General features: G+C 57.8%; 41 protein-coding genes, 1 tRNA gene and 3 pseudogenes (1 of these 45 cut by a window edge). 24 read left to right on the forward strand and 21 right to left on the reverse strand.

What is annotated here, in order from left to right; all coding sequences use genetic code 11:
- From D3Y57_RS19690 to D3Y57_RS19715, 6 genes are all read left to right on the forward strand, one after another.
- Positions 1–1,151, forward strand: the 3' portion of a protein-coding gene (locus tag D3Y57_RS19690) for a fatty acyl-CoA synthetase (protein ID WP_121155427.1). It extends 475 nt beyond the left edge of the window; 1,151 of the gene's 1,626 nt are visible here — the last part of the coding sequence; its start codon lies off the left edge, out of view; it ends in the stop codon at positions 1,149–1,151.
- A gap of 48 nt (positions 1,152–1,199) precedes the next feature.
- Complete coding sequence (locus D3Y57_RS19695; RefSeq protein WP_121155429.1) at positions 1,200–2,045, forward strand: Coq4 family protein; 846 nt, start codon at positions 1,200–1,202, stop codon at positions 2,043–2,045.
- A gap of 410 nt (positions 2,046–2,455) precedes the next feature.
- A complete protein-coding gene (locus D3Y57_RS19700; RefSeq protein ID WP_121150514.1) occupies positions 2,456–2,863 on the forward strand; it encodes a transposase in 408 nt (135 codons plus the stop codon).
- Positions 2,860–3,213, forward strand: coding sequence for an IS66 family insertion sequence element accessory protein TnpB (gene tnpB, locus D3Y57_RS19705; protein WP_121150512.1), 354 nt, complete (start codon positions 2,860–2,862; stop codon positions 3,211–3,213). Before D3Y57_RS19700 ends, tnpB begins: the two co-directional genes overlap by 4 nt.
- 68 nt (positions 3,214–3,281) lie before the next feature.
- The gene (gene tnpC / locus D3Y57_RS19710; RefSeq protein ID WP_121150510.1) at positions 3,282–4,844 is read left to right on the forward strand and encodes an IS66 family transposase; all 1,563 of its coding nucleotides are present in this window, start codon (positions 3,282–3,284) and stop codon (positions 4,842–4,844) included.
- A 101-nt stretch (positions 4,845–4,945) separates the two neighbouring features.
- Positions 4,946–5,524 carry a T4SS efffector SepA family protein gene (locus tag D3Y57_RS19715; RefSeq protein ID WP_205590089.1) on the forward strand — a complete coding sequence of 193 codons (579 nt, stop codon included), beginning with the start codon at positions 4,946–4,948 and terminating at the stop codon, positions 5,522–5,524.
- Between the two features lie 157 nt (positions 5,525–5,681).
- Here D3Y57_RS19715 and D3Y57_RS19720 read toward each other — a convergent pair.
- The 6 genes from D3Y57_RS19720 to D3Y57_RS19745 form a co-directional block, all read right to left on the reverse strand.
- Positions 5,682–5,757, reverse strand: a tRNA-Lys gene (locus D3Y57_RS19720).
- 51 nt (positions 5,758–5,808) lie between these two features.
- On the reverse strand, positions 5,809–6,915 hold the full coding sequence (gene rodA, locus D3Y57_RS19725) for a rod shape-determining protein RodA (protein WP_121155431.1): 1,107 nt from the start codon (positions 6,913–6,915) through the stop codon (positions 5,809–5,811).
- A gap of 13 nt (positions 6,916–6,928) precedes the next feature.
- Positions 6,929–8,884: a penicillin-binding protein 2 gene (gene mrdA / locus D3Y57_RS19730; RefSeq protein WP_121155433.1), complete on the reverse strand. Its 1,956-nt coding sequence runs from the start codon at positions 8,882–8,884 to the stop codon at positions 6,929–6,931.
- A 13-nt stretch (positions 8,885–8,897) separates the two neighbouring features.
- A complete protein-coding gene (locus D3Y57_RS19735) occupies positions 8,898–9,416 on the reverse strand; it encodes a rod shape-determining protein MreD (RefSeq protein ID WP_239025943.1) in 519 nt (172 codons plus the stop codon).
- Positions 9,413–10,294, reverse strand: coding sequence for a rod shape-determining protein MreC (mreC, locus tag D3Y57_RS19740; protein ID WP_121155435.1), 882 nt, complete (start codon positions 10,292–10,294; stop codon positions 9,413–9,415). The genes D3Y57_RS19735 and mreC overlap by 4 nt, the downstream gene beginning before the upstream one ends.
- Before the next feature lie 17 nt (positions 10,295–10,311).
- Positions 10,312–11,358, reverse strand: a complete 1,047-nt coding sequence (locus tag D3Y57_RS19745; protein ID WP_121155437.1) for a rod shape-determining protein — start codon at positions 11,356–11,358, stop codon at positions 10,312–10,314.
- Between the two features lie 99 nt (positions 11,359–11,457).
- Here D3Y57_RS19745 and mutL point away from each other — a divergent pair.
- The 3 genes and pseudogenes from mutL (at position 11,458) to D3Y57_RS19760 (ending at position 14,289) form a co-directional block, all read left to right on the forward strand.
- Positions 11,458–13,180, forward strand: a pseudogene (gene mutL / locus D3Y57_RS19750) (DNA mismatch repair endonuclease MutL).
- 42 nt (positions 13,181–13,222) lie between these two features.
- A complete protein-coding gene (locus tag D3Y57_RS19755) occupies positions 13,223–13,765 on the forward strand; it encodes an MOSC domain-containing protein (RefSeq protein WP_121155439.1) in 543 nt (180 codons plus the stop codon).
- On the forward strand, positions 13,762–14,289 hold the full coding sequence (locus D3Y57_RS19760) for a 2'-5' RNA ligase family protein (RefSeq protein WP_239025944.1): 528 nt from the start codon (positions 13,762–13,764) through the stop codon (positions 14,287–14,289). The genes D3Y57_RS19755 and D3Y57_RS19760 overlap by 4 nt, the downstream gene beginning before the upstream one ends.
- Here D3Y57_RS19760 and leuA read toward each other — a convergent pair.
- The 6 genes from leuA to miaA form a co-directional block, all read right to left on the reverse strand.
- Entirely contained in the window at positions 14,286–15,947 is a 1,662-nt protein-coding gene (gene leuA, locus D3Y57_RS19765) for a 2-isopropylmalate synthase (protein WP_121155443.1), read from the reverse strand. The two genes, D3Y57_RS19760 and leuA, sit on opposite strands and share 4 nt — an antisense overlap.
- 160 nt (positions 15,948–16,107) lie before the next feature.
- Positions 16,108–16,716 (reverse strand): YceI family protein, encoded by a 609-nt coding sequence (locus tag D3Y57_RS19770; RefSeq protein ID WP_121155445.1) that lies wholly within the window; start codon positions 16,714–16,716, stop codon positions 16,108–16,110.
- 36 nt (positions 16,717–16,752) lie between these two features.
- Entirely contained in the window at positions 16,753–17,772 is a 1,020-nt protein-coding gene (gene ilvC, locus D3Y57_RS19775; protein WP_121155447.1) for a ketol-acid reductoisomerase, read from the reverse strand.
- Between the two features lie 50 nt (positions 17,773–17,822).
- Positions 17,823–18,338, reverse strand: coding sequence for an acetolactate synthase small subunit (ilvN, locus tag D3Y57_RS19780; RefSeq protein ID WP_121155449.1), 516 nt, complete (start codon positions 18,336–18,338; stop codon positions 17,823–17,825).
- A complete protein-coding gene (locus D3Y57_RS19785) occupies positions 18,338–20,086 on the reverse strand; it encodes an acetolactate synthase 3 large subunit (RefSeq protein ID WP_121155451.1) in 1,749 nt (582 codons plus the stop codon). The genes ilvN and D3Y57_RS19785 overlap by 1 nt, the downstream gene beginning before the upstream one ends.
- A 61-nt stretch (positions 20,087–20,147) precedes the next feature.
- Positions 20,148–21,086 carry a tRNA (adenosine(37)-N6)-dimethylallyltransferase MiaA gene (miaA, locus tag D3Y57_RS19790; RefSeq protein ID WP_121155453.1) on the reverse strand — a complete coding sequence of 313 codons (939 nt, stop codon included), beginning with the start codon at positions 21,084–21,086 and terminating at the stop codon, positions 20,148–20,150.
- On the opposite strand from miaA, the gene serB reads away from it, so the two are divergent.
- Complete coding sequence (serB, locus tag D3Y57_RS19795; protein WP_121156247.1) at positions 21,079–21,960, forward strand: phosphoserine phosphatase SerB; 882 nt, start codon at positions 21,079–21,081, stop codon at positions 21,958–21,960. The two genes, miaA and serB, sit on opposite strands and share 8 nt — an antisense overlap.
- A gap of 69 nt (positions 21,961–22,029) precedes the next feature.
- Positions 22,030–22,776, forward strand: coding sequence for a hypothetical protein (locus D3Y57_RS19800; RefSeq protein WP_121155455.1), 747 nt, complete (start codon positions 22,030–22,032; stop codon positions 22,774–22,776).
- An 8-nt stretch (positions 22,777–22,784) separates the two neighbouring features.
- Here D3Y57_RS19800 and D3Y57_RS19805 read toward each other — a convergent pair whose 3' ends face one another.
- Positions 22,785–23,792, reverse strand: a complete 1,008-nt coding sequence (locus D3Y57_RS19805) for an SPOR domain-containing protein (RefSeq protein WP_121156249.1) — start codon at positions 23,790–23,792, stop codon at positions 22,785–22,787.
- Between the two features lie 190 nt (positions 23,793–23,982).
- Here D3Y57_RS19805 and D3Y57_RS19810 point away from each other — a divergent pair.
- The 3 genes and pseudogenes from D3Y57_RS19810 (at position 23,983) to D3Y57_RS19820 (ending at position 26,559) form a co-directional block, all read left to right on the forward strand.
- Positions 23,983–24,701 (forward strand): annotated as a pseudogene (locus tag D3Y57_RS19810) (AAA family ATPase).
- 8 nt (positions 24,702–24,709) lie between these two features.
- Complete coding sequence (locus D3Y57_RS19815) at positions 24,710–25,240, forward strand: hypothetical protein (protein WP_347400408.1); 531 nt, start codon at positions 24,710–24,712, stop codon at positions 25,238–25,240.
- 11 nt (positions 25,241–25,251) lie between these two features.
- Complete coding sequence (locus tag D3Y57_RS19820; protein ID WP_121155458.1) at positions 25,252–26,559, forward strand: SPOR domain-containing protein; 1,308 nt, start codon at positions 25,252–25,254, stop codon at positions 26,557–26,559.
- Here the strand turns inward: D3Y57_RS19820 and D3Y57_RS19825 are convergent.
- The 4 genes from D3Y57_RS19825 to D3Y57_RS20320 all read right to left on the reverse strand — a co-directional run bounded on the left by D3Y57_RS19825 (position 26,556) and on the right by D3Y57_RS20320 (position 29,531).
- Positions 26,556–27,776: a dihydroorotase gene (locus D3Y57_RS19825; RefSeq protein ID WP_121155460.1), complete on the reverse strand. Its 1,221-nt coding sequence runs from the start codon at positions 27,774–27,776 to the stop codon at positions 26,556–26,558. The two genes, D3Y57_RS19820 and D3Y57_RS19825, sit on opposite strands and share 4 nt — an antisense overlap.
- Positions 27,773–28,714 (reverse strand): aspartate carbamoyltransferase catalytic subunit, encoded by a 942-nt coding sequence (locus D3Y57_RS19830; RefSeq protein WP_121155462.1) that lies wholly within the window; start codon positions 28,712–28,714, stop codon positions 27,773–27,775. Before D3Y57_RS19830 ends, D3Y57_RS19825 begins: the two co-directional genes overlap by 4 nt.
- A gap of 108 nt (positions 28,715–28,822) precedes the next feature.
- Positions 28,823–29,068 (reverse strand): hypothetical protein, encoded by a 246-nt coding sequence (locus tag D3Y57_RS19835; protein ID WP_162987226.1) that lies wholly within the window; start codon positions 29,066–29,068, stop codon positions 28,823–28,825.
- Positions 29,049–29,531: a class I SAM-dependent methyltransferase gene (locus D3Y57_RS20320; RefSeq protein WP_162987227.1), complete on the reverse strand. Its 483-nt coding sequence runs from the start codon at positions 29,529–29,531 to the stop codon at positions 29,049–29,051. Before D3Y57_RS20320 ends, D3Y57_RS19835 begins: the two co-directional genes overlap by 20 nt.
- Before the next feature lie 196 nt (positions 29,532–29,727).
- On the opposite strand from D3Y57_RS20320, the gene D3Y57_RS19840 reads away from it, so the two are divergent.
- Entirely contained in the window at positions 29,728–29,988 is a 261-nt protein-coding gene (locus D3Y57_RS19840) for a GCG_CRPN prefix-to-repeats domain-containing protein (protein WP_121155466.1), read from the forward strand.
- Positions 29,989–30,067: 79 nt separating this feature from the next.
- Here the strand turns inward: D3Y57_RS19840 and D3Y57_RS19845 are convergent, their stop codons facing one another.
- Positions 30,068–30,403, reverse strand: coding sequence for a DUF1294 domain-containing protein (locus tag D3Y57_RS19845; RefSeq protein WP_121155468.1), 336 nt, complete (start codon positions 30,401–30,403; stop codon positions 30,068–30,070).
- A gap of 160 nt (positions 30,404–30,563) precedes the next feature.
- Here D3Y57_RS19845 and D3Y57_RS19850 point away from each other — a divergent pair, with 160 nt between their 5' ends.
- Complete coding sequence (locus tag D3Y57_RS19850) at positions 30,564–31,502, forward strand: DUF808 domain-containing protein (RefSeq protein WP_121155470.1); 939 nt, start codon at positions 30,564–30,566, stop codon at positions 31,500–31,502.
- On the opposite strand, the gene ruvX is transcribed toward D3Y57_RS19850, so the two are convergent.
- Together ruvX and D3Y57_RS19860 are read right to left on the reverse strand one after the other, a co-directional pair.
- Positions 31,499–31,963 (reverse strand): Holliday junction resolvase RuvX, encoded by a 465-nt coding sequence (gene ruvX / locus D3Y57_RS19855; protein WP_121155472.1) that lies wholly within the window; start codon positions 31,961–31,963, stop codon positions 31,499–31,501. The genes D3Y57_RS19850 and ruvX overlap by 4 nt on opposite strands.
- A complete protein-coding gene (locus D3Y57_RS19860) occupies positions 31,960–33,075 on the reverse strand; it encodes a DUF3089 domain-containing protein (protein ID WP_121155474.1) in 1,116 nt (371 codons plus the stop codon). The genes ruvX and D3Y57_RS19860 overlap by 4 nt, the downstream gene beginning before the upstream one ends.
- 51 nt (positions 33,076–33,126) lie before the next feature.
- Here D3Y57_RS19860 and gatC point away from each other — a divergent pair, with 51 nt between their 5' ends.
- From gatC to D3Y57_RS19890, 6 genes and pseudogenes are all read left to right on the forward strand, one after another.
- Positions 33,127–33,429, forward strand: a complete 303-nt coding sequence (gene gatC, locus D3Y57_RS19865; RefSeq protein WP_121155476.1) for an Asp-tRNA(Asn)/Glu-tRNA(Gln) amidotransferase subunit GatC — start codon at positions 33,127–33,129, stop codon at positions 33,427–33,429.
- Positions 33,429–34,906: pseudogene (gene gatA / locus D3Y57_RS19870) on the forward strand (Asp-tRNA(Asn)/Glu-tRNA(Gln) amidotransferase subunit GatA). The gene gatC and the pseudogene gatA overlap by 1 nt, the downstream one beginning before the upstream one ends.
- The gene (gene gatB / locus D3Y57_RS19875; RefSeq protein ID WP_121156253.1) at positions 34,903–36,357 is read left to right on the forward strand and encodes an Asp-tRNA(Asn)/Glu-tRNA(Gln) amidotransferase subunit GatB; all 1,455 of its coding nucleotides are present in this window, start codon (positions 34,903–34,905) and stop codon (positions 36,355–36,357) included. The pseudogene gatA and the gene gatB overlap by 4 nt, the downstream one beginning before the upstream one ends.
- 70 nt (positions 36,358–36,427) lie before the next feature.
- Positions 36,428–37,156 carry a hypothetical protein gene (locus D3Y57_RS19880; RefSeq protein WP_121155478.1) on the forward strand — a complete coding sequence of 243 codons (729 nt, stop codon included), beginning with the start codon at positions 36,428–36,430 and terminating at the stop codon, positions 37,154–37,156.
- Entirely contained in the window at positions 37,153–38,337 is a 1,185-nt protein-coding gene (locus D3Y57_RS19885; protein ID WP_162987228.1) for a M48 family metallopeptidase, read from the forward strand. Before D3Y57_RS19880 ends, D3Y57_RS19885 begins: the two co-directional genes overlap by 4 nt.
- Positions 38,334–38,924 carry a hypothetical protein gene (locus tag D3Y57_RS19890; RefSeq protein WP_121155482.1) on the forward strand — a complete coding sequence of 197 codons (591 nt, stop codon included), beginning with the start codon at positions 38,334–38,336 and terminating at the stop codon, positions 38,922–38,924. Before D3Y57_RS19885 ends, D3Y57_RS19890 begins: the two co-directional genes overlap by 4 nt.
- A 29-nt stretch (positions 38,925–38,953) precedes the next feature.
- Here the strand turns inward: D3Y57_RS19890 and D3Y57_RS20325 are convergent, their stop codons facing one another.
- On the reverse strand, positions 38,954–39,118 hold the full coding sequence (locus D3Y57_RS20325) for a hypothetical protein (RefSeq protein WP_162987229.1): 165 nt from the start codon (positions 39,116–39,118) through the stop codon (positions 38,954–38,956).
- 312 nt (positions 39,119–39,430) lie between these two features.
- Between D3Y57_RS20325 and D3Y57_RS19895 the strand changes: the two genes are divergently transcribed.
- Positions 39,431–40,246, forward strand: a complete 816-nt coding sequence (locus tag D3Y57_RS19895; RefSeq protein ID WP_162987230.1) for a hypothetical protein — start codon at positions 39,431–39,433, stop codon at positions 40,244–40,246.
- 107 nt (positions 40,247–40,353) lie between these two features.
- Positions 40,354–42,099: a DNA-directed RNA polymerase gene (locus D3Y57_RS19900; RefSeq protein ID WP_162987231.1), complete on the forward strand. Its 1,746-nt coding sequence runs from the start codon at positions 40,354–40,356 to the stop codon at positions 42,097–42,099.
- Positions 42,100–42,653: the final 554 nt, after the last annotated feature.

Genomic DNA, 42,653 nt, shown 5'->3' on the forward strand with positions numbered 1-42,653 from the left:
ATGGTGATGCACTGCTTACCTATCATGATACGACGCCGGTCTATGGCGAGCTTGAGGAAGATGAGCCGGTCCAGATCATGTACACCAGCGGCACGGAAAGTCGGCCAAAGGGGGTAGTCCTCACATCGCGCGGGCTTTTTGCACAATACACCAGTTGCGCGCTGGACGGAGGAATGGAGGCCGATGACGTCGAGCTTCACTGCCTGCCTCTCTATCATTGCGCGCAGCTGGACTGCTTTCTGACTGTCGATATTTATATCGGCGCAACAAGTGTGCTGCTCCGGGGCCCAGACCCTGCCATTATCCTGGCAACAATCGAATCCGAGAAGATTACCAAATTGTTCTGCCCGCCGACCGTTTGGACGGCACTACTCCGCCATCCGGATTTTGTACTGAGAGACTTGAGCACGCTGCAAAAGGCCTATTACGGCGCGTCGATCATGCCAACGGCATTGATCGAGGAATTGCTCGAGCGCCTGCCGAGTCTTCGTCTTTGGAACTTTTACGGCCAGACTGAAATGTCTCCTCTCGCCACCGTCCTTCAGCCCGAAGATCAGCTTACCAGACTAGGTTCCGCGGGAAAGCCAGCCATCAACGTGGAAACCAAGATCGTCGACGAATACGAAAGGGACGTTGCATTCGGGGAGGTCGGCGAGATCGTTCATCGCAGTCCTCAAGCCATGCTCGGTTACCTCGATGATCCAACCCGCACTGCAGAAGCTTTCCGCGGCGGCTGGTTGCATACGGGTGATCTAGGTCGGTTTGACGAAGACGGATTTCTGTACGTTGTTGATCGCAAGAAAGACATGATCAAGTCGGGGGGAGAGAATGTGGCGAGCCGAGAGGTTGAAGAAGTGCTTTTTCGCCATGCCGCCATTGCCGAAGCTGCTGTAATTGGCCTCCCCGATCCACGCTGGATCGAAGCTGTGACGGCAGTGATCGTCCTTCGTCCTGGCTTCGAGCCCAGCGATGATGACCTCCATCGTCACTGTAAAGGTGCGCTCGCTCCTTTCAAACGGCCTAAGCGTTTCATAACAATCGACGCGTTGCCCAAAAACGCGAGCGGGAAGATATTGAAGCGCGAATTGCGGATGCTCGTCGTCGACGAAAATCAGGACGAAACGGCAGCTGGCCCGCAGGTATCAAGCTAGAAACTACGAAACGATACCTAACTAATTATCGAACCAAAGGAGAGAAAAATGGAGGCAACCCTGGAAAAGCCGAAAGCGCTGACCGACCAAGAAGCAGGGTACCTGATGGGAGGAGCAGAGCCCGTAAAAAGCAGCTTGCTGATTAGCTCATCCACTTATCTCAACAATCCCTTATTCCGGGATCTGTTTGCTCAGATGGGACTGAAGAGGGATGGATATGATCTTCCCGGCGCATATCTGATACCAGACATAAATCGAGCTTTCGGAGAAGTAACCGACGGTCAGCGGCTGTTCGGCTTACTTCAACAAGAACGCGACAGCCTGCCAGAATTTGCTACTTGGCTCGATGCGCGTTTTACCTCCGATTTCAAGGTCGAGGAACTGGAGGGGTTTGCGTCCGACACGCTGGGCGCGATGGTATACGCGTTCATCGGCAAAAGCGGCATGCAGATCGATTTTATGTTTCGAGGCGAGCCTGCCAATGATTTTGATTATCTCAACAAACGCAGGGTTCAAAACCACGATATCGAGCATATGGTAACGGGCCTTGATCCTAGTCCGGTGGGCGAGGTGGGCTTGATTATTGCCAATACCGTCGCGATCAATAACTACTTCGGCGACGAGTTCGCGACTGATCTCAATCGACATGGTCTATTCTTGGTTTCGACTGGTCTGATGCGAATGGCGTGCCACTATGGAGCCGTTGTACCGGCCTATCTGGAAGCAATCGCCCTGGGCCGGTCTTTGGGAGAGAAGCAGAAAAAACCGCTTTTTATGATTAAATGGGAGGATTATCTCGACTGGCCAATTCCAGCGATACGAGAAGAGTTTTCATTTCAAGATGGACCGCCCCACGGTTACTGGCATTGGACCCACGATGCCGCGAAAGGCTAACTTTATTGCATTCAGACGGGACTGACCCGGCGGCTCCTGAACATCAACTCATGGCAGGCTTTGGAATCAGCAACCCGCCGACGGAACGGCGGCTGTTGGACGCAATCCAGCCGTAGCGACTACGCTAGTAATGGCATGACCGTGTAAGTTGCCAGCTTGTCCGCGATTTACGGAAATTTGCGGCAATAGATGCCTGCCGTTCTGCAAGATAATTGAGGATGAAGGGTTCGAAGCCGGCACTGACGCCAGGGCGGAGACGCCCCTGTAACCCCGACCAAAGTCATCTGCGCTCCGCCGTTGGGAGACGGATGGCACATGGGCATCGATTTAGGGTAAGCGCCAAATCTCCCCCACATATCGGCGATCCGTGATCTGAGTATGCTTAGCCTCCTCATGTGAGGGGAAGCTTGGTGTCAGGTATCGAAACAACATTCGAAACGACTTTCGAAAGCAAGGGTGGCCGCCGTCCTCAACGGATGGACGTGATCCCGGCGGGTGCGGCACGCCGGATGTGGGCACCCGACGCCAAGGCGCGGATCGTCGAGGAGAGTTTTGTCGCTGGTGCCAATATCGCGGCGATCGCGCGCGCCAACGACCTTTTACCCCAGCAGCTTTATGCGTGGCGGCACACAGTGTTGAAGGCGCGTGAGATGGCGTTTGTGCCGGTGGTTGTTGACGAGCCCGGCCCGCCGCTGTCGTCCGTATCAACCGTCGCAGAGGTTATCATCCATGCGGGGACGATGACGATCCACGTTCCTGATAATGTCACGGTCGCGCATATCGAGCGCGTTCTTACTGCGATGAGGCAGATGACGTGATCCTCCCACCGGGACCACTCAAGGTGATGGTTGCGACCAAGCCGGTCGACTTCAGGAAGGGAGCCGTCAGCCTTGCAGCGCTCGTCGAGAATGAGCTTGGCCTCAAGCCGTTCTCGGGCGTGGCATATATCTTCCGGTCGAAGCGCGCGAACCGGATCAAGCTGCTGGTCTGGGACGGCACGGGCCTGGTGCTGGTGAGCAAGGTTCTCCAGACCGGCGGCTTCTGCTGGCCGCGAGCTGGCGACGGCGTGATGCGGCTGACGCCAAGCCAGGCATCGGCGTTGTTCGAGGGTCTGCAATGGACCCGAATGCATGAGGTCCGGGTGCAGAAACCGCAGGTTGCGCAGTAGGTCGCACGCCTGAATCTGCTCGTCGAAATGACGGTTGCGACGCCGGAAAAACATGCCAGAAATAGTCCATGTCTGCGAGCGAAGCCGACCTTCCCGACGATGTCGTGGTCCTCAAGGCGATGGTGATCGCGGGGCTCGAACGCGAGGCGCGGATGCAGCATCTGCTCGATCAGCTGAAGCGGGCAACGTTCGGCAAACGCTCTGAAAAGCTCAGCGCCGATCAACTGGCACTGGCGCTCGAGGACATCGAAGTTGCGCAGGCCGAGTTGCTGGCGCTCGCCGAGCAGTCGCCGGTCGGGCCGAAGGCCGAGAAGAAGCGCAAGGAAACGACCGAACGTGCTTCGCTGCCAGCACATCTGCCCCGGATCCGCGAAGTAATCATGCCGGTTGAAACCGAATGTCCGTGCTGCGGCGGTGCGCTGCACTGTATTGATGAGGATGTCGCCAGTCGGCTCGATGTCATCCCCGTCCGGTATCGGGTGATCGTAACGGTGCGTCCGAAGATGGCGTGCCGCACATGCAGCGACGGCGTGTTCCAGGCCCCTGCACCAAAGCATGTCGTGCCGGGCGGCCTTCCAACCGAGGCGCTGCTCGCCGACGTGATCGTCAGGAAATACGCCGACCATGGTCCGTTTTACCGGCAGGCACAGGCACTGCGTCGCCAGGGCATCCAGATCGATCGCGGTACGATGTGCAACTGGTCGGGGCGTAGTGCCGCGTGGCTCGGGCGGATCACCCGGCGCATGAAGGCTGAACTGCTGTCGGGCGACCGGCTCTTTGTCGATGAGACCACTGCGCGGGTGCTGGCACCGGGCACGGGCAAGACAAAGACCGGCTATTTATGGGCGATCGCCCGCGACGACCGTGCTCATGGCGGGACCGATCCGCCGGCCGTGGTCTACAGCTACATGCCGGGGCGCGGCAAAGTCTGGGCCGCGCAGTTGCTCGGCAGCTATCACGGCATCGTCCAGTGCGACGGTTATGGGGCTTATAAGCATATCGAGGCCTCCGATCGTGCCGGTGGCGCGGGAAAGCTCGCCTTTTGTTGGGCGCACGTGCGGCGCGGCTTCTTCGACGCGACAAAAGGCGGCAACGCACCGGTGGCCGATGAGGCGCTGCGCCAGATCGCCCGTCTGTACGCCATCGAGGCCAAAATCCGGGGATCAGACCACGAGCATCGCCGCGCAATCCGTCGGGCTGAATCCGCACCTCTGGTCACGGCGATGAAGCTCTGGATGAAAGACATGCTGCCCAGGCTACCAAGAGGCTCCGGAACGGCAGGCGCAATCGGCTATGCGCTCAATCACTGGAATGGCCTCAATCGCTTCCTCGACGACGGTCGCATCGAGCTCGACAACAATACCGTCGAGCGTTCGATGCGACCGATAGCTCTGCAGAGAAAAAATGCGCTTTTTGCTGGGCACGACCTCGGTGCCGAAAACTGGGCCATCATCGCCAGCCTCGTGGAAACCTGCAAGCTCAACGCCATCGATCCGCAAGCCTATCTGACTGACGTTCTTGGCCGCATCATCCACCGCAGCGACGGCGACCCCATCGATGATCTGCTGCCGTATAACTGGACCGACAGCCGCACCGCGAACCTGCCTAACGTCACCGCGCAAGCCGCATAACCAAACCCCGTGGGGATGATTTAGCGCTTACGATTTAGGATATGTTACATATCCCTTTGATCGCTCCTTAAGGATATGTAACATAACTCATATCGATTCGAATGGAGGACGATATGATGCCAGTAGTTAGAGTGAACGATGCCACTTTCAGCAACCTAAGCACGCTGAAGACGTGGTTCGGAACCAAGACACCCAGCGATACAATTGACCACATTGTCCGCGAGGCCATGGAACAGCTTGGCATCGAGCAGGACGATGAACCGGATGCCGTGGTCACAACCACCAGCGACGGCGCGATGGAGTTTGAGAAAGCGCCCGGCCTGACGTTCACAAAGCCGCTATCGGCGTTGATCAACGGTAAGGCCGTTCCAAGCCCTCGCTGGTCGTCAATGCTACTGACCATGCTTGCCCAGCTAAAGGCAAAAGGGTTCGATGGAGAAAAGCTGGTTCGCGAATTGCAGGTGCCCGCGAAAGCCGAACGATATGAAGAGGAAGGCTTCAAGTACCACAGCGACTTGGGAATCTCGGTGCAAGGCCAGTCCGCTTCGGATGCATGGAAAGAGATCGACCGCCTTGCGAAAAAATGGGGAATTCCAGTCAAGATAGAATTTTGGTGGAGGCAGAACGCCAAGGCTCAGTTTCCGGGGCGCACCGGAGTTCTTCGTTCGGGCGGTGCCTAACGCTGTGCAGCGCCTCGTTCCCTAGGGTGCGTGCGGGGCGTTGCTGTGAGGGGTTAGCTTTCAGCTGCGGTGCTAGAAATACGCTAGAGTGCAAACCGCGCAAGGCACCGGGCCTCTCGCGAAGGGCCGCTAAGCGGCTGTATTTACACGAAAACAATGGTGGACGCACTTGGGCTCGAACCAAGGACCCGCTGATTAAGAGTCAGCTGCTCTACCAACTGAGCTATGCGTCCGCTTGTTGGGAAGTGGGCCGTTAGCAGCGACTTTCGAGATGTGCAACTGCTTCACGCGAAACCAGACCGGCTAGTTTTCCCATCACGCTCAATACTCATCAAAATACCGATACACATCAACACCGTGAGCATCGCCGTGCCGCCAAAACTAATTAGCGGCAGGGGGATGCCGACAACCGGCGCCAGGCCCATCACCATCATCAGATTGATCGCCACGTAAAAGAATATCGTCGTCGTCAGCCCGGCCGCCGCCAGTCGACCAAAGCGGGTAGGGGCCTTCGCGGCTACGCGCAGACCCCAGCGGCACAGCAGCAGGAACCCGGCGATGATCAGAACACCGCCTACCAGTCCCCATTCCTCTGCCATCGTTGCAAAGACGAAATCGGTATGGCCTTCGGGAAGATAGTCGAGATGGCTTTGGGTGCCGTTCAGAAACCCCTTGCCGAATATCCCGCCCGACCCGATCGCGATCTTCGACTGGGTGATATGGTAACCAGTCCCCAGCGGATCGCTTTCGGGGTCGAGAAACACCAGCACGCGGTTGCGCTGATAATCATGCATCTGCGACCAGGCGATCGGCAGTGCAGCCGCAAACATCGCGGCGGCACTCACAAACAGTCGAATCGGAACACCGGCCAGAAACACGACGGTGATGCCCCCAGCAGCGATCATCGTTGCCGTGCCCAGATCCGGTTGCGTCAGGACGAGAAGGAACGGAAAGCCAATCAACACCGCAGGCGGCCAAAGCGCGTTGACGCCGCGTATCTCGCCCGCAGGCAGCATATCGTAAAAGCGTGCAACCGCTAGGATGATGGTCAGTTTCATCAGTTCGGACGGCTGCAAACGGATTATGCCAAGATCGAGCCAACGCCGACTGCCACCGCCCACCGCACCCAGCAGTTCGACCGCGAGCAGCAAGGCCAGCACCGCTGCAAATGCCGGGAACGCGCCTGCCTTCCACAGTCTCTCCGGAACGCGGCTGAGCATGAGCGCAAAGACGATGAACACAATGAAGTGAACACCCTGCGACAGCGCCCATGGCTTCAGATTCCCGCCAGCAGCCGAATAAAGCACAACCAGTCCGAACCCCACCAAGGCGAAGATCAGCGCAATGACGCCCCAACTGAAGGAACGCAGCGAGGCCGGGATCAGGCTCATGACGTGGACCTCATTAGGCTGTGTCCTCATCATTGTCAGTTGCCGTGGAAAGGGGCGCGACCGGAAGGGCGTACCCAGCCTCTTTTTTTGCCATCCGCGTGGCAATGTCGCCGCCCCACGTTTTTTCCTGTTCGACAAGAGTGGCCATCGCCTTCACCGGATCGAACAGATAAGTCATCGTATCGCGCGCAACCGGAGCCGCGACCGCCGCGCCAAAGCCACCATGTTCGATAATGACCGACACGGCGTAACGCGGGCTGATAACGGGTGCAAAACCGACAAACAGCGAGTGATCGCGAAATTTCCACGGCAGCGCCGAATTGGACAATACCCCTGTCGCACGTTCCGACATCGTGATCCGCCGCACTTGCGCCGTTCCGGTCTTGCCGCCCATTTGTACGCCGGGAACCGGCAACTGCGCGACATGTCCGGTGCCACCGCCATTCACGACGTTGCCCATCGCCTTTTGGACAAAGGCAAGGTGCTCGGGATTGATGCCGAGCGATGCGCCAGGATTATTGCGTCCCATCAAATGCGGCACCACGGCGTTTCCGCTGGCGATGCGCGCGGTCATGACTGCCAGTTGCATCGGGCTGACCAGCACATATCCCTGCCCGATCGAAGTATTAACCGTGTCGAATGTCGACCATTGCCTTTTGTATCGGCGCAACAGCCATTCGGGATCGGGTATCGTCCCATACCGCTGCGACGGCACCGGCAGAGGATATTCGGCTCCCAGACCCAGCTTTCGAAACATCGTCGCAAGCGGCATGATTCCCGCCATCTTGCCGAAATGGTAGAAATAAATGTCGCAACTCTGGATGATCGCGCGTTGGAGCGAAATCGGTCCATGCCCACGCCGCTTCGAACAATGGAATATCGCGTTTCCGACCCGGTACGATCCCGTGCAATTTATGCTCGTATTCGGGTCTATGCCCGCCTCCAGCAGCGCGAGCGATGTAGAGGGCTTGGATGTCGAACCCGGCGGATAAAGCCCCTGAAGCGCCTTGTTGACCAAGGGCAGGTGATCGTCACTGGTCAGCGCCGCATATTCGGCACGACCAATGCCATCGGAAAAACTGTTTGGGTCATAGGCTGGCATCGACGCCATAGCGAGGATGCCGCCCGTCAGCGTGTCGATGACCGTAACTGCCCCCGAATTTTCGCCCAGACGCCGTGCGGCATAGGCCTGAAGCCCGGCATCGATCGTCAGGTGCAATGTCTCACCCGGAATGTCAGGCCGGGTGGCAAGGTCGCGAACAAGCTTACCGCGCGCCGTAACCTCCGATCGACGTGCCCCCGGTGATCCACGCAAACGAGGCTCGAGGATCTTTTCGATCCCGTCCTTGCCGATCTTATACCCCGGAGTCAGGTACAGCGGATCTCTGGTCTTCTTATAAGCCTCTGCCGAAGCCGCTCCGACATAACCGAGCAAATGGCCGACTGCTGCACCCTCGGGATAGTAACGCGCAAACCCCTGTGCCGGTACGACGCCGGGAAGGTCGGGCGCACGAATGCTGAGCGCGGCGAACTTTTCCCAGTCCAGATGTTCGGCGACCTGCACAGGCTGGAACCCCGACGATTTTTCGATATCGCGTTCGATGCGATCGCGGTCATCGCTGCTCAGGCCAAGCAAATTGGTCAGCGTGTCGAGCGTCTTGTCCTGATCGACAAGCCTGTCGGGGATGATATCGACACGAAACACCGTCCGGTTGAGCGCGAGCGGCTTTCCGGCGCGGTCAACGATCCATCCCCGGCGTGGTGGGATGAGCGACAAATTGACCCGGTTGCTTTCGGCCAGCAGGGAATAGCGTTCATTCTCGAAGACCGAGAGATAGGTCATTCGCCCGGCAAGCAGCACACCAACACCAAGCTGCGCGCCACCAAGGAAGAAACTGCGGCGGGTGAAACTGAACTGCGCCTGCGCTTCCGAAACGCTGCGCTTGCCGAGGATCCAGTCGAACTTCATCGTGCCAGTCTTATCATCGAGCCAGTCTTACACGATCGAGGAAGGCACAGACACGGGCCACCAGCGGAAATACCAGCGCAGACACCGCAATCTGCGGCAGGAGCAGGACAAAGGGCATAGCACCCCCGGTAATATGGGCGATGCCGAGTGCAAGCGTCAGCTCCGCCGCGATGGCGATTACGGCGATGCCCCAATCCTGCCAGTGATCCCGCCAGACGAAACGACTGTTGATGAGATCGATTGCAAGGAATGAAATTGTCCAGAGCGCCATCGCCGAACCCAGCGGCTGACCACTGAAAATATCGTCGAACAGTCCCAGCGGAAGGGCAACCCAAACCGGCCAAAGGTCGTCACGCAGTAATCGCCAGCCCAGCAGCACCATGAAACCGAACGGCGGCAAAATCGGTGCCGTCGCAATTTCGGGGAGTAACGGAGCCAGTGAGGCGAGCATTACCGAACCAATCGGCACCAATTGCCGTTCGAATGCGCCCGGTGGCGGTGCGAATGCCGATCTACGGCCCAGACCAATCACGGATTTCCCGTCGGCACAGATGGCAAATCGGGGGCAGGGGAGACGAACGCGGGCTCGACGGCCGCAAAATCGAGACGACGGGGATCGGCAAGCGGACGTGCAACGACCAGTTCGCGAGTGCGAATCGCGGCAAGCGCGACCGGAATATCCGGCGGATAAATCCCACCGGTGCCCGACGTCACGAATATGTCGCCCGGCTTGAATGGGTTTGTCGCCGCTTCCAGTGCGCGAATATCGAGGCCACCATCGCCACGACCCGTTGCCAGAGCAGGCAGTCCGTCGGAAAGACGCCGGACAGGCACCACATTGCCACCGTCGGTTATCAACAGGACACGTGATGTAATACGGCCGACGGCGACAATCCGGCCCACCAAACCCTCTGACGTTCGTACCGGCTCACCATTTGCGACGCCTTGTGACGTCCCGGCCGACAGCGTCGCGTAACGACGGCTGCTCGCACCGGTCGACGCGATCAGCCGGGCCGTGACGATCGTGGTGCGATCACGTTCCACAAGTTTTAGCAGTTGCTTGAGCCGGACGTTTTCACGCGCCATTGCCTGTGCTTCGATCAGCTTGGCATGGGCCCGCCGTAACTCGGTTTCCATCTCGTTATTTTTCGACCCGGCATCGATATAGGCAGAGACACCGTCCATGCCCGATCCGACGAGTTCCACGCCATTGCGACCGGCAATCGATATAGGCGATGTCAGATCGGCAAAGAACGACTGGATACCGGCATGACCTTCCGGGTCGAACCGGGCTGTGAGGGCAAACAACAGCCCCAGAACAATGCCGATCACGGCGACGACATAACCTGCGAACAGGCCATATTGAGCGCGACGGGAAAATCCGGGGCGCCGGGAGGAGGGCGGCGCCATATCGGGTCAGCCGTCCGTCAGGCAGTCTGGAGAACGCCCCGGAAGATTGGATCTTCCAGTGCGCGCCCCGTACCGAGTGCGACACAAGTCAGCGGATCGTCGGCCACCGTCACCGGCAGCCCCGTTTCGTCGCGAAGAACTTCGTCCAGGCCGCGCAGCAACGCGCCACCGCCAGTCAGCACGATACCCTGATCGACGATATCGGCCGCCAGTTCAGGAGCTGTATTTTCCAGAGCGATCCGCACGCCTTCGACAATCGTGCCGACCGGTTCGGACAGAGCTTCGGCAATCTGGCCCTGATTGATCGTGATTTCTTTCGGCACGCCATTCACCAGATCGCGACCCTTTATATGGATCGTCAGACCGATGCCGTCGGCGGGTGGTTTGGCGACGCCGACTTCCTGCTTGATACGCTCAGCCGTCGATTCGCCGATCAGCAGATTATGATTGCGACGGACATAGGAAACGATGGCTTCGTCCATCTTGTCGCCGCCGACGCGAACCGATGTCGAATATGCGACACCGCGTAGCGACAGCACCGCGACTTCGGTCGTACCGCCGCCGATGTCGACCACCATCGAACCGATTGGCTCGGTCACTGGCATATCGGCACCGATGGCTGCTGCCATTGGCTCTTCGATCAGGAAAACCTGACTGGCACCGGCATTCGAAGCGGCATCGCGGATCGCGCGACGCTCGACCTTGGTCGAACCCGATGGCACGCAGATCACGATTTCGGGCCACGACGGGAAACGGCGCTGGCCATGAACCTTATGGATGAAATGCTTGATCATCTGCTCGGCTACATCGATGTCGGCGATAACGCCGTCACGCAGCGGGCGGATCGCCTCTATGCTGCCGGGTGTCTTGCCCATCATCAGCTTGGCGTCGTCGCCCACAGCCTTGACGCGCTTCACGCCGTTGATCGTCTCGATCGCAACCACCGATGGCTCGTTCAGGACGATACCACGCCCACGAACGTAAATGACCGTGTTGGCCGTACCAAGGTCGATGGCCATGTCATGCGACATGAACTTGAAATAACGCGAAAACGGAAATTTCATATTTGGGAAACTCGGTGCCTTTTGGGCCGTGCGTTATTCGGTGAAAATTCCGCTGCGGCCGGGTCGCGGGATGGGGTCGATTGGGCTACAGCACCATCCATGTCAATACGAAGGCTCCCCTCAACGCTCGTGAATCGCATCGCTGCGGGCGAAGTGGTAGAACGACCCGCCAGCGCGTTGAAAGAATTGGTGGAAAATGCGCTCGATGCAGGGGCCATGCGAATCGCCGTGCGCCTCACCGCTGGAGGCATCGAAGGGATTGAAGTGACCGACGACGGTCATGGTATGATTGCGAGCGATATCGAACTGGCGCTGGAACGGCACGCCACGTCGAAATTGCCCGATGACGCCATCGAAATGGTCTCCACACTTGGCTTTCGCGGAGAAGCTTTGCCCTCGATCGCAAGCGTCGCCCGCCTGACGATCGAAAGCCGGCCTCACGATGGTGAGGGCTGGTCGCGAACGGTCGATAATGGGGCGCTGGTGAACGAAGGCCCCGCCGCGCTGCCGCCTGGAACGCGCGTGCGGATCAGCGGGCTGTTCGCGAATATTCCCGCCCGTCGCAAATTCCTCCGTACTTCCCGCAGCGAATATGCCGCCTGCATCGATGTCATGAAGCGGCTCGCAATGGCCCGCCCGGACATTGCATTTTCGGTCGAGCACGATGGCAGACGGACCTTGTCGCTTCAGCCAGAGGGGCAGGGGGAGCGTGTGGCTGCGCTGACCGATCGCCAGCTTATCGAAAACAGCGTCCCTATCGATCTGGAGCGTGAAGGCATTCGGCTTGGCGGCGTGGCAGGATTGCCGACTTTCAATCGCGGCATTGCCGATCACCAGTTCCTGTTCGTCAACGGTCGCCCGGTGAAGGACCGCGTCCTTATCGGCGCAGTGCGCGGTGCCTATTCGGACATGTTAGCGCGCGATAGGCACGCGGTTGTTGCACTTTTCCTCGATATTCCGTCCGGTGAAGTCGATATTAACGTCCATCCCGCCAAAACAGAGGTCCGTTTTCGCGATCCCGGCCTCGTTCGCGGCCTCATCATCGGCGGACTGCGCGCCGCTCTCGACAGCGTCGGCCACCGCAGCCAACCCCGCCCCTCCGCCGCTGCCCTGGGCGCATGGACCTCCGAACCCCCTCTCCCCAGCGCAACATTCTGTCTGGGATCGCACCGCAACCTTCACCCCACCCCCTCCGATGGCCCGCGCCGAAACCGCTTTTGCGCCAGCACCCGAATCCACTTCGTTCCCAATGGGCGTCGCGCGCGGTCAGGTCGCCGCCACCTATATCGTTGCCGAAGCGGAAGACGGGCTGGTCATCGTCGATCAACACGCCGCCCACGAACGTCTCGTCCTCGAACGGATGCGAAAAGCGACTGCTAGCGGCGGCGTTTCGATGCAGCCTCTGCTGCTGCCCGAAGTCGTCGAACTTGAAGAAACTGCCTGCGATCGCCTTGAAGCCCGCGCACCCGAACTTGTGGCATTCGGCCTCGACCTCGAACGCTTCGGTCCCGGCGCGATGCTGGTACGGGGCGTTCCGGCGATGCTGGGGCAAGCCGATGTCAAAGGTCTCGTCACCGATCTGGCCGACGAACTAGCCGCGTTCGGCGAAGCACTATCCCTGAAAGAGCGCATCGACGCCGTTGCTGGGACAATGGCCTGCCATGGATCGGTAAGGGCAGGGCGTATCCTGTCGGTCGCCGAAATGAACGCGCTACTGCGTGAGATGGAAGTCACGCCCCATTCGGGGCAGTGCAATCACGGTCGCCCGACCTGGGTGAAGCTGGCTCATGGTGATATTGAAAAACTTTTCGGGAGACGATGATTTTGGCGCACTCCATGATTCCTGTTCACGGAACTTCACTTCTTGGCTGAGGTAGTCGCCGTTTCCCGGCAGCAACGCCATCTGGTGACCAAGGACGTCGTTGATTCAGTCCAACTGCTCGCGGGTCGGGGGATCCAGGGTGATGCTCATCTTGGTGAAATGACAAAGCACCGTCACCGCGCCCGGCGCCATCCTACAGCACCAAATCTGCGGCAGGTGCACCTGATCCACGCCGAACTTTTCGAGGAGCTTGCCGAAAAGGGATTCAGCGTAAAGCCGGGTCAGATGGGCGAAAACATCACGACGCGGCAGATCGACTTGCTTGCGCTTTCTAAGGGAACGCGATTGGTGCTGGGTGATGAGGCTGTCATCGAACTCACTGGCCTGCGCAATCCATGTATCTTGCTCGACAAACTTATGCTCGGTCTGATGAAAGCCGTATTGGGTCGCGATTTGGCGGGCGAACTCATCCGCAAGGCAGGGGTCATGTCGATCGTCATAGTGGGAGGAATGGTGCGAACCGATGATCCCATTACTGTCATCCTGCCCGATGGACCGCACGTGCCGCTCGAACCAGTCGAGTGATTGCCCCGATCATCGTTACAGCTTTGATGGGGGCCCACGACTTCGCAGCATTGGATACCCTACGACGCGCGCACTTTCCACCCGAGCGCAACGTCCTGCGCGCACACCTTACGATGTTTCACCACCTGCCTCCATCGGTCGGGCATGAACTGACGGGACTGTTGCAGGACGAGGCCCGGGGGAACTCTCCGCAAGCGAGACTTGCGAGCCTTATCAATCTCGGCGGGGGTGTTGCATTCAGTGTGGACAGCTCCGAACTCGAGGACATTCGCGCGCGCATTGCTGATCGATTTGCGTCGATGCTGATGCCGCAGGATCGCAATGCGTGGCGCCCGCACGTAACGATTCAGAACAAGGTAAAGCCGCCTGAAGCGCGCGCGCTAGTCGACAAACTGTCGATCGACTTTCGCCCGCGCTCCCTGACGCTCTTGGGCCTCGCCGCATTCTATTATCGCGGCGGGCTCTGGGAGCCGATTGCGGCATTTGCGTTCGGTACCGGGCGCAAGATCACCGCACCGATCTAAACCCCGTTTGCCGCTCCAAGCACAGCGCGAACGCTGGCCGTTGCGACGTCGGCGTCGATACCCACACCGAACACCGTTTTACCTGCGGCCGTTCGACATTCTACATAAGCTGCGGCCTGCGCATCGCTGCCACCGCTGAGGGCATGTTCGCTGAAATCGACCACATCAAGTTCGATCCCGCATTGCTCTTTTAAAGCGGCGATCACACTCGAAATCAGGCCATTACCGCGCCCACTCACCCATCGTTCGACGCCATCCACAGTGATTCTACCGACGAAAATGCGGTCACCGTTGCTTGCGCGGGTTTCCTCATAGTCGCCGAGCATGAAACGCTGTGGCCCTTCAAGATGATAAGCGGTCTGGAACGCCCCCCAGATATCGGCCGCATGAAGTTCGCGGCTGTTTTCATCGGCCAGCGCCTGCACATGACGGCTGAGGTCACCCTGCATTCGCTTCGGCAGTTTCAGGCCCTTATCCTGTTCCAGCACCCAGGCGACGCCGCCCTTGCCCGACTGCGAATTAACGCGGATCACAGCTTCGTAACTGCGACCCAGATCGGCAGGGTCGATCGGCAGATAGGGCACTTCCCAGAACTGGTCGTTACGTTGTTCCTGAACGACGAAACCTTTTTTGATCGCGTCCTGATGACTGCCGGAGAACGCAGTGAAAACCAGATCACCGACGTAAGGCTGGCGCGGGTGGGTAGCGATGCCGGTGCAATATTCGACGGTCTTTACCACACTGTCTATATCCGAAAAGTCCAGACCCGGATCGACGCCCTGCGTATAAAGATTGAGCGCAACCGTAACCAGATCGACATTGCCCGTGCGTTCGCCATTGCCCAACAAGCAGCCCTCGACGCGATCGGCACCGGCCATCAGTCCTAGTTCGGTCGCGGCAACGCCGGTCCCACGATCATTATGCGCGTGCAGGCTGATGACCACGGAATCACGGTTGGGAATATTACGGCCGAACCATTCGATCTGGTCGGCATATATATTTGGGGTCGCGCACTCGACTGTCGCGGGCAGGTTGAAGATAATCGGTTTTTCAGGCGTTGGGCGCAGGACATCCATCACAGATTCACAGACTTCCAGACTGAAATCGAGTTCGGCGGTAGAGAATGTCTCGGGGCTATATTCGAAACTCCAATCAGTTTCGGGGCGTTTCGCTGCTTCGTCGCGAACGATCATCGCACCTTCGATGGCGATTTGTTTGATCTGCTGTCGATCCATACCGAAAACGATCTTGCGCCAGGCTGGTGAAACGGCATTGTACAAGTGAACGATCGCACGCGGCGCACCCTCCAACGATTTGAAGCTGGTTTCGATGAGGTCACGGCGCGACTGTGTCAGTATCTGGATTGTCACGTCATCCGGAATTGTCCCACTGCGGACCAGACCACTGATAAAGTCAAATTCGACCGCACCAGCGCTCGGAAACCCGACTTCGATCTCCTTAACACCGAGGCGCACCAACATATCGAAAAAGCGCTGCTTCTTCTCGCTGTCCATCGGGTCGATAAGGGCCTGATTGCCGTCGCGCATATCGGTCGAAAGCCAGCGCGGCGCGCGGGTGATCGTTTTCGAAGGCCATTGCCGATCCGGCAAATCTATCTGGGGGAAAGGTCGGTATTTTACAGATGGGTCGCGCAGCATTTTGATCTCGCATCGCTTCGAGTGAGGTTGGGATTTTGACCCTTAAGTCGCGATGTGCGCCATGCGCACGACAGTTCGCGCCTAAGGGCGCGTAAGTCGAAGGAGCAGGGAGCGAAGGCTGTGCATAACGCTGCTAATAGCCCGCGTCATGCCGTCCTGTCTAGCCCGCAGCCTGGAAAGCAGCCGCAATCGACAAGTGAACTTCGTCGGAAACGAGCGGTACGTACGCCTTAATGCCGAAATCGCTTCGCTTGATGTCGGCCGATCCGGTGAATCCGATATTGGCTTTCTTGTTCGTCGAGCTGCTGACTCCGGTGAAGACTGCTTCGATCGTGACTGGCTTGGTCACGCCGTGCAAAGTCAGATTGCCGGTAATGTCCGCCGTTGTAGCGCTGGTGGATGTGACTTTCGTGGAAACGAAAGTCATTGTCGGATATTTCGTGGCATCGAACCAGTCGGCGCTTTTCAGTTCGCCAGTTAATTTGTCGCTGGTCGTTTGCACGCTGGCAACCGGGACGCTGATCGAAACCTTAGTTGTCGCGAGGTTTTTTGGATCGATGATGAGCTTGCCGGACGCCTGTGAGAACATCCCGCTGAACAAGCTGACACCGAGGTGATTGACCGTCCACGCGATTTGCGTGTGGTATGACTCGACGTCGTAATTGCCCGCCACAACCTTGGTTACATCGCTGGTACCGAGTGTCGGCAACTGCGCAATGGCGGGGGCAGCGAGAGCGAAAGCGGCGGCAACAAACATTTTGGTACGCATGGGTAATCCTCCCGTAAGTTGCCGCCGATTTTGCCCTTAGTTTTTCGCCTTGTCGACCAGCTTGTTGGCTCCGATCCATGGCATCATCGCACGAAGTTCAGCGCCGACTTTCTCAATGGGATGAGCCGCAGCAAGCTTGCGGGCGGCCTTTAGTTCAGGCTGGCCGGCACGGTTGTCGAGCACGAAGTTCTTTACGAAACGACCCTGCTGAATATCATTCAGGACACGCTTCATCTCCGCCTTCGTTTCCGAAGTGATGATGCGTGGACCAGTTGTGATATCGCCATATTCCGCGGTGTTGCTGATCGAATAACGCATGTTGGCGATGCCACCCTCATACATCAGGTCGACGATCAGCTTCACTTCATGCAGGCATTCGAAATACGCCATTTCAGGAGCGTAGCCCGCTTCGGTCAGCGTCTCGAAACCAGCCTGGATCAAGTGGGTGAGACCACCGCAGAGCACGGCCTGTTCGCCGAATAGATCGGTTTCGCACTCTTCGCGGAAGTTGGTTTCGATAATGCCCGAACGACCGCCGCCTACCGCGGAGGCATAGGCCAGCGCGATGTCATGGGCGTTACCGCTGGAGTCCTGCTCAACTGCGATAAGGCAGGGAACGCCGCCACCGCGCTGATATTCGCTGCGAACGGTGTGGCCCGGTCCCTTTGGCGCGATCATGATTACGTCGAGATCGGCGCGGGGCTCGATCAGGCCGAAATGCACGTTCAGGCCGTGGGCGAAAGCGATGGTTGCGCCGTCCTTCAGGTTCGCGGCGAGGTCGTCGGCGTAGATGCCAGCCTGATGCTCATCGGGAGCGAGGATCATGACGATGTCAGCCCACTTTGCAGCGTCGGCGTTGGTCATGACCTTGAAGCCAGCGTTAATTGCCTTGGCAGCGGTTGCCGAGCCTTCACGCAGAGCAACTGCAACGTCGAGAATGCCCGAATCCTTGAGGTTCTGGGCGTGGGCGTGGCCTTGACTGCCATAGCCGATAATCGCAATTTTCTTGTTCTTGATCAGGCCGATGTCGGCATCCCGGTCGTAATATACGCGCATTGTATTCCCTGACTTGAGTTAATTAATGGGGCATTGATTGGATGGGCGGATTAAGCTGCCTCGCGACCGCGCGCGATGGCGACGATCCCGGTGCGGGCAACTTCGACAAGACCGACTTCGCGCATCAAAGCGATGAACCGATCAATCTTTGTGGAGGCTCCAGTGACTTCGAAAACGAAGCTACCGATGGTGGTATCGACGACGTTGGCGCGGAACACTTCAGCAAGGCGCAGGGCCTCGATCCGGTTTTCGCCAGTGCCCGCGACCTTTACCAAGGCGAGTTCGCGTTCCACGTGATCGCCCAGTACGGTGAGGTCGGTGACGCGATGGACGGGGACCAGACGATCGAGTTGGGCAACAACCTGTTCGATGACCGCGGGGGTGCCGGTGGTGACGATGGTGATGCGGCTGACGGCATCATCTTCGCTGATGTCGGCGACGGTGAGGCTTTCGATATTATAGCCGCGCGCCGAGAACATACCGGCGATCCGGGCGAGAACGCCGGATTCATTGTCGACGATTACCGAGAGGGTGTGTCGTTCGGAAACGGTTTCAAGAATGTGCATCAGACCAGCGCCTTCGCTTCGTCGTCCATGACGCCAGTGACGCCGGCCGGGTCGAGGATCATATCGGTGTGAGCTGCGCCAGATGGGATCATCGGGAAGCAGTTTGCAAGTTTCGCGACACGGCAATCGACGATGACCGGGCCAGGTTGATTGAGCATCTCGTTTATACCCGATTCCAGGTCGGCGGGATTTTCGATGCGGATGCCGGTCCAGCCATAAGCCTCTCCCAACTTCACGAAGTCTGGGAGAGAATCACTATAACTCTCTGAATAACGGCTCTCATATGTCAGCTCCTGCCACTGACGGACCATGCCCATATACTCGTTATTCAGAATAAAAATTTTCACAGGCAGACGATATTGAGTCGCCGTCGCCAGTTCCTGAATGTTCATCTGGATCGACGCTTCACCGGCGATATCAATCACCAGAGCATTCGGATTGCCGATTTGCGCGCCGATTGCGGCGGGCAGGCCATAGCCCATCGTGCCGAGGCCACCGCTGGTCAGCCATTTGTTCGGACTTTCGAAATCGAAATGCTGAGCGGCCCACATCTGATGCTGACCGACTTCGGTGGTGATGATCGGATTGCGCTTGTGCGTCGCCTCCCACAGAGCGCGGACGGCGTGCTGTGGCATGATTTCAGTCTTTGACTTCGTAAAGCCGAGCGATTTTTTCGCGCGCCACTTGTCGATCTGTGACCACCATGCGCTCAAATCGGCCTTTGCGTACTGACGCGCTTTCCAGATTTTCACCATATCCTCGATCGCGCGACCGACGTCGCCGACGATGCCGAGGTCGACGCGGACGATCTTGTTGATCGAACTCCGGTCGATATCGATATGGATTTTCTTGGAATTGGGCGAAAACGCATCCAATCGACCCGTAACCCGGTCATCGAAACGCGCACCGAGGCAGATGATCAGGTCGGCACCGTGCATCGCCATATTGGCTTCATATGTGCCGTGCATCCCGAGCATTCCGAGCCACGCATCACCGCTCGCCGGATAAGCGCCAAGGCCCATCAGCGTCGAGGTAACAGGTGCACCGGTCAGTCGCTGAAGTTCACGCAGCACCGTGCTGGCGTTCGGACCCGCATTGATAATGCCGCCGCCAGTATAGAAGATTGGGCGTTCGGCAGCCGCGATCATTTCAATTGCGGCCTCAAGCAGCTTCGGATCGGCCTTTACTTGCGGGCGATATGCTTTGTGCTGAATAGGCCCCGGCTTGGTATAACGCGCCGTCGCAACCTGAACGTCCTTAGGAATGTCGATAACGACCGGCCCCGGACGACCGGAGGTCGCGATATAAAATGCTTCGTGGACGATATCGCCGAGCTTGGCGGGGTCCTTCACGAGATAATTATGCTTGGTGCAATGACGCGTGATGCCGACGGTATCGGCCTCTTGAAACGCATCGGTGCCGATCAGCGCGGTCGGAACCTGACCCGTGATGACAACCATCGGGATCGAATCCATCAACGCATCGGTGATGCCGGTGATTGCGTTGGTCGCGCCGGGACCGGAGGTGACAAGCACGACGCCGGGCTTGCCGGTCGAACGAGCATATCCTTCGGCAGCGTGGGTCGCGGCTTGTTCGTGGCGAACGAGGATGTGGCGGATACGTTTCTGTTTGAACAAAGCATCATAGATCGGGAGGACGGCCCCACCGGGATAGCCGAACACGACTTCCACGCCGAGATCGACAAGCGCCTCGATGAGGATTTCGGCTCCGGGCATTTCGGCTGGCATAAAAACTCTCCTGTTGCGTTGCGGCAAATTTTGCAAGCCGCGACCGAGTACGGGTAACAAACTATGCTGTCAACAGACTATTGCGTAATATTGTTGCTATATTAGCAATATTATTAGAACTTAAAATCGTTTCCAGCCTCGGCCAGTCGGGTGAGGACTGACGGGAGAACCAGGTGTATTGCCGTTTGGCGTACTGACCCGTGGCGCGCTTGCCCGCGATCTTGACGTCGGATTCGGACATTTCGCCACGCTGGAACGCGCCGATTTCGGGCACTCCGATGGCGCGCATGACGGGGAGGGCGGGGTCGAGATTGCGCGCGAGCAGGGCGGAAACCTCATCCTGCCCGTCAGCGAACATCGTGTCGAAACGCGCGTCGCAACGTTCGTTCAACCAGTCGCGCGGGGGGAGCAGGATGAGCGAGGCGAGGTGTACGCGATCCGCGATGCCGCCTTCGCGATGCTGTTGCCAATGGCTTAGCGGTTTGCCGGTCGAACGAATAACCTCAAGCGCGCGGGCGATGCGGTTGGTGTCGGCGGGGGCGATGCGGGCGGCGGCTTCGGGGTCTTCGCTTGTCAGGGCGATGTGCGAATCGGCGACCGGGAGCGCGCGGACGAGGCTGCGGATTTCGGGGTCGATGTCGGGGATGGGCGCGATGCCGTCCAATAATGTGCGGATATAAAGGCCGGTGCCGCCGACTAGGATCGGCAGAAGGTTGTGAGCTTTGGCTTCCGCGATGGCTTCGGTCGCTTCGCGCGCCCAGCGAGCGGCGGAACAGGGTTCTGCGCCGTCGATATGGCCGAACAGGCGGTGGGGGGCGCGTGATTCCTCCTCCTGCGAAGGGCGCGCCGTGATGATCCGCAGGTCGCGATAGACCTGCATCGAATCAGCATTGATGATGATCGAAGGCGTTAATTCCGCCAGGGCGAGGGCGAGTGCCGACTTGCCGCTGGCGGTTGGCCCTGCGATGAGCGCCAGCGGTTGGAGATTATTGATGTTCATTGCGACGCTCGTAGCACCAGATGGATTGAAAGCGGGCGACATTTCGCTGGCCGCCGACGCGGTTCGCGGAAAAGCGGGTCCGATTGTGGACGGCGTGGCGTGCGATATCAGTTTTTCCAGTGACGTCTTGTCCCCAGGCGCGAGTCTGGAAAGAAATGCGCTTGAGAATGTGCTCCCCGGTTTGGACGTCATCGTTCAGGTCGAAGCCGATCGTCGTCGCTCTTTGCTGGTGGCCGACATGGATTCGACGATGATCACCGTCGAATGCATCGATGAGCTCGCCGATTATGTCGGCCTGAAAGCCGAAGTGGCCGAAGTCACCGAACGGGCGATGCGCGGCGAAATTGATTTTGCGGGTGCGCTACGTGACCGCGTCGCTTTGCTGGCAGGGATGCCGGAAACCACGGTCTCCGAGTGCCTGCGTGAGCGCATAAAAATCATGGGCGGGGCGAAGGCTCTGGTCCGTACCTTGCGCAATAATGGAGGCTATGCACTGCTAGTTTCAGGTGGGTTCACCCATTTTACGGGGCCTGTGGCGGCGGAAATCGGTTTTGATCGGGCAATCGCGAACCGGTTGATGATGCAGGACGGCTTGCTGACGGGCAAGACGGAGCAGCCGATCGTCGACGCGGAAACCAAGCGAGCATCGCTATTGGGCGAACTCAGCACGCGCGGGCTCGCGGCTTCGGCGTGTATGGCCGTGGGTGACGGGGCGAATGACATCCCGATGATCGCAGTGGCGGGGCTTGGCGTCGCCTATCATGCCAAGCCTAAGACCGAGGCGGCTGCCGATGCACGTGTTCGGATCGGAGATTTATCGGTGATTTTATATGCGATGGGTTTTGCTCGGGCAGATTGGGCAACGGAGAGCTAGGCGCAGACGGCGAAAGATTGCAGGAGTTTAACTTGTGACCCGACGCGCCGCCGTCTAGGCGCTCCCGCGATGAGTTTGGCGTTCCTGCAACCTGCGTCGGATTGGCGACGGCAAAAGCTCAGCCATAGGGCGATTGCTCTGGGTCTGGCGATCGCCATCGAGCTATTGTTTCTGCTGGCCCTATTGCAGCTTGTCCCGTCGGCATCAAAAAAATTACTGCCTCCAACCACGACGACCTTCCAGATGCTGCCTGCAGAGATCGCGCAGAAGGTGACAAAGGTCGAAAAGTCCGGTGGCGCGCCGCCAGCAAAAACGCCGACCCCACGCAGCGCTCCCGTCGTTGTACCGAAGGTTCCGCGCCCCATCCTGACGATGAGCAAGGATGAATTCGCCGCTACCGATATTTCGAAACTGCCTAAAAACGGCGGTAACGAAGGCAACGGTTCGGGCAAGGGCACTGGTTCGGCTATGGGGCCAGGCGAAGGACCGGGCGGTGAACCGATGTATAATGCCGAATGGTATGTCGAGCCGCCACGGGGTGCCCTCGCGCTGTATCTGCCGAATGGCGCGCCGCCCAATAGCTGGGGCATGGTCGCGTGCAAGACGATCCCGAATTATGGCGTCGAAAACTGCCAACAGCTTGGAGAATCGCCTGTAGGTTCCGGAATATCCCGAGCGCTGCGGCTCGCGGCATGGCAGTTCAAGGTGCGCCCGCCCCGTATCGGTGGACGACCGTTAATGGGCGTTTGGGTACGGATACGGTTCGACTTCACAAAGTCCGAAAAAGATACGGATAATTCGGATGGACCAAACTAAGGACTTCGTCAGGGCGCGATGGGGATGCACGTCTGTCCGCTGGCGCGAACCGAGGTGCAAAGCTTCTCAGCGGCAGCGCGTGAAATCAACGGGCCGGCGCGCAAACGCGTCAGTGGGCCAGCTTTGATCGCAAAGGCACTATAGGGACGGAGTGCAGGAATGCGTTCGCGGAGAGCAGGCCAAAGCGCACGCGCTTTGGCTTCATCGCTATATGCACCAAACTGTACGCGCCAGTTTCCACTTGGAGGCGTAACAGGCGTTTGCGGAGCTTCCGGTTTGTTTACGGCTGATTTTGCAACGGCTGGTTTGATGCCAACGGACGCCGGAGCCGCTGTTTCGATGGCGGATTTTGACTGGCGAACCTCTGGCGCACCCACGGCTGGTCGGGATGCCAGCAAGTTTTCAACGCTAATATGCGGATGTTGGGTCGCCGGCGCGGCAGAAATTGCATCGCGACTGGCATGAGCCTCAAAAGCCCCCGCCAGCGCAAGACCGCGCTGGCGCTGATCTAGCGGGATATATTTGTCCATCTGGGCAAGGCTGGTCTTGGCAGCCGGAACGCCCGCCACCGAAGCGCGCGTCATCAGAGCATAGGCACGCGGCCAGTCCTTGGCGATCATGTCGCCGTTAAAGAGCGCCGTACCAAGGATATATTGCGCGCGCGCGTTACCGCGACCGGCGGCATCTTCGATATACGGCATCGCTTCGGCACGTTTCCCCGTCTGGAACAACACGAGACCGTAATTGTCCTTGCCACCGTCGCTACCTTGTTGCGCCGCACGCCGAAACCAGTCTTCGGCGAGTTTCAGGTCGAGAGGAACGCCGCGTCCCAGTTGGTAAGCCTGCCCCAGATGAACCTGAGCATCGGGATCGCCAGCAATCGCCAGTGGGCGCCATTCGTTGATCGCCGTCGCATAGTCGCCATTTTGCCAAGCAAGGTCGCCGTTATTCGTATCCGCAAGCGCAGGGGTGGCAATCAGCGCACCGACGAGCAAAAGCAACGAAATAGATTTCATAGACAATCCTTCGGCAAACGATGCGATCATTAGCCAAGTGTGTACGCGCGGAGCAGTTAACAGCCGCTTAGCATTGTTCGGCAAGCAGAAATTCTACGACGCGATCCGCTTTGGCGCGCGATCGTTAACCCTATCTTATTCGTCTGCATGCCATCTGTCGTTCGGGACACAGGTAATCCAAGGACGTTAGATGCGGATATTGGCTTTAGCATCGCAAAAAGGCGGATCGGGCAAAACGACCCTTTCCGGGCACCTTGCAGTGCAGGCGCAACTTGCGGGGGCTGGGCCGGTCGTTCTGATCGACATCGATCCACAGGGGTCGTTGGCAGATTGGTGGAACGAGCGTGAAGCCGAGTTTCCCGCATTCGCCCAGACGACCGTGGCACGACTTGCTGCTGATCTCGAAATGCTTCGTCAGCAGGGGTTTCGTCTGGCGGTCATCGACACACCCCTGCGATTACCATGGCAATCCAAAGCGTTATTGCGGTCGCCGAACTCATCATCATCCCAACACGCCCATCGCCACATGATTTGCGCGCCGTCGGTGCCACGGTAGATTTGTGCGACCGCGCGGGCAAACCGTTGCTGTTCGTCGTCAACGGGGCGACACCCAAGGCCAAGATTACTTATGAAGCCGCAGTCGCACTGTCCCAACATGGCACAGTTGCTCCAGTTACACTCCATCACCGCGTCGATTTCGCAGCCTCGATGATTGACGGTCGCACCGTCATGGAGGTCGATGCAAAAAGCCGTTCGGCGGGCGAGGTCCGCGACTTGTGGACTTATGTATCCGACCGACTGGAAAAGAATTTCCGCCGCACCGTATTCAGCGCGCCGGGCATGACCGCGCAGGCCGCAACGGCACCTCGTGCCGCGAGTGGCTTTGGCCGCCGCGTTGTCGGTCAGTGAGCGCCGCCATGATGAACGAACCAAAGCCTTTCGCCTCGCTGTCCTCAACGCTGCTTGCTCGCAAGGGTCATGCGAAGCCTGCCATGCGGCCACAGGGGTTTGCCGGTTTCGGCATCAGTCCCGCACAATCTTACGAAGATCTGGGCTGGAACGACATGGGTACAGAGCCGCGTCCCGAATTGGTTGTTACCGAAGCAAAACCAGCAACTGCGGACGTTGTGCCGATTTTAACCGAAGTCCCGCGGATCGATGAAACCGCAGTCGTCGAAACACCGACAGTCGTGCGCCAGCAAGAAGAGCTGGTCCGCGAACTGACGCCGACAGCCCTGGAGGCAGTACGGAAAATACGTGCGGCTCCCGGATCGAAGGGTAAGGCCGCATTCACGCTCCGCCTCGATCCAGAACGCCATCTGAAATTGCGCCTGATTTGTGCGGTCACTCACCGGTCAGCCCAGCATGTCGTGCTCGAAGCGCTCGACAATTTTCTATCCACCCAATCCGCCATTGTCGCACTGGCAACGGCCAAGTCTCCGCGCTGAAGGAAATCGCCATGAAGACCACAGCAATGTTGAAACTCGCGGTGTCGACGCTTATCCTTGGCACGACGATTGTTGGGTGCAGTCCATCCACACGGGCTATGCACCCGGCCAATGCTTCGGATACCAAGATGGGCAAGGCAGCGAACAAGGCTGCGGTGACCGCAACCAAAGCGCTGGCCGCCCGCGATTTCGCGACGGCAGTTTCCTATGCCGAGATCGCAGTTGCAGCATTGCCGCACGATGCCGGATACCGGATGTTGCTGGGCCAAGCTTACTTGAGGGCAGGACGTTTCACATCGGCCGAAACCGCGTTCTCCGAAACTTTGACGCTTATGCCCGATCACGAGCGGGCTGCGCTCAATCTTGCTCTCGTTCAGATTGCCTTAGGCAAGAAGACTGCGGCGTTGACCACACTTGCGGACTATCATGACAAGATCAGCGCATCAGATTATGGTCTGGCGCTAGCGCTGGCTGGCGATATCGATGGTGGCGTAAAGGCACTGGAATTTGCCACTCGCGAGCCGCGTGCCGATGCCAAATCGCGCCAGAATTTAGCGCTCGCCTATGCGTTGGCTGGTGAATGGAACAAGGCGCATGTGACGGCCGCGCAGGATCTTGCTCCTGCCGATGCCGATGCACGTATCATTCAATGGGCAGCATTTGCACAGCCGGGTAATGAAACGGGCCGTGTGGCGACATTGCTCGGCGTGCAACCGGTCATCGATACCGGTCAACCGACGCGACTTGCGCTCGCCCCGACCGTTCCATCAGCAGTTCAAGTCGCCGAAGCTGCTCCAGCAGCCACCCCGATTCCGGCCGCGGTCGCTGCAGCGACTCCAGTGGTTGATACGCCACCGGCTGCGTTTGAAACAGCTTCTCCACCTCCCACAGTTCACATAGCACATGATGCTCCGGTTATTCAGGCTGCCACGCTTCTTGCGAAACAAGAAGTCGCTGCCACACCACCGCGCAGGGCGGTTGCTTTCAGTTCTTCGGGACGGTCGGTGCAGAGCGGTAAGTTTGTCGTCCAGCTTGGCGCGTTCGAAAATGCGGCGGTTTCTCGCAACGCCTGGAGCAAAGTTGCGCCTCGCTTCGGTCTGGAAAACTACGAGCCTGCCAACAGCAGCACGCAAGTTCGCGGCGCAAACTTTGTTCGGCTTTCGGTCGGCGGCTTTGTAACGCGCGCCGGGGCCACGCAGGTTTGCGCACGCATTAAAGCCGCGGGCGGAAATTGTTTCGTGCGCGGGATGTTAGCCGACAAACCAGCACAATGGGTTCAGCGCAGAATACCGAAGACGACACGCGTCGCTTCGAACTAGGAGATCGTGCGGCCGCCCTTTATGGTGCGGACCGCTCGACCCTGAACGGGAAGACCATCGAAGGGCGTGTTTCCGGCGAAGGATTTGAACTTCGATCCCCGAATTTGCCAAGGCGCATTTAAGTCAAACAGGCAAAGATCGGCAGGCGCGCCGGTTTCGAGGTGCCCGGCATCAACTCCCAATATTCTGGATGGCGCATCGCTGAGTAGCGCCATCAGGCGGGGCAGGGTGATGAGTTCATCGCGAACCAGCCCCAGTCCCAAAGTCAGTAACGTTTCAGCGCCAGCCATGCCGGGTTCGGCGTCGGCAAAGGGCAGGCGTTTGGCTTCGGGGCCGCGCGGGTCGTGGCCAGAGCAAAGAACGTCGATCGTGCCGTCTGCCAGTGCTGTGCTGGTCGCCTGCCGGTCGTCTTCGCTGCGGAGCGGCGGCGAAAGGCGAGCAAAGGTTCGAAAATCGGACACCGCGATGTCGGAGAGCAACAGATGCGCGGGTGTGACGCCGCAAGTGACCTTCGCGCCCCGTGACTTGGCTCGCTTGATGCGTTCGAAACCGGCGGCGGTGGTAACCTGGCGGAAGTGGATCGCGGCTCCGGTTTCCTCCGCCAGCAATATGTCGCGTGCGATGGCCATTGCTTCGGCGATAGCGGGCGCGGCTGTAAAGCCGTGGCGCGTTGCAGTTTCACCAGCGGTGGCGACTGCGTTGCCGGTCAGGCCACCATCTTCGGCATGGACGATGACCGTCATGCCGAGCGATCCAGCATAGGAAAGCACGCGGCGCATAGTGCCGGAATCAGCAATCCATGTGCGGCCAGTCGCAACAGCCTTTGCCCCCGATTTCTGCATCATCGCTAATTCGGCAAGTTCAATGCCGGCTAGATCGCGCGTCGCAGCGGCAAGCGGGTGGACCCAGAGGTAGGGTTTAGCGGCGAGGGCAGCGCGCTGCACCAAGCCGGAGTCGTCTAATGGCGGCGACTGGTCGGGCATGAGGGCGATGCGGGTGATACCGCCTGTGGCGCAGGCCGCCCGTTCGACCGCGAATACGCCGAGATCGACCAGCCCGGGCGCGACGTTCAGCCCGGTCGCATCGATGATTTCGGCTGTGGCGGGGATTTCGAAGCTGCCGATGGCGGCAATACGGTCGCCGGTAATCAGTAGGTCGCCGAAGCGCTCCCCGCTGGCGTCGACCAATGTGCCGCCAGTGATTGCAATACTGGTCATGCCCTGCGCTCCCGCGTGAGGACGTCGAGGCAGGCCATGCGGACGGCGACCCCCATTTCGACCTGCTCAGGGATAGCAGATCGTTTCGGATCGTCGGCCACGCTGCTGTCGATTTCGACGCCACGATTCATCGGGCCCGGGTGCATGACGAAAGCCTCCGCGTTTGCGCGTTTTAGGCGTTCGGGGGTGAGACCATAAAGCATATGATATTCGCGCAAGCTGGGAATGAAGCCGCCTTCCATGCGTTCAGTCTGAAGGCGGAGCATCATGACGACGTCACAGCCATCGATCCCGGTATCCATGTCGGTGAATGCGGTCACGCCCATGCGATCAATGGCAGCGGGCATCAGCGTGGATGGCGCGACGACGCGGACTTCTGCACCCAATGCGGTGAGCGCGAAGATGTTGGAGCGTGCGACGCGACTGTGGAGAAGATCACCGCAAATCGCCACGCGGATGCCCGCAATATGCCCGATGCGGCGACGGATGGTGAGCGCGTCGAGCAACGCCTGTGTCGGATGTTCATGGGTTCCGTCACCTGCGTTCAAGACGGGGCAATCGACCTTGTCTGCGATCAACCGGACGGCGCCCGAACTGCCGTGGCGGATGACGATGACATCAGCGCGCATGGCATTCAGCGTCAAAGCCGTATCGATAAGGGTTTCACCTTTTTTCACGCTCGATGTGGCGGCCTGCATATTCACGACGTCCGCGCCCAATCGCTTGCCCGCGATTTCGAAACTCAACAGCGTGCGCGTCGAGTTTTCGAAGAACGCGTTGATCTGTGTCAGCCCATCGAGTCGATGATCGCTGGTCCGGTGCGCCCGGTTGTGAGCAACCCATTGGTCGGCTTCATCGAGCAGAAACATGATCTCATGCGGCTGCAATCCGGCAATCCCGAGCAGGTTGCGGTGCGGGAAGGGTGATGGCGATGTCATTAAAGGGTGGCGATAGTGGGGGTCGGGGACGGTGGCAAGGTTTCCAAGGGTCAATCTTGTCTGAACTATAGCGCCGTCTGTTAGCGAACTTACATCTTCTTCTACAAATCAGAAGAAACAGCGCTCTTCAAGAGCGACGCCATTGCTTCCGGTGATGCCATATCCGGGTTTTCCCACTTTTTTCGCGATAAAGCCGTATGAAAAACCCGACGCCGCTGGATCGAGTTTCTCGATGAGCCTGCACATCAAATTGACAGGCCACGCGGCAAGCGACCAATTCTCCCGACCTTCATTGAGATCGAGGGTTGTATATTGATCACTTTGAAAGCCGCTGTCAGACAGCAGGCGATCCACGATATGCGGCCAAGATGTGAATACATGATGGTTGCTGATGAGATCGCTTTCGAAAAATGCGGGAAGATATCCCCGTGCAAGGAAATGAAAGCGGGCGCGGCTCCATTTCGGGTTGGGCATCGTCAAAAGCAACCTCCCCCGGTTTGAGAACATTGGAGATATTTGCTAAGGCCAGCCCCGGATTAAACAGATGCTCAACCACATCCAGTAAAATGACCACGTCCGCCTTGACTTCCAACGGACAAGGCTCTTCCAGATTCCACCTTGTTACAGCGGGATCGGAAGGAAAAAGATCAAACCCAAACCACTTTGAGCCCGTAGTTTCTACCGAAGCCTTCATAGGAAGTTTGCCCGCGCCAATATCGAATACAGTAAGCTGACCTTGTTCCAATGCTTGTTGCTGCACGAAACGGCGCGCGAAATCATATCGATTTATAGCGAGAGTTTCATTTGGTTGACGCATAATTGTTCCCCCCAGTCGGCGCACGAGATATGTTTCAATAAACGATGTTCGACAAGTTATAACCGGAAACTGCTCAGGAAATACTTGTCCATTATTGACACAGAAAACTTCGAGCTCACCTTGGAACCGGGCCTTAAACAAAGCGTTTTAGCAATTCATCCTTTGGGGTGTGTTTAGAACTCAAAATGAGGCCGTTATGAACAAGATTTTTGTAGCTGCACTAGCCGCTGGCGCTGCTCTGACAGTTGCTACGCCAGCCCTTGCGCGGGAAGGTTGTGGCAGGGGTTATCATCAAGGACCGCGTGGCAATTGCCGACCCGACCGCGGCCGAGAGGTAGTTGCAGTGGCACCAGGGCGTTTGGTGATCGGCAATTATTATGGCGGTCGTGGCTATTGGGACGGCCGTCGCTATTATCAACAGCGGTATCGTTACCGCAACGGCTGGCGTTATCGGTAAATCCAGTTAAATTCGTTTTTTTCAGCCCGGTCAGAAATGACCGGGCTTTCTTCGTCTTCCTAACTGCAGACTGTTCGGCTCAACTTACCAACGTGAATATGGTCAGGCCACCAACGATACCGACGTTAGCGACACTTACAGCTACGAGCTTTGCGCCAAAAGGTTGTTTGCGAGTCTTATGCCTGAAGTAACTGCGCCCCGCGTATGCGCCGAGCCAACCGCCCAAGAAAGCCATGCTGAGTAGGGTGTCTTCACGTATTCGCCACTGACCATTCCGCGAACGCTGTTTGTCGATACCGAACATTGTAAATGCTGTTACATTCAATATGACAAAAATGATCCATATGCAGAACAACCTTGCTTCTGGACTGAAGCCAGTGGCCAATTGTCGAATGTCCGAGAATACAACGTTCATGCTATCGCGCTACACATCTGCCATTACCAATTGGTGACCTCGATCAGGCGATAAAAAGCCGATAACTGTACACAATCGATTTGACTGGTCATCTGGCATTTATCGCCGGCGTGCAACTTCCTGGCAACGTGGACGCCTCAGTAAGAGGAGCGGAATAAATATGGCCGGCGGACTTATTGCTTTGCTGGACGACATTGCCGCGCTGACAAAGCTGGCCGCGGCGTCGCTCGACGATGTTACCGCGGCAGCAGGGCGCGCCGGAATCAAGGCGGCGGGCGTGGTGATCGACGATACTGCTGTGACCCCCCGTTATGTCACAGGCCTGTCACCCGACCGCGAACTGCCGATTATTGGAAAGATCGCTATCGGATCGCTTCGGAACAAGCTGCTGATCCTGCTTCCGGCGGCTCTCGCTCTAAGTGCGCTGGCACCTTGGGCAATCACACCGATCCTGATGCTCGGCGGTGCTTATTTGTGTTTTGAAGGAACCGAAAAGGTTTTTGAAGCGATTGCGGGCACTGCCCACGGTAGCGAAGTTGAAGACATCGCCGATCCCAAGGAACTGGAAGACCGACAAATCGGCGGAGCGGTCCGGACCGACCTGATCCTTTCGGCGGAAATCATGGCGATTGCGCTGGCGGATCTGCCTGAACTTTCGCTTGTCATGCAGGGCATCGTACTTGCCGTTGTGGGCGTAGCAATTACCGTCGGGGTTTATGGCGTTGTTGCCTTGATTGTGAAGATGGATGACATCGGACTGCACCTGTCACAGCGGCAGCTCGCACCCGTCCGCGCTGTCGGGCGCGGACTGGTCAAGGCTATGCCTATGCTGCTTCAAACACTTTCGGCTATCGGTATTGCCGCGATGATCTGGGTTGGCGGAGGAATTATTCTTCACGGACTGGAGACGTTCGGAATGGGTGCCCTCGCGCAATGGGTCCACGGAATGGCAGAAGGTGCAGAAAGCTTCGTCCCATCTGCGCCAGGGTTGGCCAAGTGGCTGGTAAGTGCAGCAGGGTCGGCTGTCATCGGACTAATCGTGGGGGGAATAATCGTCGCTGCGATGCATTTGATTCCTAAGCGAACATTGCAGGTTTAACTGCTCGCAAGGCGATCGATGGCACCCTGCAATATGTAAGCAGCGGCAGCGCTATCGATGCGGGTGGCGCGTTTGGCGCGGGTGATATCAGCGGCAATCATCTGGCGTTCAACGGCAGCGGTCGACCAACGCTCGTCCCACAACAGAATCGGCAGGCCAAGAACTTCCAGATTTCGCGCGAACGCTCGGGTGGACTGGGTACGCGGAGAGTCGGTGCCGTCGAGGTTGAGGGGAAGGCCGATGACGATGCCTTTTACGGACTGCGCGGTGACGATCTTCTGGATCGCGGCGAGGTCGGCTGTGAATTTTGCGCGATTAATCAGCGTGGCCGGGCTGGCGATGATCCACTGGGAGTCGCACAGAGCGGTCCCTATGGTTTTGGTCCCAACGTCAAGCGCGAGGAGGCGCCCCGCTCCGGGCAGGGAGGCGGTGAAGCTTGCGGTGTCGGTGGTGACAGTCACTTCCGGCCTTCAAATGTCGCCAGCCTTCGCGCCGCGTCTGCTCGGATGTCGGCCCAGAATAGGCTGTAATCGAATACGTGATAGTTGTTGCCCGGCAGCACATAGGTGCCGATCCCTTCAGGCGCGGGGCCGATCAGCAGAAAACCCGTCGGTGAACAGCGCGCGGGAACTGCTCCAACTTCGAATGTGCCAGTTTTCATATCGAGGCTTGGAACAATCGTGCCCTTGTTGGCGCTAGCTGGAGCGGCGGAACCGGGGGTTCCGGTGATCGGATTGGTGCAAAGTATCTTGGTGCCACGTCGCTTGACGCCCGTGGGTCCGGTGCTGACGTCGTAAGCGGTCTGGACCTGCGTCATATCGGCGGGCTCGGCAAAGCTCTGCCATGACAGGACGCAGCTTGATTGATCAGCGGTGGCGCAGGCGGGCAAGCCGAGGGTGGGAACGTCGGCGGTCATCGATACTGGCCAGCCAACGACATAGGCGGCGGCGATGCGCTTTGCGATTGATTGTCCCGCGATGCGTTCGCGAAGCAGGCGGAGGAGGTGCACCGAACCCTGGCTATGCGCAGCGAGGATGATTGGTTTGTCGGCAGGGATACTCGCAACGAACGCATCCCATGCCGTGTTCACGTCGGCATAGGCGGCGTTGAGCGCCAATTGCGATTCTTTCTGACCGGTCAGAAATGCGCCGAACGTGGCCTGACGATAGCGGGGAGCCCAGATTTCACCGACCCCGTTAAATGCTGACGCCTGTCCTCGAATGAATAGCAGGGCGCGGTCATTGGCTTCGGCGTCGTCCAGTGGCGCGTTCCATGCAAAGCGGTCGAGGTAGCTGGTCGGGTGGATGAAGAATACTGCAGCATCGCCTTTGGCCGTGTCCGCTTTATAACCATCGGGAGTCCATAAGGCTGGGTTTCCGGGGATGTCGGGCCGCGCGAACCACATCTTTTTGTCGGCCCATGCGCTGGCGGGCATCGGTTTTTGTTCGATGAACTCGGCACTCGGCACCATTGCGATCCGCATAAGCTGCGGGCCGAACATACGATAAGCGAGCGCTCCGGCGACTGCGAGGACGATCAGGAAAGCGATGACGTAGAGAAACTTGCGGGCCAAGAACGGCTCCCGTGTTGATGGGTTCGGTCCAGCCTGCTAGCGGGCGCAGCCATGTCAGTCGATAGCGCAACCGTCCGCAAGATCGCTTCACTCGCCCGTATCGCCATGCGCGATGACGAGGTGGAGGCGATGGTCCCCGAACTCAACAACATCATCGGATGGATAGAACAACTGGGCGAGGTTGATGTCACCGGTATCGAACCGATGACCGCAGTGATCGCCAATACGCTGCGGTGGCGCGACGATGTGGTCAACGCCGATCCGCAAACCGGGGGCAACATCCGCACCAAGATTCTGGCCAATGCACCCGCACCCGAACACGGGTTTTTCGGTGTGCCGAAAGTGATCGAATAATGACGAACCTTACTGATCTCGGCATTGCGGCAATCCGCGATGGTGTGCGTGATGGCACGTTCTCCGCGCGTGAAGTAGCGACGGCGTTCAATGCTAACGTTGCGGCCGCCAAGGGATTGAACGCTTTTCTGGTAGAGACACCAGACCATGCGCTGGCTGCTGCCGATGCTGCGGATGCGGCGCGGGTTGCGGGGAATCTGAAGCCGCTGTCGGGTGTACCGATCGGCATGAAGGATCTCTTCTGTACCGAAGGGGTGACGACGACTGCCGCAAGTTCGATTCTTGGCGGGTTTACACCGCAGTATGAATCAACGGTTTCGGGCAAGCTGTGGTCGGCGGGCGCCGGGATGCTCGGAAAACTGAACCTCGATCAGTTCGCGATGGGGTCTTCGAACGAGACTTCGGCGTTCGGGCCGGTGATTTCACCGTGGCGACGGACGGGCAGCAATGCGGCGCTGGCTCCGGGGGGTCGTCCGGTGGTTCGTCGGCGGCGATTTCGGCGCGGCTTTGCCCGGGTGCGACCGGCACCGATACCGGCGGATCGATCCGTCAACCTGCTGCTTTCACTGGCATATCCGGGATAAAGCCAACTTATGGCCGGTGTTCGCGCTGGGGCGTGGTGGCGTTTGCGTCCTCGCTCGATCAGGCGGGTGCAATGGCGCGCGATGTTCGCGACTGCGCGATCATGCTGGAGGCGATGGCGGGGTTCGATGCCAAGGATTCAACCTCGCTGGAAGTGGCGGTTCCGCATTGGGAAGCCGGACTGTCGGGCGACCTAAAAGGCAAACGCATCGGTATTCCCAAGGAATATCGCGTCGACAACATGCCTCCTGAGATCGATGCACTGTGGGAGCGTGGGATTGCGTGGCTGAAGGACGCGGGCGCGGAGATCGTCGAGGTCACGCTGCCGCATACGAAATATGCGCTGCCGGCCTACTATATTATTGCCCCGGCAGAGGCTTCGTCGAACCTCGCGCGTTATGATGGCGTGCGTTACGGTTTGCGCGATCTGCCCGAGGGTGCGGGCTTGCAGGATATGTATGCGGCGACGCGGGCTGCGGGCTTTGGGCCGGAAGTGAAGCGGCGCATCATGATCGGCACCTATGTGCTGAGCGCTGGCTTCTACGATGCCTATTATACGCAGGCGCAGAAGGTACGGACACTGATCGCTCGCGATTTCGACCGCGCGTTTGAGGGGTGTGATTTGCTGCTGACCCCAACCGCACCCAGTGCCGCATTTGCGCTGGGTGAGAAATCGGACGATCCGCTGGCCATGTATCTGAACGATGTGTTCACGGTGCCGTCGTCGCTGGCCGGATTGCCCGCGATGTCGATTCCGGGTGGGCTGGATGCTGGCGGATTGCCGCTGGGATTGCAGATTATCGGACGGGCGCTGGATGAGCAGGGCGTGCTGAATGCGGCGCTCGCAATAGAGGAACGCGCCGGATTTACCGCGCGACCGGAGGCTTGGTGGTGAGCAATTATCGGGTAAAAGGCGCAACCGGGGATTGGGAGGTCGTAATCGGCCTTGAGGTCCACGCGCAGATCACGTCGAACGCAAAGCTGTTTTCAGGCGCATCGACCGAGTTCGGTGCCGAACCGAACGCGCAGGTGTCGTTGATCGATGCTGCGATGCCGGGGATGTTGCCGACGCTGAACGGTGAGTGCGTGAAGCAGGCTGTTCGGACCGGCCTTGCCATCGACGCGGAAATCCATCGCTGGAGCCGGTTCGATCGCAAAAATTATTTTTATGCCGATTTGCCGCAGGGCTATCAGATTTCGCAGCTTTATCACCCGATCGTCGGTGAAGGCTCGCTGCTGGTCGAGACTGAGGAAGGCGAAAAAGTCATCGGCGTCGAGCGCATCCATATCGAACAGGATGCGGGCAAGCTGATGCACGATCAGCATCCGACGATGTCTTATGTCGACCTCAACCGCTGCGGTGTGGCGCTGATGGAAATCGTGTCGAAGCCCGATATGCGTTCGCCTGCGGAAGCTGGTGCGTATGTTAAAAAGCTGCGGGCGATCCTGCGCTATGTCGGGTCGTGCGACGGCAATATGGAGCAGGGTTCGATGCGCGCCGACGTGAACGTGTCGGTGCGGCGGACGGGTGAAGAATTCGGCACGCGGACGGAGACGAAGAACGTCAATTCGGTGCGCTTCATTCAGGCGGTCGTTGAATATGAGGCGAAACGTCAGGTCGCGGTGATCGAGGATGGTGGCAAGATCGTTCAGGAAACGCGGCTGTTCGACCCGGACAAGGGCGTCACCCGGTCGATGCGGTCAAAGGAAGACGCGCACGATTATCGCTATTTCCCCGATCCCGATCTGTTGCCGCTGGTGCTGACCGAAGAGTTCGTTGCGGAGTGCAAGGCTTCGTTACCCGAACTGCCCGATGCCAAGCGGGCGCGGTTCGTCGATGTGCTGGGTATCCCGCCATATAATGCGGATGTCATCACATCGGATGTTGAGACGGCGCGCTGGTTCGAGGCGTTGCTGGCTGCGGGGGCCGAAGCAAAGGCAGGTGCGAACTGGCTGACGTCGGAACTGTTCGGTGCGCTGAACCGATTGGGCAAGGATATTGCGGCTAGCCCGGTTTCGCCTGTTCAGGCAGCGGAATTGCTGGGTCTGGTGGCCGATGGCACGATTTCGGGGAGCCTCGCCAAGCAGGTGTTCGAGGCGATGCTGGAGACAGGTGACGGGGCAGCAAAGATAGTTGAAGATCGCGGGTTGAAGCAGACTAGCGACACCGGCGCGATTGATGCCGTTATTGCCCAAGTTCTGGCCGCCAATGGTGACAAGGTCGAACAATATAAGGCGGGCAAAGAAGCGCTGTTTGGGTTCTTTGTCGGTCAGACGATGAAGGCGATGGCGGGTAAGGCCAATCCGCAGGTTATTAATGAATTGTTAAAGAAATCGCTTGCGTAACGATCGGTGTGTTTTCATAAACCTCAGCGACTAAGCTTTCTAAATAGCTTAGATGCTGGGGGGCATTTAAATGAATCGTTGGTTCTGCGCAGCGCTTGTTGTCGCACTCACGTCGAGTGCAGCACTCGCTCAAGAAAAGTCGGCTTTAAAGCCGGGTTTTGTTTTTCCTAATGATCACCCGGTACGAATTCTGGTCTTTCGCCCAGATGTGAAAGTGGGATCGCAGTCTGCCGGTGGCATTGTGACTCCGATGGCAGACTGGACCGCAGAGGCCCGGACATTTTTGGCTAATGCTTTGGTCGCCGGGAAGCCCAAAGGTGCCAGCGAGATCGTTTTTATGCCCGAACTATCGGGAGACGACGGCGTTCTTCTTGCCGAGTATCGCGCGCTCTTTCGTGGCGTGTCGGACACTGTGCTCCAGCATCGCCTTTTTAAGGGCAATCGCCTCCCTACGAAAAAGACGGGTTTCGAGTACACGCTTGGCACCGGCGTTGCGCGCCTCGGTCAGATCGGCGGTGGCGACTATGGCCTTTTCATAACCACAGATGACGCATTCGGATCGACAGGTCGCAAAATGCTGCAACTCTTTGCAGCCGGTATAGCGGGCGTTGGCATGTCGTCGGGCAAGCATACTGGCTATGCGGGTTTAATTGATCTCAAGACTGGCGACCTGCTCTGGATAAACGCAGACTATGCGATGGGCGGGAACGTCCGAGAGGCTGATGGCGCGTCCAAGCGTGTTGCCCAATTGCTCGAAGATTTTCCGTTGCAAGGAATGCCGATAGCTGCGGCGAAGTGAATTTGGGTAATTTGCGGCGGTTTATCGCTGTCGCGGCGATAGCGTGGGCCAGCCTTTCGGTTGCCAGCGAACCTAAACCCTTCGGATCGCCTGCTACTCATGGATATCAACCGATTGGTGTCGATGAGAAAGGTATCTGGGCCGAATCGGACGAAACCGAAAGGGAGTTGAAAAATTCCAAGCTGTTGGTTCGTGATGAAAAGCTCACGGCGTATCTAAATAAAGTTTTGTGCCGCGAAGTCGGTTCCGAACGCTGCACGGCCGCCCGGATTTATGTCGTTCGCCAGCCATTTTTCAATGCGAGCATGTATCCGAACGGTATGCTCACAGTCTTCACTGGCGCGCTGATAAGGTTTCGGAACGAGGCGCAGCTTGCTGCTGTTTTGGGTCACGAGTTCGGTCATTTCGAGGCGAGGCACGGTCTTTTGGGCCTTAAAAGCAGGCGCAACACCGCAAGCTGGATTAACTGGCTGACCGTTATTTCTATCGGAGCGGGCCAGTATCAGGATTATCGCACCGCCTTTTGGGGAAATCACTATCGGTTTTCCCGAGACCAAGAACGCGACGCCGACTTTCGTGGTATTCGAGATATGGGAACTGCCGGATATCGAACGCTCAACGCGAGCCAGATATGGTCCGGGCTACGCAGTGAAGATGACGCAACCGCAACAGCGCGCGGTGTAAAAAGTTTGAAAGACTCTCCGCAAGGGTTGTTTGCCTCGCACCCGATGAATGCAGAACGCATGACGTATCTGGCTGATGAAGCGGTCAAGGTGGGCGTTGGCAACGATTTCGACGGTGCGGCAGAATATGAGGCTGCGATCAGTCATTTGTGGCCGATGTTGATTGACGATCAGATCAAGCTGAACGATTTCGGCGGTTCCGAATTCCTGTTGGCAAGCCTTGCCACGAATGGCTGGACCGGGCCGCTGCTGTACGCACGCGGAGAACTGTATCGCGCTCGTGGACGAGCGACAGATGTTCAGCAGTCGGCATTATTTTATCGCAAAGCAACGGGAATGCCGGATGCTCCGGCACAAGCCTGGCGCGGCTTGGGACTGGCGCTTGCTCGCAACGGCGATCGACCGGGCGCAAAGCCAGCAATCGATGAGTATTTAAAGCGCAATCCGCAAGCGGGTGACAAGCCAATGCTGCTTATGATCGCAGGGGAAGCACAATGAAACTGATCCAATATTCGCTTTGTGCGGCGGCGTTGGCCGTTGCCAATCCAGCCATAGCCAAGTGGACCACGATGCCTGCCACACTGTCTGTCGCAGTCGCGAAAGGGCAAATGACTGTGGTTGCGGGGCCTGGTTGGAATCAAGATTCTGCCCGACCATTCAAAAAAGGTGAAACGTGGAGTTTCGACGGACCATTGCTGAATACCATCGATTTTTACGCGGCGATCGATAGCGGCGAAGCTCTCGCTAAAGATCGCAACAAAAAGCGGGAGCCACTTCCCAAGTTTGCAGCCGATATGCTGCCTACTGATGTCGCTCAGCTTTACGAACAGACAGCGCGAATTACGCTCGGGACTTCTGAATTTACCGTGGATGCAATCGAACCGGTCACATTTTTTGAACCGACAAGGTTTCAAATTCACCTATCATTACACGCGACCGGAAGAAGAACTTACCAGGAACGGGGAGGCTCAGGCAGTCATAGTAAAAAACAAGCTTTATATGATCGCCTATACGGCAGCAGCTCTGCACTATTTCAACGCCGGACTCCCGAGCGCTCATGCAGTGATGGCAAGCGCAACGCTTAAATGAAAGCGCGGCAGCTTCAATTTACCATCTACTCACCACTGTCCGGCGTAGGCTGATCGCCCGGTACCGGAATATCCACATCGCCGGGGACCGGGTTCACTTCGGGCGGCGGCGTCGTCGGCTGTCCGGCGGGACTCTGGGCGGGTTCTTCGAAGGGTGGGGGACGCTGGCCATTTGTTTTCTCCTGATACATTGACCAAACGCGCCGGGGGCGAAGTGGCTCCCTTTGTTATGGTTACGATACCGACGGAGATTGGCTTGCCCTTCTGCACCTTCCCACATATAGACGCGCGCCTTGTCAGTGTACCTTTGCGGGCGTGGCGGAATTGGTAGACGCGCTTGGTTTAGGTCCAAGTGATGACCCTCCGATCTGCTCTCGGTAAACTCTCCATAATCTAGAAGTGCGGGACGATAGCGGAGTGGCGTTTGCCTCTTGTCATTCGTCCATTATTGTGGAATATCCTTAAAGGTAGAGTGATACAGAACCCCAATGGAGTTGGACAATATGTTTCCTAACGACCTCCTAGACCAAGCACAGAGAGACATGGAGGCTTCCTCCGCAATCTCAGGTCGCGAGCGCTTCCAAGCGGCAGACGAAGCAACCATAAGGAACGAAGGTCACCACGCGACTGCTGCTGGCGTTAAGCTCATCAGGGGCGCTATCCCGATGGTTGCTTCAGAGATCACTAAATGGGTCGATGCTAATGCAGCTAAGGCAGGTAAGGGGAAGGCTCACACCGCCCTGAGTACCTTACGCCGTATAGATACTCACACCTTGGCCTACGCGGCTCTCAATGCTGTCCACAATGGGACCTTACGCCTCCAGTCATCCGCGATGGTACAGCTTGCTGCTGGTCAGTTGGTGGAGAGTGAAATCGTAGCTCAGGACCTAGCGGCTCAGCAGAAGGCTTTGGTTGCGCAGCGCATAGCTGACCTCAAGGCCGATGGGGAGTCTACCAAGGGAATGCCGAAGGAAGGACGTGCGGTCATAAACCGTATAGCTTCCGTAGTGTCGGCCCAAGGCTCAGCGAAGAGCCGATCGAAGGTCTTCAAGCACATGGTAGCCAAACACATGGACCATGCCGATTGGCCACCTGAGGTCCTCGTCAAGATGGGTGAGCCTTTGGTCAATGCTGTCCTCCTTACACTCCCGTCGATCTACGAGATGGCTGTCTCTGGAGGACCCAAGAAGGCTATGGTGAATGCCATTCGCCTCACGGACGAAGGGTTAGACCTCCTCGCATCCATCAACGATGAGATGGAGTGGATGTTCGTTGTGAACAAACCAATGGTTGTCCCCCGCGCCCTTGGACTGACGTAGACACAGGATGTTATTACGACATCCGGCTAGCTCGCAGGTCGAAGCTCATCAGAACCTACAACAAGGATCACATAGCCGCCGTAAAGGACGCTATCGCCTCAGGGCAGATGGAGTACGTTCTGGAGGCTGTGAACTCGATGCAGTCGGTCCCTTGGGCCATCAATCAGCCTATCCTCGATATGGTTGAGTATTGCTTCGAGAATAACATCCCGGTCGATGGTCTCCCCAGCAACCAGAGGATCATCCTGCCACCTAAGGTTGAGCCTGAGGTATGGTCAGCGATGACCCCGGCACAGCAGAAGGGTGTCAAGATCAACCTCGCGTCCCTGCGAACCAAAGACCGAGGGAACGTAGCGGACCGGATGGTACTTCTACGAGATTTATCAACCGCTAAGGAGTTATCTCAATATGACCGCTTCTACTTACCACACAACCTCGACTTCCGAGGACGAAGCTACCCTATTCCACACTTCTCACATCAACGTGCGGATCACATCAAAGCTCAGTTCCAGTTTTCTGATGGACAGCCTTTCGGCCCACTTGGAGCGGCTTGGTTGTCCGTCCATCTCGCTAACACTGGAGACTTCCAGACCGCTAAAGGTAAAGGAAGTAAGCTCTCCTTTGACGATAGACAGCAATGGGTCGAAGATAACGAACCCGCTATCCTATCCGTCGCAGCAGACCCCAAGTCAGACCTCTGGTGGACTGAAGCCGATAAGCCGTTTTCCTTCCTTGCAGCCGCTATCGATTACGCCGCTTGGGTATCTGGAGGACGGTTGGACAGCTATGCCTCACGTCTCCCCATCGCCCTCGACGGGAGTAACAGTGGACTCCAGCATTACAGTGCAGCCATGCGAAGTGAAGACGAAGGGTCACTCGTGTCTCTGGCCCCATCAGACTCCCCGAGTGACCTCTACCAAACCGTAGCTGATGATGTCCTCGTCAGTATCCAAGCTGATGCTGATGCAGGCGATGAGCTAGCGACCCTCTGCCTTTCGGTTGGCGTAGGTCGATCATTGGTCAAGCGTAACGTAATGACCTTCGCCTACTCCTCGGAGCGTTTCGGCTTTAGGCAGCAGCTCCTCACGGACACAATGAAGCCGCTCAACGATGCTGTCCTGATGGGTCTCATTCCATGCAACCCTTGGGCTATAGCGCGTGAGGATGGTCAAGGGACCGATGGTGGCTTCAAGGCCGCAGGTTATCTAGCTGGCAAGGTCTACAACTCTGTCACTTCAATCGTCCACATGGCGACTGAGGGCATGGGTTTCTTCAAGTCCGTAGCGAGTGCCTGCGCTCACGAAAGACTACCGTTGTCGTGGGTTTCCCCTGTTGGTCTCCCGGTACTCCATAAATACAGCGTTTGGGAGGTTAAGGCTCTCAAGCTGTTCCTCTTTGATCGAAAGGTACCAATCACCGATGCCGGATCACACGACAAGATCGATGAGGATGGTCGAGGAGTTATTAGACAAGTACGAGCTAACATCCGAACTAAACCACTCGATAGGATTGATAAGGAGAAGGCTCGCTCTGCAATCGCTCCCAATGTCATCCACTCAATGGACGCGGCTCATCTCATGCTTACAGTCATTGCAGCGAAGCGAGAGGGAATTACGAACATTGCGCTCATCCATGATAGCTTCGGGACACATGCAGGGGACACCCAACGATTCTCACAAATCATCCGGGAAGCCTTCGTAGAGATGTACGAGAACTACTGCCCGTTCGAGGAGGTGCTGGAGTCCGCCAGAGCCTCACTGAGCATCGAAGGGCAGGAGAGACTGCCGGAACTACCGACTAAAGGGACTATGGACTTACAGGCCGTCTTAGACGCCTCATATGCCTTTGCTTAAACATTACACGATAGAGGAATATATTATATGACAGACTGTATGTGCGATAAGCTGCTCGACTCCCTGATACTAGCTAACCGTAAGATTGGTCGGATGGAGACACATCTGGCGGCCTCTAAGTGCGGGGGAGACTCTAACGACACCCCTGTCATTTCCTTAAGCGTCTTGCAGGCGTGGGACACCTACCAAGGTAAAGGTTATAACGGCAACGACCTCAGTTACGCCTCTCGCTACAAGGCTAGGGCTGTTCTCGCGGCTTTCTTCGAGTCCGCTAAGTGCATATGACTGACATCCCCGGATTGTATGAGGTGGCTGCGGCTATTTATTCAGTTGCCGCCTCAATCTTTGCACTCGCTTTTGCCGTGAGCATTCGAAGGAAGAACCCATGAGCGAATATCGACTCCGCCAAGCGTACCTTGCTGGAGAGAATGATACAACATAGCAAACATTCCTAAAAGGTAGAGTGATACAGAAGGGCATTGTCGGGATCACCAGTTTGATCCTTCTGAACCTCGCAAGACCCTAACAGTAGGGCCAGCGCTGACTGTCTCAGC

The sequence above is a fragment of the Sphingomonas paeninsulae genome, from assembly GCF_003660165.1.
Taxonomy (GTDB): domain Bacteria; phylum Pseudomonadota; class Alphaproteobacteria; order Sphingomonadales; family Sphingomonadaceae; genus Sphingomonas_O; species Sphingomonas_O paeninsulae.

Bases quoted from the DNA above. Each gene is read 5' to 3' on its own strand.
- serB (WP_121156247.1), top strand. From the start codon at position 21,079: ATGTTCATTGCGACGCTCGTAGCACCAGATGGATTGAAAGCGGGCGAC.
- D3Y57_RS19845 (WP_121155468.1), bottom strand. From the start codon at position 30,403: ATGAACGTTGTATTCTCGGACATTCGACAATTGGCCACTGGCTTCAGT.
- D3Y57_RS20320 (WP_162987227.1), bottom strand. From the start codon at position 29,531: ATGCGTCAACCAAATGAAACTCTCGCTATAAATCGATATGATTTCGCG.
- D3Y57_RS19770 (WP_121155445.1), bottom strand. From the start codon at position 16,716: ATGCGTACCAAAATGTTTGTTGCCGCCGCTTTCGCTCTCGCTGCCCCC.
- gatC (WP_121155476.1), top strand. From the start codon at position 33,127: ATGTCAGTCGATAGCGCAACCGTCCGCAAGATCGCTTCACTCGCCCGT.
- D3Y57_RS19800 (WP_121155455.1), top strand. From the start codon at position 22,030: ATGAGTTTGGCGTTCCTGCAACCTGCGTCGGATTGGCGACGGCAAAAG.
- D3Y57_RS19880 (WP_121155478.1), top strand. From the start codon at position 36,428: ATGAATCGTTGGTTCTGCGCAGCGCTTGTTGTCGCACTCACGTCGAGT.
- ilvN (WP_121155449.1), bottom strand. From the start codon at position 18,338: ATGCACATTCTTGAAACCGTTTCCGAACGACACACCCTCTCGGTAATC.
- tnpC (WP_121150510.1), top strand. From the start codon at position 3,282: ATGTCTGCGAGCGAAGCCGACCTTCCCGACGATGTCGTGGTCCTCAAG.
- D3Y57_RS19695 (WP_121155429.1), top strand. From the start codon at position 1,200: ATGGAGGCAACCCTGGAAAAGCCGAAAGCGCTGACCGACCAAGAAGCA.
- mrdA (WP_121155433.1), bottom strand. From the start codon at position 8,884: ATGAAGTTCGACTGGATCCTCGGCAAGCGCAGCGTTTCGGAAGCGCAG.
- D3Y57_RS19850 (WP_121155470.1), top strand. From the start codon at position 30,564: ATGGCCGGCGGACTTATTGCTTTGCTGGACGACATTGCCGCGCTGACA.
- D3Y57_RS19805 (WP_121156249.1), bottom strand. From the start codon at position 23,792: ATGAAATCTATTTCGTTGCTTTTGCTCGTCGGTGCGCTGATTGCCACC.
- D3Y57_RS19785 (WP_121155451.1), bottom strand. From the start codon at position 20,086: ATGCCAGCCGAAATGCCCGGAGCCGAAATCCTCATCGAGGCGCTTGTC.
- mreC (WP_121155435.1), bottom strand. From the start codon at position 10,294: ATGGCGCCGCCCTCCTCCCGGCGCCCCGGATTTTCCCGTCGCGCTCAA.
- rodA (WP_121155431.1), bottom strand. From the start codon at position 6,915: ATGAGCCTGATCCCGGCCTCGCTGCGTTCCTTCAGTTGGGGCGTCATT.
- D3Y57_RS19715 (WP_205590089.1), top strand. From the start codon at position 4,946: ATGGAGGACGATATGATGCCAGTAGTTAGAGTGAACGATGCCACTTTC.
- ilvC (WP_121155447.1), bottom strand. From the start codon at position 17,772: ATGCGCGTATATTACGACCGGGATGCCGACATCGGCCTGATCAAGAAC.
- leuA (WP_121155443.1), bottom strand. From the start codon at position 15,947: ATGCTGCGCGACCCATCTGTAAAATACCGACCTTTCCCCCAGATAGAT.
- D3Y57_RS19830 (WP_121155462.1), bottom strand. From the start codon at position 28,714: ATGACATCGCCATCACCCTTCCCGCACCGCAACCTGCTCGGGATTGCC.
- D3Y57_RS20325 (WP_162987229.1), bottom strand. From the start codon at position 39,118: ATGTATCAGGAGAAAACAAATGGCCAGCGTCCCCCACCCTTCGAAGAA.
- D3Y57_RS19840 (WP_121155466.1), top strand. From the start codon at position 29,728: ATGAACAAGATTTTTGTAGCTGCACTAGCCGCTGGCGCTGCTCTGACA.
- D3Y57_RS19895 (WP_162987230.1), top strand. From the start codon at position 39,431: ATGTTTCCTAACGACCTCCTAGACCAAGCACAGAGAGACATGGAGGCT.
- D3Y57_RS19890 (WP_121155482.1), top strand. From the start codon at position 38,334: ATGAAACTGATCCAATATTCGCTTTGTGCGGCGGCGTTGGCCGTTGCC.
- miaA (WP_121155453.1), bottom strand. From the start codon at position 21,086: ATGAACATCAATAATCTCCAACCGCTGGCGCTCATCGCAGGGCCAACC.
- D3Y57_RS19815 (WP_347400408.1), top strand. From the start codon at position 24,710: ATGATGAACGAACCAAAGCCTTTCGCCTCGCTGTCCTCAACGCTGCTT.
- D3Y57_RS19820 (WP_121155458.1), top strand. From the start codon at position 25,252: ATGAAGACCACAGCAATGTTGAAACTCGCGGTGTCGACGCTTATCCTT.
- D3Y57_RS19900 (WP_162987231.1), top strand. From the start codon at position 40,354: ATGGAGTACGTTCTGGAGGCTGTGAACTCGATGCAGTCGGTCCCTTGG.
- D3Y57_RS19745 (WP_121155437.1), bottom strand. From the start codon at position 11,358: ATGAAATTTCCGTTTTCGCGTTATTTCAAGTTCATGTCGCATGACATG.
- D3Y57_RS19825 (WP_121155460.1), bottom strand. From the start codon at position 27,776: ATGACCAGTATTGCAATCACTGGCGGCACATTGGTCGACGCCAGCGGG.